Origin of the sequence: Vibrio natriegens NBRC 15636 = ATCC 14048 = DSM 759 (genome assembly GCF_035621455.1) — a bacterium.
Taxonomy (GTDB): domain Bacteria; phylum Pseudomonadota; class Gammaproteobacteria; order Enterobacterales; family Vibrionaceae; genus Vibrio; species Vibrio natriegens.
The window spans coordinates 1787026-1844696 of the sequence record NZ_CP141823.1; the positions used below are offsets into that span (position 1 = coordinate 1787026).

49 protein-coding genes (1 of these 49 running past the window's edge) are annotated in these 57671 nt (G+C 43.7%); 25 read left to right on the top strand and 24 right to left on the bottom strand.

What is annotated here, in order from left to right; translation table 11 throughout:
• Nucleotides 1-67 precede the first annotated feature (67 nt).
• From VER99_RS22355 to VER99_RS22375, 5 genes are all read right to left on the bottom strand, one after another.
• The gene (locus VER99_RS22355; protein WP_020334933.1) at nucleotides 68-886 is read right to left on the bottom strand and encodes a transporter substrate-binding domain-containing protein; all 819 of its coding nucleotides are present in this window, start codon (nucleotides 884-886) and stop codon (nucleotides 68-70) included.
• A 9-nt stretch (nucleotides 887-895) separates the two neighbouring features.
• Complete coding sequence (locus VER99_RS22360; RefSeq protein ID WP_020334932.1) at nucleotides 896-1693, bottom strand: amino acid ABC transporter permease; 798 nt, start codon at nucleotides 1691-1693, stop codon at nucleotides 896-898.
• Entirely contained in the window at nucleotides 1693-2427 is a 735-nt protein-coding gene (locus VER99_RS22365; protein WP_020334931.1) for an amino acid ABC transporter ATP-binding protein, read from the bottom strand. Before VER99_RS22365 ends, VER99_RS22360 begins: the two co-directional genes overlap by 1 nt.
• Before the next feature lie 131 nt (nucleotides 2428-2558).
• Nucleotides 2559-3218, bottom strand: a complete 660-nt coding sequence (locus tag VER99_RS22370) for a lysoplasmalogenase (RefSeq protein ID WP_020334930.1) — start codon at nucleotides 3216-3218, stop codon at nucleotides 2559-2561.
• Between the two features lie 293 nt (nucleotides 3219-3511).
• Entirely contained in the window at nucleotides 3512-4660 is a 1149-nt protein-coding gene (locus VER99_RS22375; RefSeq protein WP_020334929.1) for an iron-containing alcohol dehydrogenase, read from the bottom strand.
• 206 nt (nucleotides 4661-4866) lie between these two features.
• Here VER99_RS22375 and VER99_RS22380 point away from each other — a divergent pair, with 206 nt between their 5' ends.
• Nucleotides 4867-5748 carry an AraC family transcriptional regulator gene (locus VER99_RS22380; RefSeq protein WP_324707815.1) on the top strand — a complete coding sequence of 294 codons (882 nt, stop codon included), beginning with the start codon at nucleotides 4867-4869 and terminating at the stop codon, nucleotides 5746-5748.
• Between the two features lie 276 nt (nucleotides 5749-6024).
• Nucleotides 6025-9192 carry a chitinase C-terminal domain-containing protein gene (locus VER99_RS22385; protein ID WP_020334927.1) on the top strand — a complete coding sequence of 1056 codons (3168 nt, stop codon included), beginning with the start codon at nucleotides 6025-6027 and terminating at the stop codon, nucleotides 9190-9192.
• 78 nt (nucleotides 9193-9270) lie between these two features.
• On the opposite strand, the gene glgC is transcribed toward VER99_RS22385, so the two are convergent.
• From glgC to VER99_RS22405, 4 genes are all read right to left on the bottom strand, one after another.
• Complete coding sequence (gene glgC, locus VER99_RS22390) at nucleotides 9271-10485, bottom strand: glucose-1-phosphate adenylyltransferase (RefSeq protein ID WP_020334926.1); 1215 nt, start codon at nucleotides 10483-10485, stop codon at nucleotides 9271-9273.
• 359 nt (nucleotides 10486-10844) lie between these two features.
• On the bottom strand, nucleotides 10845-12593 hold the full coding sequence (locus VER99_RS22395; RefSeq protein WP_020334925.1) for a formate--tetrahydrofolate ligase: 1749 nt from the start codon (nucleotides 12591-12593) through the stop codon (nucleotides 10845-10847).
• 221 nt (nucleotides 12594-12814) lie between these two features.
• Entirely contained in the window at nucleotides 12815-14119 is a 1305-nt protein-coding gene (locus VER99_RS22400) for an inosine/guanosine kinase (protein WP_014234279.1), read from the bottom strand.
• 130 nt (nucleotides 14120-14249) lie between these two features.
• Nucleotides 14250-14723: a CreA family protein gene (locus VER99_RS22405; protein WP_020334924.1), complete on the bottom strand. Its 474-nt coding sequence runs from the start codon at nucleotides 14721-14723 to the stop codon at nucleotides 14250-14252.
• A 260-nt stretch (nucleotides 14724-14983) separates the two neighbouring features.
• Here VER99_RS22405 and VER99_RS22410 point away from each other — a divergent pair, with 260 nt between their 5' ends.
• On the top strand, nucleotides 14984-15493 hold the full coding sequence (locus tag VER99_RS22410; protein WP_014234277.1) for a hypothetical protein: 510 nt from the start codon (nucleotides 14984-14986) through the stop codon (nucleotides 15491-15493).
• Nucleotides 15494-15848: 355 nt separating this feature from the next.
• Nucleotides 15849-16517 (top strand): HAD-IA family hydrolase, encoded by a 669-nt coding sequence (locus tag VER99_RS22415; RefSeq protein WP_020334921.1) that lies wholly within the window; start codon nucleotides 15849-15851, stop codon nucleotides 16515-16517.
• Between the two features lie 470 nt (nucleotides 16518-16987).
• Here VER99_RS22415 and VER99_RS22425 read toward each other — a convergent pair whose 3' ends face one another.
• On the bottom strand, nucleotides 16988-18418 hold the full coding sequence (locus tag VER99_RS22425; RefSeq protein WP_020334920.1) for a methyl-accepting chemotaxis protein: 1431 nt from the start codon (nucleotides 18416-18418) through the stop codon (nucleotides 16988-16990).
• A 550-nt stretch (nucleotides 18419-18968) separates the two neighbouring features.
• On the opposite strand from VER99_RS22425, the gene VER99_RS22430 reads away from it, so the two are divergent.
• Nucleotides 18969-19565, top strand: a complete 597-nt coding sequence (locus VER99_RS22430) for an acyl carrier protein phosphodiesterase (protein WP_020334919.1) — start codon at nucleotides 18969-18971, stop codon at nucleotides 19563-19565.
• A gap of 67 nt (nucleotides 19566-19632) precedes the next feature.
• Entirely contained in the window at nucleotides 19633-20886 is a 1254-nt protein-coding gene (locus VER99_RS22435) for a DEAD/DEAH box helicase (RefSeq protein ID WP_020334918.1), read from the top strand.
• Between the two features lie 87 nt (nucleotides 20887-20973).
• On the opposite strand, the gene VER99_RS22440 is transcribed toward VER99_RS22435, so the two are convergent.
• Together VER99_RS22440 and VER99_RS22445 are read right to left on the bottom strand one after the other, a co-directional pair.
• Nucleotides 20974-21762 carry an EAL domain-containing protein gene (locus VER99_RS22440; RefSeq protein WP_020334917.1) on the bottom strand — a complete coding sequence of 263 codons (789 nt, stop codon included), beginning with the start codon at nucleotides 21760-21762 and terminating at the stop codon, nucleotides 20974-20976.
• Nucleotides 21763-21942: 180 nt separating this feature from the next.
• Nucleotides 21943-22575 carry a hypothetical protein gene (locus tag VER99_RS22445; RefSeq protein WP_014234270.1) on the bottom strand — a complete coding sequence of 211 codons (633 nt, stop codon included), beginning with the start codon at nucleotides 22573-22575 and terminating at the stop codon, nucleotides 21943-21945.
• Nucleotides 22576-22781: 206 nt separating this feature from the next.
• Between VER99_RS22445 and VER99_RS22450 the strand changes: the two genes are divergently transcribed.
• From VER99_RS22450 to VER99_RS22460, 3 genes are all read left to right on the top strand, one after another.
• Nucleotides 22782-23024, top strand: a complete 243-nt coding sequence (locus VER99_RS22450; RefSeq protein ID WP_014234269.1) for a DUF2164 domain-containing protein — start codon at nucleotides 22782-22784, stop codon at nucleotides 23022-23024.
• A 169-nt stretch (nucleotides 23025-23193) separates the two neighbouring features.
• On the top strand, nucleotides 23194-23733 hold the full coding sequence (locus tag VER99_RS22455) for a cytochrome b (RefSeq protein WP_020334915.1): 540 nt from the start codon (nucleotides 23194-23196) through the stop codon (nucleotides 23731-23733).
• Complete coding sequence (locus tag VER99_RS22460; protein WP_014234267.1) at nucleotides 23730-24299, top strand: YceI family protein; 570 nt, start codon at nucleotides 23730-23732, stop codon at nucleotides 24297-24299. The genes VER99_RS22455 and VER99_RS22460 overlap by 4 nt, the downstream gene beginning before the upstream one ends.
• Before the next feature lie 89 nt (nucleotides 24300-24388).
• Here the strand turns inward: VER99_RS22460 and focA are convergent, their stop codons facing one another.
• Nucleotides 24389-25840: a formate transporter FocA gene (gene focA, locus VER99_RS22465; protein ID WP_020334914.1), complete on the bottom strand. Its 1452-nt coding sequence runs from the start codon at nucleotides 25838-25840 to the stop codon at nucleotides 24389-24391.
• A gap of 257 nt (nucleotides 25841-26097) precedes the next feature.
• Here focA and VER99_RS22470 point away from each other — a divergent pair, with 257 nt between their 5' ends.
• Nucleotides 26098-27003, top strand: a complete 906-nt coding sequence (locus VER99_RS22470; protein ID WP_014234265.1) for a LysR substrate-binding domain-containing protein — start codon at nucleotides 26098-26100, stop codon at nucleotides 27001-27003.
• Nucleotides 27004-27229: 226 nt separating this feature from the next.
• Nucleotides 27230-27715, top strand: coding sequence for a DUF1097 domain-containing protein (locus tag VER99_RS22475; protein ID WP_020334913.1), 486 nt, complete (start codon nucleotides 27230-27232; stop codon nucleotides 27713-27715).
• A gap of 127 nt (nucleotides 27716-27842) precedes the next feature.
• Here VER99_RS22475 and VER99_RS22480 read toward each other — a convergent pair whose 3' ends face one another.
• Complete coding sequence (locus VER99_RS22480) at nucleotides 27843-29477, bottom strand: ATP-dependent endonuclease (RefSeq protein ID WP_014234263.1); 1635 nt, start codon at nucleotides 29475-29477, stop codon at nucleotides 27843-27845.
• Between the two features lie 258 nt (nucleotides 29478-29735).
• Here VER99_RS22480 and VER99_RS22485 point away from each other — a divergent pair, with 258 nt between their 5' ends.
• From VER99_RS22485 to VER99_RS22495, 3 genes are all read left to right on the top strand, one after another.
• Complete coding sequence (locus VER99_RS22485) at nucleotides 29736-31478, top strand: bifunctional metallophosphatase/5'-nucleotidase (RefSeq protein ID WP_020334911.1); 1743 nt, start codon at nucleotides 29736-29738, stop codon at nucleotides 31476-31478.
• A 523-nt stretch (nucleotides 31479-32001) separates the two neighbouring features.
• On the top strand, nucleotides 32002-33021 hold the full coding sequence (locus tag VER99_RS22490) for a TerC family protein (protein ID WP_020334908.1): 1020 nt from the start codon (nucleotides 32002-32004) through the stop codon (nucleotides 33019-33021).
• Between the two features lie 277 nt (nucleotides 33022-33298).
• Nucleotides 33299-33490, top strand: a complete 192-nt coding sequence (locus VER99_RS22495; protein WP_020334907.1) for a hypothetical protein — start codon at nucleotides 33299-33301, stop codon at nucleotides 33488-33490.
• 157 nt (nucleotides 33491-33647) lie between these two features.
• Here VER99_RS22495 and VER99_RS22500 read toward each other — a convergent pair whose 3' ends face one another.
• The 3 genes from VER99_RS22500 to VER99_RS22510 form a co-directional block, all read right to left on the bottom strand.
• Nucleotides 33648-34205 carry a PhnA domain-containing protein gene (locus VER99_RS22500; RefSeq protein WP_014234259.1) on the bottom strand — a complete coding sequence of 186 codons (558 nt, stop codon included), beginning with the start codon at nucleotides 34203-34205 and terminating at the stop codon, nucleotides 33648-33650.
• Between the two features lie 296 nt (nucleotides 34206-34501).
• The gene (locus tag VER99_RS22505) at nucleotides 34502-36910 is read right to left on the bottom strand and encodes a VolA/Pla-1 family phospholipase (protein WP_020334906.1); all 2409 of its coding nucleotides are present in this window, start codon (nucleotides 36908-36910) and stop codon (nucleotides 34502-34504) included.
• Between the two features lie 21 nt (nucleotides 36911-36931).
• Nucleotides 36932-38173, bottom strand: a complete 1242-nt coding sequence (locus VER99_RS22510) for an outer membrane protein transport protein (RefSeq protein WP_020334905.1) — start codon at nucleotides 38171-38173, stop codon at nucleotides 36932-36934.
• 414 nt (nucleotides 38174-38587) lie between these two features.
• On the opposite strand from VER99_RS22510, the gene VER99_RS22515 reads away from it, so the two are divergent.
• On the top strand, nucleotides 38588-39616 hold the full coding sequence (locus tag VER99_RS22515; protein WP_020334904.1) for a site-2 protease family protein: 1029 nt from the start codon (nucleotides 38588-38590) through the stop codon (nucleotides 39614-39616).
• Between the two features lie 78 nt (nucleotides 39617-39694).
• On the opposite strand, the gene VER99_RS22520 is transcribed toward VER99_RS22515, so the two are convergent.
• A complete protein-coding gene (locus tag VER99_RS22520; RefSeq protein ID WP_020334903.1) occupies nucleotides 39695-40483 on the bottom strand; it encodes a M48 family metallopeptidase in 789 nt (262 codons plus the stop codon).
• Between the two features lie 170 nt (nucleotides 40484-40653).
• On the opposite strand from VER99_RS22520, the gene VER99_RS22525 reads away from it, so the two are divergent.
• The 5 genes from VER99_RS22525 (at nucleotide 40654) to cutA (ending at nucleotide 43706) form a co-directional block, all read left to right on the top strand.
• Nucleotides 40654-41082 carry a hotdog fold thioesterase gene (locus VER99_RS22525; protein ID WP_020334902.1) on the top strand — a complete coding sequence of 143 codons (429 nt, stop codon included), beginning with the start codon at nucleotides 40654-40656 and terminating at the stop codon, nucleotides 41080-41082.
• Nucleotides 41083-41094: 12 nt separating this feature from the next.
• Entirely contained in the window at nucleotides 41095-41328 is a 234-nt protein-coding gene (locus VER99_RS22530) for a DUF3389 domain-containing protein (protein WP_020334901.1), read from the top strand.
• Between the two features lie 79 nt (nucleotides 41329-41407).
• Nucleotides 41408-43105: an SgrR family transcriptional regulator gene (locus VER99_RS22535; RefSeq protein ID WP_020334900.1), complete on the top strand. Its 1698-nt coding sequence runs from the start codon at nucleotides 41408-41410 to the stop codon at nucleotides 43103-43105.
• A gap of 6 nt (nucleotides 43106-43111) precedes the next feature.
• A complete protein-coding gene (locus VER99_RS22540; RefSeq protein ID WP_014234251.1) occupies nucleotides 43112-43363 on the top strand; it encodes a hypothetical protein in 252 nt (83 codons plus the stop codon).
• A 10-nt stretch (nucleotides 43364-43373) separates the two neighbouring features.
• Nucleotides 43374-43706: a divalent-cation tolerance protein CutA gene (gene cutA, locus VER99_RS22545; RefSeq protein WP_014234250.1), complete on the top strand. Its 333-nt coding sequence runs from the start codon at nucleotides 43374-43376 to the stop codon at nucleotides 43704-43706.
• On the opposite strand, the gene VER99_RS22550 is transcribed toward cutA, so the two are convergent.
• Nucleotides 43668-44264: a DUF2238 domain-containing protein gene (locus VER99_RS22550; RefSeq protein ID WP_014234249.1), complete on the bottom strand. Its 597-nt coding sequence runs from the start codon at nucleotides 44262-44264 to the stop codon at nucleotides 43668-43670. The genes cutA and VER99_RS22550 overlap by 39 nt on opposite strands.
• A 261-nt stretch (nucleotides 44265-44525) precedes the next feature.
• Here VER99_RS22550 and VER99_RS22555 point away from each other — a divergent pair, with 261 nt between their 5' ends.
• Both VER99_RS22555 and VER99_RS22560 read left to right on the top strand, forming a co-directional pair.
• Nucleotides 44526-45365, top strand: a complete 840-nt coding sequence (locus VER99_RS22555; protein ID WP_014234248.1) for an isopenicillin N synthase family dioxygenase — start codon at nucleotides 44526-44528, stop codon at nucleotides 45363-45365.
• 33 nt (nucleotides 45366-45398) lie between these two features.
• The gene (locus VER99_RS22560) at nucleotides 45399-46055 is read left to right on the top strand and encodes a DNA-J related domain-containing protein (protein ID WP_020334899.1); all 657 of its coding nucleotides are present in this window, start codon (nucleotides 45399-45401) and stop codon (nucleotides 46053-46055) included.
• Nucleotides 46056-46101: 46 nt separating this feature from the next.
• Here the strand turns inward: VER99_RS22560 and VER99_RS22565 are convergent, their stop codons facing one another.
• The 4 genes from VER99_RS22565 to VER99_RS22580 form a co-directional block, all read right to left on the bottom strand.
• Nucleotides 46102-47757: an ABC-ATPase domain-containing protein gene (locus tag VER99_RS22565; protein WP_020334898.1), complete on the bottom strand. Its 1656-nt coding sequence runs from the start codon at nucleotides 47755-47757 to the stop codon at nucleotides 46102-46104.
• Between the two features lie 123 nt (nucleotides 47758-47880).
• Nucleotides 47881-49803 carry a bifunctional diguanylate cyclase/phosphodiesterase gene (locus VER99_RS22570; RefSeq protein WP_020334897.1) on the bottom strand — a complete coding sequence of 641 codons (1923 nt, stop codon included), beginning with the start codon at nucleotides 49801-49803 and terminating at the stop codon, nucleotides 47881-47883.
• Between the two features lie 189 nt (nucleotides 49804-49992).
• Nucleotides 49993-51192 carry an enoyl-ACP reductase FabV gene (gene fabV / locus VER99_RS22575; protein ID WP_020334896.1) on the bottom strand — a complete coding sequence of 400 codons (1200 nt, stop codon included), beginning with the start codon at nucleotides 51190-51192 and terminating at the stop codon, nucleotides 49993-49995.
• A gap of 82 nt (nucleotides 51193-51274) precedes the next feature.
• A complete protein-coding gene (locus VER99_RS22580) occupies nucleotides 51275-51877 on the bottom strand; it encodes an arylesterase (protein ID WP_014234243.1) in 603 nt (200 codons plus the stop codon).
• Here VER99_RS22580 and VER99_RS22585 point away from each other — a divergent pair.
• The 3 genes from VER99_RS22585 to VER99_RS22595 all read left to right on the top strand — a co-directional run bounded on the left by VER99_RS22585 (nucleotide 51876) and on the right by VER99_RS22595 (nucleotide 56801).
• Nucleotides 51876-52568, top strand: coding sequence for an ABC transporter ATP-binding protein (locus VER99_RS22585; protein WP_020334894.1), 693 nt, complete (start codon nucleotides 51876-51878; stop codon nucleotides 52566-52568). The genes VER99_RS22580 and VER99_RS22585 overlap by 2 nt on opposite strands.
• The gene (locus tag VER99_RS22590; protein ID WP_020334893.1) at nucleotides 52568-55024 is read left to right on the top strand and encodes an ABC transporter permease; all 2457 of its coding nucleotides are present in this window, start codon (nucleotides 52568-52570) and stop codon (nucleotides 55022-55024) included. The genes VER99_RS22585 and VER99_RS22590 overlap by 1 nt, the downstream gene beginning before the upstream one ends.
• A 343-nt stretch (nucleotides 55025-55367) precedes the next feature.
• A complete protein-coding gene (locus VER99_RS22595; protein ID WP_020334892.1) occupies nucleotides 55368-56801 on the top strand; it encodes an FAD-dependent oxidoreductase in 1434 nt (477 codons plus the stop codon).
• Nucleotides 56802-56825: 24 nt separating this feature from the next.
• On the opposite strand, the gene VER99_RS22600 is transcribed toward VER99_RS22595, so the two are convergent.
• Nucleotides 56826-57671: the 3' portion of a 5-oxoprolinase subunit C family protein gene (locus tag VER99_RS22600; protein ID WP_020334891.1), read on the bottom strand. The gene runs 90 nt beyond the window's last position; only the last 846 of its 936 coding nucleotides appear in the window; its start codon lies beyond the right edge, outside the window; its stop codon occupies nucleotides 56826-56828.

Sequence of the window (57671 nt, forward strand, 5' to 3'; positions counted from 1 at the left end):
CTCCAATTCTTTTTTATTTTTAGACCGAGGCTCGTTTCATAGTGAGCCTCGTTTCAGCCACGCAAAATTATTGACCTTGTGCGACTTGATCCTGCCAATCTAGTGTTGAGAACCAGTACTCATAACGTTCTTTCAACCAACCATCTTGAGTACGTGCTTCAATCCATTTATTAAAGAAGGCTTTCTTATCGTCTTCACCTAAGCGGACAGCAAAGGCTTCGTTTCCTTTTGAAAGACGCTCAGAAAATGGCAGGAATAACTTGTCGCTGTGCTTAACGGTTTCGTGCTCTGGTTTAGGGCTTGAGGCGATTACCGCGTGAGCATTACCATTTAGCACTTCCTGAAACGCCTGTGCATCATCATCAAACTGCAAAAGCTTTGCTTTAGGGAAATTTTCTCGTGCAACTTGAACGGTAAATGCCCCGCGACGAACCGCGATATTGACTCGGCGCGAGTCAAAGTCAGACAACTGAGTAAAACCAGACGCGAGCTCTTTGTTTGCCGCTACCTGTACGCCAGAGTGGGAATACGGTTCAGTAAACAACACGCTTTTTGAACGCTCAGGTGTGATTGACATACCACCGATAATGACATCAAACTTTTTAGCAAGAAGTGCGGGGATGATGCCATCCCAGGCGGTAGGGACAAACTCGACGTTCAAATCAGAATCGGCAGCCAGTCGTTTTGCTACGTCAATTTCAAAGCCGATGAGCTCCCCTTGTTTATTGCGCATTGCCCAAGGTACGAAAGTCGACATGCCAACGCGTAGCGTTCCTCTTTCTTTGATTTGATCTAAATTTGCAGTTGTAGATTCTTCACTTGCTAACGAAGGTAAAGAGAGAGCAAGCCCCAATATCGCAGTGATGGTCGCTTTGAATAACGTCATGTTATCTCCTTATAATTTGCGCCAACTGGCTCCTAATTTGTGCTCCAGCAACGCGGATAGGCCGGATAATGAGAGTGTGAGAGCAAGGTAAATCGCTGCCACAGTAAACCAAATTTCAAACGGCATTGCCGTCTCTGAGACAATATTTCTCGCTTCGGTTGTGAGGTCGAAAATAGCCATCACGCTGACGATGGAAGAGTTTTTTATCAGCGACACCACTTCGTTGGTTAATGGCGGCAATGTACGTTGCAGTACCTGAGGCAAGATAACGTCTTTATAACTATAGAATGATGAAAGGCCGAGCGTCTTTGCTGCTTCAAACTGGCCTTTGGGAATGCTGTTTAACCCCGCACGGAAGATCTCTGCGGTGTAAGCGCCTTGAAAAAGTGATAGCGCTAAAACGGCGGTGCTAAATCTGTCTAGCCCGATAACCGGGCCAAACACAAAGTAGAGTAGATAGATTTGAACTAATAATGGTGTGTTACGGATCAGCTCAACGTATGCGCTGCCAACGACATTCCCGATTTTTGAATCACTTAGCCGGAGTAGCGCTGTGACTAAACCGAATACTAAAGTGAAAAACAGACTGATGGCTGAGATTTTTAGTGTGACAACTAGACCGCTGATCAGCTCTGCAGACCACCATTCACCGTCTTCATAAAACGCGATGTAATCCGGCACGCGATCCCATTGCCACTGATAACCCATGGCTTGTGCGCCGGAGTCGAGTACCCAGATAATTGCAACAAACAGAATCACCATTTGCATGAGCGCTTGTAATGCTGGTTTAAATACTCGTCTTATCATCAATAACTTAAAATCTGGTTTAAAAACGCACGCGTTCTCGGGTGCTGAGGGCTATTAAATAAGGCCGCAGGGGAGTTGATTTCTACGATTTCGCCTTCATCCATAAACACGACTCGGTTTGCTACTTTTTTAGCAAATCCCATTTCGTGAGTCACACAAATCATGGTCACGCCGGTTTGCGCAAGCTCTACCATTACATCAAGCACCTCGTTGATCATTTCGGGATCTAGTGCTGAGGTTGGCTCATCAAATAATAGCAGGTCTGGTTCCATACAAAGGGAGCGTGCAATCGCAACTCTTTGTTGTTGCCCACCTGACAATTGAATTGGGTACTTCTCTGCTTGCTCTTCAATATCGACACGTTTGAGATAGTGACGTGCGCGCTGTTCCGCTTGTTGTTTTGAAAGTTTTAGTGTTCGCATGGGCGCGAGCATAAGGTTTTCGAGTACGGTCAGATGTGGAAAAAGGTGAAAGTGCTGAAACACCATGCCTATTTTTCCTGGCTTGATCCCTTTGTTGCGTGCGAGTTGTCCAAACACGTAAAGCTGACCCTCTTGTATCGACTCTAAGTCGTTAATACAGCGAATAAGCGTTGATTTCCCTGACCCTGACGGTCCACACACAACAACGATTTCACCTGAGTGGACAGAAAAGTTGATATCTTTGAGAGCGTGGTAATCACCATACCACTTGTTTACGTTGTTAAACTCAACGACGGGAGTAGTCTCTTTCAAAAGTTCACGCTTTTAGGGTAACGATGACTTAAACATAGCAAGTCATGAGCTTGATTTCAGTTAGTGTGAACACATATTTGAATAAGAATGGAACGATAGAGCTTTCTTCACACTGCGTCTAACAATGCCGATTATGCATTGATAACAGTTAGATAAGGGGTACGAATCACAATGGCTATAACCGACATCGTAATAAGAGTTTGCGCTGAGTAATAGGTCACCATGACTACCTGACGGGAAAAAATGGATTGACCGTCAAAGCGTCCGAACGCCAATACCATTCCGGAAATAACGAAGAGTAAACATCCCAATATAGCAAAGGATGAGGATTGAGTCTGACCACTTAAATAGTATTCCAGTGCCATCCAACTCATCGCCATCAAAACCAGTATATAGATTGCTACGGGTAATTTCTGCTTTCCCAGACTTGGTCTAAAAAATATATAAATACAACCACCTAAACCAAAGATGGCGATGGGTAACCAGGGTGTGATATGCCAAGCGGAGATGAGTGCAAAACTAAAACAGTAGGATAAATGGGCTAAGCAGAATGCACTGAATCCTAGCAGTGACTTGTTTCTGTGTGACATAAGCAAAATGTCTCCAAACAGGGAGAGCGACAGACCTAATAAAATCCATTGGGTGTAGGGTAGATGGGTAGCTTCGGATGTGATCAAAATGCCAATCATTAAGAGAAGCGGGAGCGGTTTTGATGCGTAAAACAGCCACTTCGGACCGTTACGAATACTCATAATATGCAAGGACGCCAATACGACAACGACTAGCCACATAGATTGTTCTCTTGAATAGACAAACTAAGCAGCATGGTGCTATCGCTCGAGCAAGATATCCAAGTAGGACACTAACTCTTTCATATTTTTATTTACGCTAAGCTGCCGCTTTAAAATTAAATTATTTTTAGTATTTTCGAGCTCTTAAGGAGTATTGCTTTTATTAACGTTACATTTAGCCTTAAAAGCCTAGATATCAAAACTCATATTTTTAAAGCGTAGCATAAAAAACGGTATTGTGGCTTTGTATACACAATACCGTAACGCTATATCAGTCGGTGTGAAAAACGCTCTTACGCGATGGCTAAATCAAGAATTTCGCGGCTAGTAGCAAGGTCAATGGCCTGGTTTTCACCAAGGACAGTCATTCCGTGTTTTTCTAATTGCTCGATAACCGTATCAATTGCCTGCTGACGGTTATCACCGTAATTTTCAAGTTTGGTTGCAACACCTAATTGGTGATAAAAATCTTCAATCAACTGAACAGTGCGCTCAGCAAGATCATCACTCGCTTCTAACGCAAATACATTTCGGCCCATTTGTTCTAGCTTCGCTCGCTTGAACTTCATTTGGTTGCGAAGTAGAGATGGTTGAATGATCGCAAGTGATCGCGCGTGATCGACGCCCCAAACTGCAGTCAATTCGTGACCGATCATGTGTGTCGCCCAATCGTGAGGCACACCGCTACCAATGAGACCGTTCAGCGCCTGATTCGCTGACCACATAAGGTTTGCACGCCATTTGTCGTCATCGCGCTCGGAAAATTGTTCACCTAGTGTTTTTAGCGTTTTTAGCAAGGTCTCTGCGTACCCGTCTTGTACCATTGCACCTGTTGGTAACGTTAAGTACTGTTCACAAACGTGTACCCAAGCATCCACAATACCGTTGATTAACTGGCGTTCTGGCAGTGTTTTCATCACATCTGGGTCAAGAACGGCAAATTTTGGTTGTACCGCCGGTGACATGAACGGAAGTTTATCTTGAGTTTCTGCTTTAGTGATAACAGCACCCATGTTGGATTCAGAGCCCGTTGCAGGTAGTGTTAAAATCGCTGCTAACGGTAGCGCTTCTTCTACTTGATGTTGACCAATCAGGATATCCCAACCGTCACCATCATATTTAGACGCTGCTGCCACGTACTTCGAACCATCAATAACAGAACCACCACCCACAGCAAGAATAAAGTCGATGTTTTGTGCTTTCACAATCTCTACGGCTTTGTCTAACGTTTCTTTGGTCGGGTTTGGCTCTACGCCAGAGAACTCTAACCACTCATGGCCTTGTAGCGCATCCGCTACTTGATCATAAACACCATTCTTCTTGATAGAACCACCACCGTATATGACCAGTACTTTTTGGTCTGCAGGGATGGCTTCTTTAATTGAAGCGATTTGGTTCTGACCAAAGTAAATTTTGGTCGGGTTGACATAAGAAAAGTTCATTACAGGCCTCTTGTTTCTTTGTTGAGGAGATTGAATACGTGCATATTAGTACTGTGTGATGGGAAGTAGTAGGCTCATTTCTGGAAATAACTTGCCTATTTCTACAAAATTAATCGTCGCCTGATAGAATATATTGCTTAAGTGAGTGTATATTACTCAATATCACCGCAAAATGAGAAAAGTATGGTTACTTGTGGAGGGTCTGGATGAATTCATTAGCAGAAATTATGAAGCAGTATGTTGATCAGCATGATTTACATGAACTGGAAGGGATCAAACAAACCGCGATTGAAGGGGTATGGTTTTATCGCAGTAGTAAGGGAAACAACCGGCAGCCGTTTGTTTATCAATCTGGGATCATTGTTTTAGGCCAAGGGCACAAAAACATCCATATAGGTTCGACACCTGTTCAATATGGTCCAGATGACTATCTTGTCGTTGGTGTGCCGATGCCATTGGAGTGTGAAGCGTTTGCATCCAACGACGAGCCATTGTTGGGAATCTCAATTGACATCTCACCAGCGCTATTGAACAAACTCGTCAAAAAACTAGAAGCTCAAAATTACAGTAATACCTGCTCAGATAGCTCTCTATGTGGACTTAAATCCGTCAAAATGAACTCGAGTATGCTGGATGCGTGTAAAAGATTGATGAGTGCACTTTGCAATGAGCTGGACGTGGCAATTTTAGGTGATCTTCTACTCGAGGAAATCGTGTATCGCACCTTAGTCAGCAAGGAAGGGTATGTGTTATTTGAGCTCGCGCATCTGGAGGGCTCCTATGCAAGGGTAGCAAAAGCGCTAACCCGTGTTCATCAGGCATACCATGAACAACTCAACGTACAGACGCTCGCGGAAGAAGCGAACATGAGTATTTCTGCATTTCATCAGGCATTTCGTAGCGTGACGCTTGAATCTCCTTTGCAATACATCAAAAAAGTGCGACTTAATAAAGCTCGTGACTTAATTCAATTAGAAGGACGGAGAGTGAATGATGCGGCTCGACTGGTGGGTTACAGCAGTCCGTCCCAGTTCAGTCGTGAGTACAAGCGCCACTTTAATGAAACGCCAAGAGCAACAAAGTCTTAGTGATCTTGAGTCAAAAATTATAACTTTTTTCGCCTATTTTATTAATTTGCGACGGACTTATTTATTTGAGCTAAAAAATTAGCGATTGCTGCCAAGTGATTGATACATATTTGCAACATTGTAGTGGATTGTTGCGAAGTGACACCGAAAATTGATCACAGTGAGAGGTGATTTTTAAAAACTGTACTTAAGTTATTTTACTTCGAAATAAAAGTGTAAATGCGTGCTACAAGCACGTTTGTTTATTTTTTAACAATAACTTAAGGAAAAGGGAAAATGCACCTTAAAAACGGGAAAGCAGTGAAAAGTGTTTTTACGCTTAGTACGCTGACGGCTTCTTGTCTCATGGCTTTCAACAGTTATGCTGCCGTTGATTGCTCTCCATTGGAGGTTTGGGAGTCATCAACAATTTATACAGGTGGTGAGCAGGTTAAGTTCGAAGGTAATGGATACGAAGCGCGCCATTGGACACAGAATAATAACCCTTCACAGTCTGGTGAGTGGGGGGAATGGGAAAACTTGGGGGCTTGTGAAAATACAGACCAGGTTGAACCACCACAAAACACCGCCCCAACGATTGCCTTGACTTCACCTTCTGCGTCAGACACCGTTTTCGTAGGGGAAGTTGTAACTTTATCTGCTGATGCGGCAGACTCAGACGGCACAATAAGTAAAGTAGAATTCCTTGTCGATGGTGTCATTGTTGGACAGTCCAATTCAGCGCCTTTCTCAGCCTCTTGGACTGCCACAGAAGGGCAACATAATTTCTCCACATTGGCATATGATGATGCTGGTGCGGTGAGTTCAGCAAGCAGTGTCACCCTCACTGTTCAAAATTCTCAAGCGAGTAACGAAGCGCCAACCGTTGATCTCACGCTTTCAACATCCTCAATAGAGTTAGGTGGTAGTGTAACGTTGACTGCCAATGCAGCCGATGCCGATGGTACCGTGACTAAAGTTGATTTTTACATTGCAGGCGTATTGGCAGGAACCGCGACAAGTGCACCATACTCTTTAGACGTTACTCCTTCACAATCGGGTTCTCTGGCGGTCTATGCAAAAGCGACAGATGATGCTGGTGCCGCTACAGATTCTTCATTACTCACTCTGAATGTGGATGGTGGCTCAGTGGCATCTAACTGTCGTCCGGATGGGTTATATCAAACTTCTGGTGTCGACGTTCCTTATTGTACGATCTACGACGAAGAAGGGCGTGAGAAGATGGGCGCAGATCATCCTCGTCGTGTGATTGGTTACTTCACCAGTTGGCGTAGTGGTGATGACCCACAGTCTACGTATCTTGTAAAAGACATTCCATGGGAGCAACTAACTCATATCAACTACGCGTTCGTCAGTATTGGCTCTGATGGCAAGGTTAATGTGGGTGATGTCAATGATCCAGCCAACCCTGCAACCGGAAAAACGTGGCCTGGTGTAGAAGTCGATCCTACTTTGGGTTTCCAAGGTCACTTTGGTGCACTGGCAACCTATAAGCAAAAACATGATGTTAAGACGTTAATCTCAATCGGTGGTTGGGCAGAAACCGGTGGCCATTTTGATACCACTGGTGAGCGTGTTGCAGACGGTGGTTTCTACACTATGACAACCAATGCTGACGGCTCAGTTAATCACGCAGGCATTGAGAAGTTTGCGTCATCTGCTGTGGAAATGATGCGTAGGTATAAATTCGATGGATTGGATATTGATTACGAATACCCAACATCGATGGCTGGTGCTGGCAACCCTTACGATACAGATTTTATGGAGCCAAGACGTGCGTACCTTTGGGCCTCTTACCAAGAGTTGATGAAAGTACTGCGCGAGAAGTTAGATGCGGCTTCGGCACAGGATGGTATTCATTACATGTTGACCATTGCCGCACCGTCATCAGGCTACTTACTGCGCGGCATGGAAACGTTCGACGTAACTAAGTATCTGGACTACGTAAACATTATGTCGTACGACTTACATGGTGCCTGGAACGACCATGTCGGTCACAATGCTGCACTGTTTGATACCGGGAAAGACTCGGAGCTTGCTCAGTGGAATGTGTATGGTACGGCAGCTTATGGTGGCATCGGTTACCTGAACACGGATTGGGCTTACCATTACTTCCGTGGATCTATGCCAGCAGGCCGAATTAACATTGGTGTTCCTTACTACACTCGTGGCTGGCAAGGCGTCACTGGCGGTGAAAATGGCTTATGGGGCCGTGCTGCGCTACCTAACCAGTCTGAATGTGCGGCAGGTACAGGCGAAGGTGAAAGCAACAATTGTGGTCATGGTGCGATGGGTATTGACAACATGTGGCATGATCTAGACCCAGCCGGAAACGAAATGGGGGCCGGTTCTAACCCTATGTGGCATGCGAAGAACTTGGAGAAAGGTATCTGGGGTTCTTACGCTGAGGCATACGGTCTTGATCCTGTAAATGATCCTACTGACCAGCTCGTCGGCACGTACACTCGTCATTATGATGACGTAGCGGTAGCCCCGTGGTTGTGGAATGCAGATAAGAGTGTATTCCTGTCTACGGAAGATAAAGCATCCATCGAAGTTAAAGCGGACTACGTTATCGACAAAGAGATCGGTGGCATTATGTTCTGGGAACTAGCAGGTGACTACAACTGTTATCTAATTGATGAAAACGGTAACCGAACTTCTGTCGATGCAACCGAGCAAGCGTGTGCTGCGGGGAATGGTGAATATCACATGGGTAACACCATGACAAAAGCCATTTACGACAAGTTTAAATCCGCAACACCATACGGTAATAAAGTTGCTACGGGTGCGCTTCCGACAGAAGCCGTCGATATCACAGTGAGCGTTGGCGGCTTTAAAGTTGGTGACCAAAACTACCCAATTAACCCTAAAATTACCTTTACCAACAATACTGGCCAAGCTATTCCCGGAGGTACCGAGTTCCAGTTTGATATTCCTGTATCCGCGCCGGACAATGCGAAAGACCAGTCTGGTGGTGGTTTGAAAGTTATCGCTTCTGGCCATACTCGTGCAAACAACATTGGTGGTTTGGATGGCGTAATGCATCGTGTCTCTTTCTCACTACCTACGTGGAAAGAACTTCCTGCAGGCGGAACCTATGAGTTAGACATGGTTTATTACCTGCCAATTTCGGGGCCAGCGAACTATACGGTTATTTCCGGCGGTAAAGAGTTTGCGTTTAAATTCGAGCAGCCAGACTTGCCAATTGGTGATTTAACCTCGGGCACGGGTGGGGGTGGCGGTACGACAGAGCCAGGAACTTGTGACACTGCCGGTCTGGTAACATATCCAGACCTTCCTCAAACGGATTGGGCTGGTAATCCAAGCCATGCCAATCAAGGTGATAAGGTGATCTACGACGGTGTGGTATACCAAGCAAACTGGTGGACGTCTTCTGTGCCGGGTAGTGATGGTAGCTGGTCTACGGTATGTAATATCTAAGATTTTTATGATAACTAACACAAAAGCGCACGATATCAATCGTGCGCTTTTTTTGATTAAGCAGAAAGAGTCGATGAATTAAAACGTATAACTTTCAGGAACAACGACAATCCCTTTCTCTGAAATTCGGAACCTTTTAGCGTCTTCTACTTTATTTAGTCCAATTTGAGTGTTCGGTGGGATTCGAACGTGTTTGTCGATGATGCAGTTAACTAGCTGGCAACCTTCACCAACTTCAACATCATCAAAAAGAATGCTGTCTACGACGGTCGCGCTGTCTTTTATGCGAACGTTGGAGGAAATAATGGAGTGCTGTACTGAGCCTCCAGAATTCACCACACCATTGGCAATGATAGAGTTGATGAAAATGCCTTCATTACCTGTTGCGGATGATACGGTTCGTGCTGGTGGAAATTGTGGCTCATAAGTACGAATGGCCCAGTTCGACTGGTATAAATTCATTGGCGGAACGGGTTCTAATAAGTCCATATTGGCTTCAAAGAACGAGTCAATCGTACCAACATCTCGCCAGTAGCAGTCCTTATCAACACGTCCTTTGCTGCCGCAAAACTTGTAAGCGTATACCGATTCTGAATCAATTAATTTCGGAATGATGTCTTTACCAAAGTCATGGCTTGAGTTTTCATTATTTGCATCTTCGCGAAGCGCTTCTTTAAGTACGTCCATATCAAAAATGTAAATGCCCATGGACGCAAGACTCTTAGAAGGATCTTCAGGCAGAGTAGGCGGATTTGATGGTTTTTCTATAAAGGACTTAACCAGCCCATTTTCCGCAGTACCAATCACGCCAAACGCCGTCGCTTCTTCTACTGGTACATCCATACACGCGACGGTAAGTTTAGCGCCTTTTTCTTTGTGCTCTTCCAGCATGGCCGCGTAATCCATTCGGTAGATGTGGTCGCCAGATAATACAACGACGTATTTTGCATCATTTCGGGACAACAACCACAAGTTGTGATAGATGGCGTCTGCGGTACCTTCATACCATGCACCACCTTTGCGCATTTGAGGAGGGACGGCGGTGATGTATTCACCAAGCTCTGGGTTAAAGATCGACCAACCATCACGAAGGTGCTTCTGTAGTGAGTGAGACTTGTATTGTGTGAGGACTAAGATTTTTCTTAAACCTGAATTTAGACAGTTAGTTAGAGTGAAGTCGATGATGCGATATTTACCACCAAATGGTACAGCCGGCTTGGCGCGGTCATCAGTCAGTGGGCTAAGTCTGGAGCCCACACCTCCAGCTAAAATTACGGCGAGTGCGTCTTGCATAATGTTCCCTTTCCCTTGTAATACATGACCCAAAATAGTGCTGAACCGGGGAGAGGTGGTTCCAAGCAAACGGCATTTTGAATGACAGGTATTAGTGTGTTTATGTTCTAATGCAACTTTAGTACAAGAATCGAGCCATAGAATAAATTTTTATAAATCAATAAGATTAATTTAAACACAGACAAATAATGCCCTATTTTAGGGAAGGGTAAAAATAGTGTGCACCATATTGATGCACTGGAAAGAGTGTTTAAAAGTATGAAGAATTTACAATGTAAAGTAATGCCGAAACAATGAGATAGAGAGCGATATACGCTCTCTATAATGAAGTTTAATTTAAATGACAGGAGGATGTGATGTTATGACAAACCAATAATGTTGCCTTCCTCATCTAAATCCAAGTTCATAAAAGCAGGTTTGTCCGGAAGCCCTGGCATCGTCATCACACTGCCTGATAGTGCATAAATGAACCCTGCGCCAGCGCATAAACGTAATTCACGTATTGGAACCGTAAATCCACGCGGAGCCCCTTTGACGCTGGAGTCGGTAGTGATAGAAAGTGGCGTTTTCGCAATACACACTGCGAGGTCATTAAAACCTAAAGCTTCAAACCTCTTAAGCTGTGAAATGCTCAGATCACTCAATTCGACATTTGACGCGCCATACCCAGCTTCACAAACCGACATTAATTTCTCTTCCAGCTTTTGTTCTTTTGTATAAAGCGGGCGGAAATCCGTTTGAGTATTACATGCTTCTACCACAAATTGAGCGAGCTCTACGGTACCTTCACCACCGTTTGAGAAAGCGGTACTGATGGCCACATTGACACTTGGGTCATAGTCACGAATCATCTGACGCAGTACTGAGAGTTCCTGTTCGCAGTCTTGCGGAAACTGGTTGATCGCGACAACGGCAGGAAGGCCGTATTTCTTAACGTTATTGATATGCCACTTCAGGTTTTCAAATCCGGCTTCTAGCGCTGGCTTATCGGGGTTAAATATCGATTCAGGAATAGCAGTGCCCGGGCGAAGATCATAATGCCCCGAATTCGCTTTTAGGCCACGTAAGGTGGCAACAATCACCACACAATCAGGAGCGTGGTTTGAGGCTGCTGCTTTAATATTACATGCTTTCTCCAGCCCCATATCCGATCCAAAACCGGCTTCAGTTACAGTGTAACTAGAAAGTTTTAGTGCAATTTCATCAGCGATGATAGAAGAGTTGCCGTGAGCAATATTCGCAAAGGGACCAGCGTGAATAAGAGTAGGGACACCTTCTAAAGTCTGCATTAGTGTAGGCGCAATGGCTTCTTTCAACGTTACAGCCATAGCACCCGCGACTTGAAGGTCTTCAGTCGTCACCGGATGGCCATCTAAATCACAAGCAACAACAATTCGTCCGATTCGTTTACGCAGGTCTGCTAAATCTTTGGCGAGTGCAATGATTGCCATGAGTTCTGATGCGGCAGAAATGTCGAAACCTTCGCTTCTTTCGATGCCATTAATGGTTTTACCTGGTTCGTTTAGACCAATTTTTACCATGCGTAGTGCGCGATCATTATGATCCATTACGCGCTTCCATGTGATACTGTCGACATCTATTTTTAATGCTTTTAAACCAGTACGAGCTTCGAATGCGTCGTAGCCTTCACGTTGCTCGTGGTATAGACGGGCATCTAGCGCGGCTGATGCAAGGTTATGAGCAGCGGTAACGGCGTGAATATCGCCAGTTAAATGTAAGTTTAACTCTTCCATCGGTGCGACTTGAGAGTAACCACCGCCGGCCGCACCACCTTTGATTCCAAATACTGGTCCCATTGAAGGCTGTCTGATGCAGGCCATCACGGATTGGTTTAACTTTGCTAACCCTTGTGCAAGGCCGATAGTTGTGACTGTCTTACCTTCGCCGAGTGGCGTTGGTGTTATGGCCGTGACTAATACTAATTTACCGTCTTTGTTTTCTTTGAGACGGTTTAAACATCTTGGATGAACTTTGGCTTTGTGTTTGCCGTGCGTATCATATTCATCAGGCTGTAAACCTGCATTCGCGGCAATAGTATCGATTGAGGATAGAGGGGTGTTTCGGCAAATTTCAATGTCGGACTGCATGGATGCTCCCAAAGTGACTAAACCGTAGTGCATAAAGCGAAGGCATTGCTGTTACGCAATCGTTTGCGCGAGAATAATACTGGTAAAAAACCAACTGTAAAGAATTTAATGCGAATCTTTGCGGTGCATATTAGCAAAAACAACTAAACACTGCTCTAGATCAAAACAAAAAGGCCACCAAAAGGTGACCTAAGTGAATTTTTACACTGAAAATCAGGCTATTAGCGATCCCAGTATGCCTCTTCTAAACTGTCTTCGCGTTCAGGAAGTGCACGAGACAGGCGAGGAGAGTGCTGTGTTAATACTTCATAACTCACTCGGTTTGCGTATTTACAAATTTGGGAAAGCGAAGAGTATGTTAAGCAGCGTACTTCGTGCTTTTCTGAACCTGGCACTTCTTTCTGGTGGAATGAGTTTGCTGCCATATCATGCAGAAGTGCGGAAAGTGCTGCATCGCCAGCACCATTGGTATTCTTAATTTCCAGAGGTCCGCCTAAGTATGGGCCAATGTGAGAGTACACTTTCATCGCATTTTTACAGTCAGATTTGCGCATTGCTCGGCTAAATTCGTATTGATTGAATTCACCAATGCTGCTTTCCAAAATGTCATGCGTGGTTTCACGCTTCACTGTTTCGTCAGTGTAGCCCGCCATGTACAAGCCATTTGGACCTGCGGTGCACAGAACTAGATCGACCCAATCAAGCGTTTTATCGGCTGCTGCTAGTGGATCGGTTAATCCAGTTAGAGCCGCGCCTTCTTCTTCATTCATAGCAACTACAGATACATTTTCACGAATGTATTCCTGCCACCATTCAGCGTTGCCTTCGATCACGTATTTCGTCCCTAACGTCAGTACAACCGGGACATCATGCTTTTTAGCAAAATCGATCGCTTTCTGTACCGCTTGTGGCATTGGATCTTCTTTTTTGCCACGCATTAGATAAGAAGAGACGACCAACGCTGATGCTTTGCTGAATACTTCTTCTGGGATGCTTTCTGGTAGAAGTTGGTTCATGTGACCTTCGTTTATCGCAAAGGTACGCTCGCCATCTTGAGAAATAAGGGTATAGCAACGACCAATAGGGCCATCTACTGTTTGTAGATGATTAAGGTTCATGCGAGAAGACGTCTTACATAGGTATCGGTATGCAAATGAACCTACTTGAATGTTTCTAGACATTACACCCAATAGCACTGATTTACTGTCTGCAAGTACTGAGTAGTTGTGCAGCGTATTACCAATGGTATCTCCAGGATATTGGTGCGTAATCAGGCCTTGTTCAACCAGCTCTTCGTACAGAGCATCGGCTTTGTTCTCTTCAAGAACGAGAGAGTGTCCTTTACTTAAGTTGTACTTCTCTAAAAACGCATCGTCTACACGCGCTTCGATATCGACGATGGTTTGGCCTACACCGACAATCGTTGGACGATATAACTTTGGTGTTTGTCGAATTTGGTTAACGATTGGATCACGAGCGTGAGTTGGAAAGTAGTGTTTAGATTTACGCTGGCCAGGAAACTTCATGCTTGTTCTTGAGTGAGAAAAAAAGAGGCGGGATTGTATCACATAAAAATGAAATTAAACTGGTTTTGTTGCAAGAAAACTTGCCCACCAACACATTATGGTGGGCTTTCGAAGGATAATTGAGGAGGTATTAATTGGCTTTTGCTTGTGTCGGCTCGACGTAAGCTTTTGTTCCCCAGAGTGGCACAGTTGATAGACTGTGTTTGAAGCTCCCTGACGTCTCCTTTGTAGAGTATGAAAGGTACATCAGCGTTTGATTTTCTGGATCATAAATGCGTCGAATCTTCATCGACTTAAAGAAGATACTCTTTGACTTCTTAAAGACGACATCGCCAGATTTACTCTTATCAATCCTGGCTAGCATTTCAGGCGTGATTTCACCGGTTTGGCGACAAGAGATAGAGCTATCACTTGGGTCAGCAAGACTGAAATCCGCTTCAATACTGGCAACGTGACAAGTCACCCCCGGTACTTCGGGATCGACAAGCGTATTGAGTTTGATGTCTTTCATAGTAAACATGCCCAGTGATACATCACCAACTTCATCACTACCACAGCCGGCAAGCAGGGTTAGTAAGCTTAAAGCAAGTATGCGTTTTTTCATTATTTTGGCCTTCATGAGAAAAGTTTGTGGATTTAATCTATCAGACGTTAGCGAGTAAAACAAAATTTGGCGTTACCTCAGGACTTTAGCTAGGTTTGTTATAGGCTTCATGCTAAGGTACAGCCTCAAAACGAAGCTACGCGATACGACTTTTAAGTTCAGAGGTATCCCACACGGATTTTGTTGTCGATACAAGACGCAATTTGCTTTCGCTTTTGACTTGCTACTACTTTGTAGCCTGTGATTGTTAAGGTATGTAAATGAATGAAATACAGTTAGCCAGCATAGAACGCAAGAACGCGTGGCTGCATGATCTGGTCGAAGTCGAGTTTCCTACACCCGAAAGTTTGAAAGGGCGAGACATCTACTTTCAAACGCTAAAACAGCAACAATACCAAATCGTTGATAAAGACTCGTTGTTGGCCGGTGAGGCGGAGTGCAAAACTGACGATATCTTCCTCGTAGATTTCCATCGATTGACCATTATGTTTTCACTTCTTCAATCGCAGCGCTGGGATAAGCAATACGATAAAGACATGGTGGTTGAATACCTGACTCAAATCATTTTGACACCAGATTTTGAACTGTATGTCGGTTTTAAAGACGGAAGTCCTATTGGCGCTGCTATCACTAGCCATTTTGAAGGCAATACACTCATTTCAGATGTCGCTGTTTCTGATGTAATAGAGAAAAGCCAATTTGAGTCTGATCTAGCGAAGCGATTAGATAACGAAGCAAAACTTTGTGAGACAGTAATTATCGAGCGTTAACACATTCATCGCCATCTCTATAACGCAGCATCGCTAACCCTTTAATAACTGACGAAACTTTGCAATCAAGCGCCAAATTCTAATGTTATACGTGTTGCTGCGTTCGAACATTTTCCCCCTTCTCTACAGCTCTGGTCATTGGCTCTCGCAATATATCGAACATCCTATTAAAAAGTTCACACTTTTAACGGTAACTAGATAGAAATCGGTGATCTTGATTTAAAAAAAGATAATTCTTCGAATTCATTTTTGCGAAATGCAGAGTTCATCGTTTAAACAATCCTAAACTCAAATATTATTGTTCTACAAAACAAAATAAGCTCAGCAATATTTTTAACGTGTTTGGGGGAAGGTAATGGCAATTAATAATGTTAAGTGCGTGATTTTTGATTGTGATGGAACACTGGTCGATAGTGAGCGTTTGTGTTGTCAGGCTTTAGTTCATGTATTCAACCAGTACGGTGCTGAACTCACTATCGATGAATGCGTGTCTCACTTCAAAGGTGGCAAACTCGCCGACATTTTAAGAGATACCAAAGCGTTAATGAATATTAATGTGCCGATTGACGTACTCGAACCCGAATATCGCCAGGAACTACAAAAGCTTTTCGTTCGACACTTACAACCTATGGATGGTGCCAAACAACTGCTGAACTTTTTTGATTCGCATAACATTGAATATTGCGTCGCTTCTAATGGTCCGAAAGACAAAATAGAATATGCTTTGGAACTGACAGGGTTACTGGATTCTTTTAAAGGCAAAGTGTTTTCCGCGTTCGATGCAAATAGCTGGAAGCCTGAGCCAGATTTGCTGATGTACTCAGCAATGAATATGGGATTTTTACCCAGCGATTGTCTCTATATAGATGACACGCCTAAAGGTGTAGAAGCTGGAATAAATGCTGGTATCAAAACAGTGCATCTATTTAATGGTGAAGACATTAACCGTGTCGACGACGAACGCGTAATAAAAATTCAGCATTTTGATGAATTAAAAGAGCAGTTGTTAGGCTGCTCTATATAAGGCATACATCGTAATCAAACCAGTAGTTAGTGACATATGCGACTTAAACTGTGGATGTGTTTAACTTTGGATTGTAAGTAAGGCGTTCGATGTAAACATTGGATTGAAGAAAAGCTTTTCGTATGAAAACCGCAAGCCGCGCAAGTGAACTTTTCGCCATCCGAAGAAATTAAATATTCATCGCATTGGCATAGTGGACAGGTAAGGTTTTCGTTTTCGTTTTCGTTTTCGTTATTGTCTGTATCTTTGTAATTATTCATATTGTTTTTCCAGCAGCAAATGGAATCTACATGTTCAAGCATAGCGGAACACAATCTTGATGAACATTCTTTCATCAGGTACTAATTGAACTTTCGATTCACTTCAAATATTTCAATTAGGTCGACAGTTTGTAAATGTTGGGTTAACAAAATCGAAATGAAAATAAGCCAGATAAACACACTGGGCTCTTTTTAGGAGCCCAGTCATTATTACTTGGTACGATAACGAAGAAGTACCTCTCCCAAATCAACAGACGCTTTGGTTAAATTCGCAACCCCGATTGTTGACTGTTGCGCCACTTCTCTAATCGTGCTGGATTGTGAGCGAATGTCTGTGAGCTCCGATGCAATGTCGTTGGCGACAGCACTTTGCTCTTCTGCTGAAGTAGAAATTTGGATACTCATGTCCATTAATGAACGCGCTGAATCAGCAATTGAAGAAATGTCATGACCAATTTCATCAATTAGATGGCTACTGGTTTGCGCCTGTTTAACTGTACGTTCAGTGATAGATGCGATGTTTTGGCTTTCAGTATGCAGCTTCTCAATCATTGCCTGAATCTCTACAGTAGCTTGCTGCGTGCGGCTGGCTAGTGTGCGTACTTCATCCGCGACAACGGCAAAACCACGGCCTTGTTCACCCGCTCGAGCGGCTTCGATGGCTGCATTAAGCGCAAGTAGATTAGTTTGTTCAGAAATCGCATTAATGGTTGTGATTACCTCATTAATTTGCGTTGTGTTCTCATTTAAATGGGTAACAGATTTCGCTGCTTGCTCAATGAAAGAAGATAAGGTTTCTATCTCGCCAATAACATTTTGTACGCGGCCACGACTTTGCTCAATTTTGTGCGCATCCTGATCGGATTGTGAGGTCGCTTGTTGCGAGATACTTGAAACTTCTTTAGCAGAAGCCGTCATTTCTTCCATTGCCGTCGCGACAGAATCGAGCGTTTGATACTGATGAGATATCTGAGTTTCGCTCAATTGCATGTCTTTTTCGAAAGCTGAAGACGTTTCACTTAACGTGGACGCGTTATTTTTAACACTATTAACTAGCTCCGTCAGCGTATCCATTGATTTGTCGAGTGCGCAACCAATGGTACCGAATTCGTCTCGGCCCGGATGAAAGCCTAAGCGAGACGTCAGATCACCTTCACCAATTTTTTGAGTCGTAGTGTAAAGCACCCAAAGTGCACCTCCGATGAAAGTAGCAACCCAGTAACAAAACAAGGCAAATGGAAGAACCCAAATAAAGCTAAGCAGCAGCGAGGTTAGGGCATTAGACTTAACTTGTTGATATTCTGTACTTCTATCTTCGGTTAATTTAATCACTTCCCCGTTGTTAGTGTGTGAATAAACAGTGACAGACCCGTCTATGAATAGACTCTGCTGTTGGCTATTTGCTTCTGTGATTCCATCGACTTGATAGATATTGCTTGGTTTTGCGTCGAGGATCCCCGAAAGTTTCGCCTGTGCAGAAATGATTGCTTGATGTTCAAACTGGTTGATTTCGTTGTAGTAACGGCTCCCTGCAACCGAAGTTAGAGCCAGCAGAAACAGTAGGAAGATAACCCAGACTTTGTCATTTATAGACATCTTAATAAAGAGTCGATCTATAGTTCTAAACTCAACTTCTCTCATTTAACACTCCGTTTGAGATATAAGGTATTTCATCTCGTTATCGTCAGTGTTGAGGAAAACATGAGAGCCAAATCATTAAAAAATGTAATATCTATAACGTTAATTTAATTATATGTGACATAAGTCAACTTATATGGCGGCGCTAGACATTGGCTTTGGGTCATTTGTCCGTTAAAAACAAGCAGTGAGCTGAGAGCTTACCGATATGCAAACGATTACCTTTGATGTTGCTCATAGGAAATTAAATCTTTACTTTTCGCTGTCATGAATGTGTCATATAAAGATTATAAAAAGGATTCACTGACATAGATTGTCAGTAGGAAGAAGCAAGTACGCTTCAAATTAAAACAAAGGAGGTCACAATGAGCGACCAATACCAAAACGATGAGAACCTAGAGCTACTAGATGCAATGGAAATTGGCATCATCTTGTCGGATTACTTTGGCTCAGAAAACGAATCTGAGTAGAGTGTCACTTAATTATCAACGCTGTGCTCAAGACGTTATACTAAGTTCATGTTACATCAAGCCTAACGGCAATATGGCGTCTAATGAACTTTCTTGCCCATCTACACATCGCAGATCACTGTAACAGCCATTTATTGGGGAATTTGCTTGGAGACTTCGTGAAAGGGGATCCAAGCAAACAGTATCAAACTGATATTTCTAATGGCATCAAACTTCATCGGTTTGTCGACCGTATAACAGACCATCATCCTATCGTTGAAGCGTGCAAGCCTCACTTTACTGGTGTTTCGCGACGCTTCGCTCCCATTGCTCTTGATATGTTTTGGGATCACTGTTTAGCTAAACAGTGGTCTGCGTTTCACCACCATTCTCTGGATAAATTTGTAAATGCTGCCTACCAGCGCGTTGACAGAGACGTTTGCGAGCAATTGCCAGAGCGTTTTCTTGTTCTGCATAGCAGGATGTGGACGGGTGGATGGCTTCAGTCCTATCAGGATTTAGAAAATATCGAATTTGCTCTGCATCGTATGTCCCAAAGAAGTCCTAGAATGTCAGATCTGACGACTACTTTCGCGGTATTAGATGAACAATATGCGACCTTAGAGGCTAAATTTCCGCTTCTATACCACGATGTGCTTCGACAAGCCTTTGAGTTCCACCAGCAATTAATCAATGCATAGAGTGTAAAGGTAGTATGGTCTGGAGTGCTCTGGTAAACTCTGCGCTCCAAAAATTATGAGGTTTATCATGTCCGTTAATTTTGCTGACCTTGGCATTGAACAAAATCTGGTGGAAACTCTGAGCACATTAAACATCGTGACTCCGACACCGGTGCAAGAAAAGTCGATTCCCCATGTTCTGGAAGGAAAAAACCTGCTCGCTGCTGCACAAACGGGTACTGGTAAAACGGCTGCGTTTGGACTGCCTATTATTCAAAGCGTACAGCAAGAAAAACTGAACGGAACGCCAAAAGCTCTAATTTTGGTACCTACGCGTGAACTCGCTCAACAAGTCTTCGAAAGTTTGTCTCAGTACGCGTCACAGACGGCATTACGCATTGTTTGTGTATATGGTGGTATCAGTATTGGTGTTCAGAAGAAAAAACTTGAGGATGGCGCGGACATTCTGATTGCGACACCTGGACGCTTGCTGGATCATTTGTTTAACGGCAATGTAAACATCTCAAAGACGAATACGCTTGTACTCGATGAAGCTGATCGTATGTTAGATATGGGATTTTGGCCTGATTTGCAAAGAATTCTGCGCCGCTTGCCAGATGAAAAACAGATCATGCTATTTTCCGCAACGTTTGAAAAGCGCATTAAAACCATTGCTTATAAGCTGATGGATTCTCCGGTTGAAATTGAAGTTACTCCACCAAACACGACCGCTGAAACGGTTACACAGATCGTTTATCCCGTCGACAAGAAGCGTAAACGTGAATTACTCGCCTATTTAATTGGTTCAAAAAACTGGCAACAAGTGCTGGTGTTTACCAAAACAAAACAGGGTAGTGATGAACTGGCGAAAGAGTTAAAGCTAGATGGCATAAAAGCTGTGTCTATTAATGGTGATAAATCACAAGGCGCTCGTCAACGCGCATTGGATGAATTTAAACAGGGTAAAGTACGTGCATTGATTGCGACTGATGTCGCAGCCCGAGGGCTTGATATTCAGGAACTAGAGCAAGTAATTAACTTTGATATGCCATTTAAAGCTGAAGATTACGTACACCGTATTGGTCGTACAGGTCGAGCGGGTAATTCTGGACTTGCCGTATCCTTAATGAGCCGAGACGAAGAGTATCTGTTGCATGCGATTGAAAACTTACTGGATCAGCGATTGCCACAAGAATGGTTGGCGGGTTTTGAACCTAGTTTAATCGAAGAGGTCGAGCCTGAACGTCACGGTGGTGGTGGCCGTAAAAGTCGCTCGGCAGAAAAACGAAAACTTAAAGCCAAGTTAGCTATCCATAAAAATCGTGGTAAAAACCGTCGATAACTTAGTTTTTGGTGGGTTAAGTTTATTGATAACTTAGATTCGTTGATAAACTTAAGTAATTGGTTCATTTGGTAAATATCAAATCAACTAGGCTGTTTTCGCTTGATCATAAACGGCTAACGTTTCTGGAAGTGCAAGGTAATAGCCTTGATACATATCGAAGCCGAGTTTCTTCATTAAATTAAGTTGATGCTCGGTTTCAATTCCTTCGATAACGGTTTTCGCGCGTAAGTTTTTTGCCAATAAAAGCGCACTTGTCAGTGCAGACAGGTCGCCATGTTCGTATTTAACCAGTAACGAGCGATCCATCTTAATGATGTAAGGTTGAACAGATTCAACTCGCTCTATTGTCGATGCATTAACCCCATAATCGTCTATCGCAAGCTTAAAGCCGCACTTGCTGAGTTCTTGCGTTGATTGATAAAAACAGGATTCATCGTTCGCATCTAACTCGATTAATTCCAGCACAATCTGCTCTGTTTTCAAATGAGACTGACTGATGGTTTGCTTGAGCGCCTGACAGTATGACATGTCCTGTAACATCATTTCTGCTGCTTTAGGAAGCACATTAAGGAAGAGCTTCTTATGTTGGTAGCGCGATTGGCCAAAGTTCTTTATGTGTATCAAGCGACTTAAACGTTCGACATTAAATTGGTCTGAAACCGGAATGCTTTCTGACTGGAAAAAATAGTCCGGGCGGATCATCGAGCCGTCAATATCGGTGATTCTTACCAGAGCTTCCAGACCAACAATAGAATGATCCTTTTGATAAATGGGTTGAAATACGCTTTTCAGTGTTAAATTTTGATATTTTGCGATGTACTGTCCATCTGCCTGTTTAGAAATGCAGCAAGTAAGCTGCGAGATACTCATCATTATTACAACCTAAATTAATGCTTATCATCGATGCGAGTACATCAAGCTTCATTGATTATAAGAATCTAAGCGCGCGCGACCTGATGAGGCAAGCTAGTTAGTTAGTGTTAATAAGATTTATCGAGCGGTATCAAACAAATGTATAGATAGATTGATAAGGTACGTATTCCCATATTTAAGCTACCACTGCAATACGGCGTATAGCTGGAGATATTTTCGAACAAGTTGCTGTTTGTTTGATCGGCGTAATGGGTGGCCAAATTTGATATAGCATGGGTTGATATCAAAGCGAGAATTGAGCGATTGCGTAAGCTGTGACTCACTGGTGTATAAAGTAATACCTTGTTCAGTATACTCATTTATTGGGTCTGGTAACTCTCCCATCCACCAATGTAGTAGCTCCCTGCTGGTTTTGCTTCTACTTATCCAGTGATCACAAACCAGGAAAAGTAAATCGTTAGGCTGTAACGCGTAGCCATATTCACTTTGCCACTCGGTTATCGAAGCAAGCATTTTTTCGCGACAAGGTTTACCCGCACTGACCATGTGATAACTCAAAACCCACACGGTGCCAATCTCTGAAGTAATGCGGTAATGGTGGGGAAGGTCGGGAGCATTAAGTACTTCAAGTGATTTAATGACACTGCTGTGGCCAAAGTGACGAAGCGTATGCTCCATCCGCCTTGAAAACGCGAGACCTAAATGATGTTCACTCATCCCTTGGTTGTGAACCGCAGGGTAGTGCTTTTCGCAGATCTTGAGGCAGTCTTCCTGAAAATCATTAACACTTTGTATTACTAAGTCGAGTAGCAAAGAAAATCCCTTAACGGTTATAAAAACGATGAGCAAAAATTAGCATAGTCTTTTTAGCATAGACTAAGTTGAATCGGCAACTTCTTGATCTAAACATCAAAATTAGGAATTCTATCCATCAATATCTTAGATAGTCCTAGTGATTGTTGGATAGAGTAGATTGTCGTGAGGTCGATAATTGGACGATGAAATTTAGAGAGCAGTAAATGATTAAATTAGACAGAACACAAAAAGAAACATTATCAACGGCGATTCAAGATTATATGGAAGACGAACTAAGTATTGAAATCGGTCAGTTTGATTGCGAATTTCTCATTGATTTTATCACTGAAAAGCTTGGGGCAGTGTACTACAACAAAGGAGTTGAAGATGCCAAAGCCTTATTCGAGCGCCGTATGCTAGAAGTTTCCGACGAACTTTATGAGATAGAACAGGAAGTAAAACTCTAAAATTCATGAATTCTTACATTTAACTTATTCAAAAAATTCGAACAGGTTGGTAGATGTGCTGTAATTGGCTAGATGTAAATAATGGTAAATAATCTGTTTCATATAAAGTAAATCGGTTAATGTGTTGTTTCTTATTCAATATCAACACAGAAAATTCTTGGGAATTGAGATGGATACATCCGTAAAAAACTACAACCTTCTGACCCGCGCGATGCACTGGTTATCAGCCATCGTTATTGTTGGCTTATTTGCGGTCGGCTTATGGATGGTCGATTTGAGTTATTACAGCGAGTGGTATCGTACCGCACCTCATTACCATCGTTCTATTGGTATCTTGATTGCGATAGTTACGTTATTCCGATTCGTTTGGAAGCACATTACTGCATCTCCTAAGCCAGAAGGCAAAAACCATGAAATCATCGCAGCTAAGTTAGCGCATGGTGCGATGTATTTGTTACTTATTACCATTTTCGTAACGGGTTACCTGATTTCAACCTCGGATGGTCGAGGTATCGAAGTATTCGAGTGGTTTACCGTACCTGGCGCAGGCGAGTTGTTCCCAAATCAATCTGATTTGGCGGGTGAAATTCACTTTTACGCAGCTTGGGCTATCGTCCTAATTGCTGGTTTACATGCCGTTGCTGCACTTAAACATCACTTTATCGATAAAGACAACACATTAAGAAAAATGTTAGGAGCTTCAAAATGAAAAAGTCACTATTTGCTACAGGATTAGCGATCGCTATGGCACTTCCGTTTGGTGCGCAAGCAGCAGACTACGTTATTGATACGAAAGGGGCTCACGCTTCGATTAACTTCAAAGTAAGTCACTTGGGTTACAGCTTCATCAAAGGTCGTTTTAATACATTTTCTGGTGACTTTTCTTTTGATGAGAACAACGTTGCTGACGCTAAAGTGAATGTTGTTGTTGATACCACAAGTCTGGATTCAAACCATGCGGAGCGTGATAAGCACATCCGTAGCGGTGATTTCATCGATGCAGGTAAGTTTGGTCAAGCAACGTTTACTAGTACAAAAGTAACGGATAAAGGCGATGGCAAACTTGATGTAACTGGTGATTTGACACTTCACGGTGTAACCAAGCCTATCACTATTGAAGCGGAATTCGTTGGCGCAGGTAACGACCCATGGGGTGGTGAGCGTGCTGGTTTCGTTGGTACTACTCGTCTAGAGCTAGCAGATTTTGATATCCCTGTAATGGGTTCTTCTAGCTATGTGGATATGGAACTTCATATCGAAGGCGTTAAGAAGTAATTTATTGTCACTCGTATAATAATATTAAAGCGCTCTTCAAACGAAGAGCGCTTTTTTAGTGCCAACTAACTAAAGTTAGTGTTTTATTGTTATGCGGTTTCTAATTCGTCTTGTTCTACTAGATTCAAACGCTCACCGTAAACGGTACGTAATGCATTCAGTATTTCGACACGTGTTACTACGCCGACTAAGAGTCCATTCTCTAATACCGGAAGCACTTGCGGTTTACTGACGTTCATACTCTTGGCACGCTCTTCCAAAGAAAGAGAAGTTAAGCGTGTTGCAATGCCCATATTGCTTGTAGGGAACAGCTTTTCTTTGTCGATACACATAAACTCCACCACATCGACTAAACGGTCACCAGCATCAATAGCGACAATGTCACGGCTCATCAAATCAACCACTTTCTGACCGTTAACCGGAATGTAATCCTCGCACCAAAGATCGACCATAATATCGTGCGCCGACAGGAAGCCCACTAAACGATTATGAACATCAACGACAGGGGCGCTGGTTAAGTGATGATCAAGTAAGGTATCAAGTGCTGTGACTACTGGAGTTTCTGCGCTGATAGTCACTGGAGCAGGGTTCATAATGTCCTTAACAAAAGAGCTATTTTTCATGTTGGATTCCTTAACTGACATGAGTGGTGTTGTTTTAGTGATGGTTTGAATGTTGGCGGCTTTTAGCTCAGGTCGACGGAAAATACACCAGTTTGATAAGCCAACTAATACAGCACCGCCTACTATATTTCCTAGTGTTACCGGGATTAAGTTTGCAGTGACAAAGTGAAACACATTGAGGTCTGCGTATTGGGATGCCGGAACGCCGACAGACAGCCAGAACGACTCTGGCGCAAAATTAGCGATAACAATGCCAAGCGGGACCATGAACATGTTGGCGACACAGTGCTCGAAGCCACTGCTTACGAACATAGCGACAGGTAAAATCGTCATTGCCGCTTTTGTCATCGCATTTGCAGAACTAAAGGTTAGCCAGATTGCTAGACACACCAAAAGGTTACATAGAATACCGAGTGCAAACGCCTGAACTAACGTGTGATGCAGTTTGTGCTGTGCGATGTTAAGCGCATTCAATCCCCATTGACCGCCGTCCATTTGGTATAATCCTGCCGCTGTAACCAGTGCGAGCAACAGCATTGCTCCAATAAAGTTACCCACATAGACCTTGCCCCAAATTGATAGCATTTTTCCAAAAGATATCTGCTTGTTCGCCCAGGATATGCTTGAGAGCACTGAGCTAGTGAACAGTTCGCCTCCACAGATAACGATCAGGATCAAACCCATACTGAAAGCTATTCCGCCCGCAAGACGACTCAATCCCCAACCTGCACCTGCGCTACCCGTTGTCACGGTGATATAGAACAAGAATGCCAAACCGATAAATGCGCCAGCCATTGCGGCAAGACTGAGTGTCATCGAGCTCGTTTTTTGGGCTTTGCTCAGTGCAAACTTCTCTGCTTCAGCCATCATTTCTTTCGGAGAAAAATACTGGTGATTGTCAGAGTTGATCACCGCCATACTGACTCCTTAGTTTTTGATGCCATAAAAACTCCTTGATTTATAAACTCATAACTATTGTTGTTGTATTTAGAACAGCGGTATTCCTGAACCGCACAATCAGGCTAATAGGAAAATTCCGACAGGGAAAATTGATATTGTTTAAGGTTCACATCAATTCAATTGATAACTAATCTAAGATGAGTAAAATGAATGCCGTTGCTTATGTTTTTAATCAGGTGAGGGTATGGGAATACTCGCTCGTAAAGGAGGACACATTGCGCTATTCACTAAAGCAATTAGCGGTTTTTAATGCAGTTGCCGATTCTGGAAGTGTAAGCCAGGCTGCAGACAAACTGGCTCTGACACAATCGGCGACAAGTATGTCGCTCTCACAATTGGAAAAAATGCTTGGTCGGCCATTATTTGAAAGGCAGGGCAAGCAAATGGCGTTAACCCATTGGGGAGTGTGGCTGAGGCCAAAAGCAAAACGTTTGCTGCAAGATGCTTTACAGATTGAAATGGGCTTTTATGAGCAACATTTGTTGAGTGGGGAAGTTCGCATTTGTGCGAGTCAAACGCCTGCAGAACACTTAGTCCCTGATCTTATCAGTATTATTGATAATGACTTTCCTGAGATGCGTATCTCTTTGAATGTGAAAAGTACCAGAAGCGTCCTTGAAGGCGTATTGGATTACAAGTACGACTTGGGAATCATTGAAGGCCGTTGCGATGACAACCGTTTGCACCAGGAAGTCTGGTGTCGCGACCATCTGACGGTTGTCGCGGCTTCACATCATCCTTTTGCCAAGCGCCAAACCGTAAGTTTAGCCCAGTTAGAACAAGCAAAGTGGGTATTGCGCGAAGATGGTTCTGGTACACGCAAAACCTTCGATAGTTCGATCAGTAAACTTATCGAGGATCTTGATGTTTGGCGTGAATACGAACATGTGCCAGTACTTCGTAGCTTAGTGGCTAATGGCCAGTACTTGACCTGCTTACCTTATTTGGATGTCGAGCGGTATATCCAAGCTGGTTTGCTGGTTGCCTTAGATGTTCCAGAGCTAAAAATGGAACGCACGCTTTCATTCATCTGGCGAGCGGATATGGCAGAAAACCCATTAGTAGATTGCATTAAGCGCGAAGGCTTACGCATGATGAAAGGCAAGCCGACGATTCTATAGCGCCTGGTAATATCGCATGAACAACGGTGTTTGTTATTTACTAAATCTGTTGATTTATCGTTTACGTCAAATTTATAGTGTAATAAATGAAACAAAAGTGAGTTATTTGTGATCAATGTCACCGATAAGCGAAGGGAATACTTCTAGTATCGGTTCTTGATTTCAATGTTTAAAGCCAGTTATCAAACCAGAAGGGTCTGATACTAGCTAAGCAGGTACGAATACCATGACGACACTATTAGCGATTTCTATTACTACTGGGATTTTGTCCGGCGTTTGGGGATGGATAGCTATCTCTTTAGGCCTACTATCCTGGGCGGGGTTTTTAGGTTGTACTAGTTACTTTGCCTCCCCGACAAGTGGCCTGAAAGGATTGGCAACCAGCCTTATTACAAATTTAACCGGCGTGTTCTGGGCTATGGTCATTATCTATGGTTCAACCTACGTAGGGTTAGAAATTCTGGGCTACGTAATAACGGCAATTGTGGCTTTCTTTATGTGTATTCAAGCTAAGCAAGCTTGGTTATCTTACATTCCTGGTACATTTATCGGCTCATGTGCAACCTTTGCAGCGGATGGTAACTGGCAACTTGTTGTACCGTCGCTGGTATTAGGTGGTGTATTTGGTTATCTAATGAAAGCGACTGGTCTTTGGTTACACTCGAAATCAAATACTACTTCAACTTCTTCGCTCGCAGAGCAAGTGCAGTAGTGACCCCCGATCTAATTGGTATCTACTGAGCACTGAGAGTACTTTTCTTCTCAATGCTATTCATCAAAGTTATTGATATTTGATACAAGCACACTTTAATAGTGTGCTTTTTTTTACTTTTTTCGCCCTAAGTATTTCCACTTGCCATAGTAACGATACGTTTTAGGGTCCAGCGCAATAGAACAGGGATACATTCCACGCCGTTCTCTTCACAATGCGAAACAATCGCTAGGGCTAAATCAGGCTTGGCATGTTTTTTTAGCACTCGGTTGACCACTTTTTTCGCGGGAATTTGATGATCGTGAGGAACCTTTATCATGTCTTTAAAGAAAACTTCAAAACCATGGTTGTAAAGGAAATGCTCGATATCTCGATCAGGCAACTCTGTTAAACGGTGGCGCTCCTGGTCATGCTCTAATTGTGAACGAACCGTATGAGCGTACTTTTTACCAGCGGCATCGCCGTCGGTTACTACGTGCCAGTCAATACCAAATTCTTTTGCGACTTTAATTATTGATCGCAAGCCAGACTGGGCAAACTCGACTATCTGAACACCTTCAGCCGCTAAATCATAACCACATTGACGCGCTAACTCATTAAAAAGCCAGACTTCGGTTTCACCTTCCACTAACAACCAGCAACGAGCAAAAAGCGCACCTGCTCGGTGAAAGCGTATGTGGAAACCAATACGCCTTAGTTCATCTCGCCCGAATTTAGATGGATTAAGGCTCTTCGCGATGGTGCGATCAGACAGGCGGTACAGACGCCGTATCGAATAAAGCGGAACGGAACCGAGCAAACTCCCACTGTTAGTGGTCAGAATTTTTTGCATCGGCAGTAGTTGCAGCAAGGACCAGGCTCTCGCTAAATGAGTAGGGTGTAAGCGACCTTCAGGATCTTCAATGATTAAGATTGGCCGTGCACAACGCCTTAGCTCGGTTGGTCCTTTCGCTTGCAGGTAAGTGTTAAGTAAGCCCATTAAAAGTAAGCGACTCTGCTTATCGTTAGTTTCTTTTAAATATTGGCTCAGGCCCTTATCGGAAGGATGGCTATTATAAAACAGTCCGTCTCTAGGCTTCCGTGGGTTCCCTCTGCTGGTACTTCGGAACGCGAAATAGTGATCGATCAACGTTTGCATAGAAGAAAGGCTACTGCGAATTTCCCCCTTGTTGACTTGACCTGGCATGGCTAATAGTCGTCTACAAGTGTTGTCGATGCGCTTTTCAATCCTGGAATTTCTATTGTCACCGTTGATATGAGATGGGTGAGGGAAACGACGAGAGTCTCTTAAGCGAATGACAGGATGTAGCGTCATTAATTCAATAGCAAGTTTTTCAGAATGATGGATCTTTATTGTTTTCCCTTCATTATCGAGAAACGTATACTGAGTCGTGATGTCATGATCGACACGAGAGCCACTGATTCTGTAGTAGATTACATGCTCTCCATTGTCTTTTGTACACCAAGCAGGCTTAATCCTACGGTAACGGCCCGCTTTTACCTCTTGCCTATCTTGTGCTTTAAAGCAAAGAATAATCTCGATATGCTGAGATTGAGGGTGGGAGATAGAGTAATCAACGTGAAAATCTTTCAGGTCAAACTCATATAGATTCCCGTCTGTTGGTAGTGCAATGGATAGGGCATCAAGTAATGAAGACTTACCCCATGTATTCTCACCAATGAGCGTGGTGAGTTCATCAAAAGAGAGTGAAAGGCGTTTGATGCCTCTAAACCCGGAGATTTCGATGCGTTCTAGTCTCATCTCAATCCTCCTCGCAATTATTTGAATTATAGAGAATTATCTTGCTGTCTCTAAGCATATAGTAATTCTTAAATGTTGCTATAAGCTCAGTTCACAAATTTACGAGAGCCTGCATAGGAAGTGGATCGATACGTTTATGAAATGTGAGTTCACCTATGCAGGGTCACGGAAAAATGAAATGGAAATTCGCTGTTTCATAAAATTCATGATTCTGTCATGATCCACTCCTTATTATTATAAGGAATGAAAAGAGAGAAGATGAAAATGAATAAAAATCATAAGCCAGTAAGAATAAAACTGGCACACATCAATGACACTCATTCCTACTTTGAGCCAACGTCATTACAGCTAAAATTACAAATCAACAAAGAAGTTACGCTAGAGCCTTACGTGAGTGCTGGTGGTTTTTCACGCATTGCTACACGCGTTGAACAACTCCGCGATGATGCGAAACGCCAAGGGCACGGAATGTTATTTTTACATGCCGGTGATTGCTTTCAGGGCACTCTGTACTTTTCTTTATTTAAAGGCAAAGCCAATGCTGACCTGCTAAACGCGCTACAAATCGACGCGATGGCATTAGGCAACCATGAATTGGATATGGGTAATGAACCCGTAGCGCAGTTCTGTCAGCGTACCAATTTTCCATTACTTGCTGGTAACTGGGATCTGTCCAACGAATCAGTTTCTAAAACTCATCGAGTGAGTGATTGTGGCAATGTGCTGAGTTATCAGCATCAAACTCAAAGCGCGCAATATATGGTTAAAGAGTTTGATGGCGTACCAGTGGCCATTTTTGGTCTGTCGATCGATAAAATGAGTGATATTGCGAATCCCGATGTAGATACTCCTTTCGTGGCAGCGATTGATACAGCTAAAGCGACGGTCGAGCAAATTCACGCGGCTGGAATCAAAAACATCATATTGCTTAGCCATCTGGGTTACGAAGGTGACTTAGAACTCGCAGAACAGGTTGACGGCATTGGGATCATTGTTGGTGGCCATAGTCATCGTCTGCAAGGCGATTTCTCATCGATAGGCTTAGGTAAAGACGACCAATACGGGGTGAACGTTAACGGGACGTATGTGGTTCAAGCTGGTTTCCATGCACTGACGATTGGACACTGTGTACTCGAGTTTGATGAAGATGGCAGAGCGACGATGCTAAATGGTCAAAATGAGCTTTTACTTGGCCGTCGTATATTTTGGGATTCTTCACTCAACCAACAACTGGACCAGGGCGTATTTGAAACAGCGTGTGACTTTATTCATGGTCAGCCAAATGTTGTCGTGTGTAAAAAACACCCTGAGACGCAGGCGATTTTAACGGACAAGTACATACCACGCGTACGCGCACTTCAATCGCAGGTTATCGCGAATGTCGAAAATAAAAAACGCCACGTTCGTATCCCTGATGAATTTGGCGGTAGCGAACTCGCTTCCGCGGTGGCGCATTCATTCTTGCACAGTTTAAATCAACGTGGACATGAAATTCAGTTCGCCATTCACAACGCTGGTGGCGTAAGAACGTCACTCAACCCGGGTAAACTTACGATTGCCGATGTTGCCGGACGTTTATTGCCATTTGCCGTTCCTATTGGTTTTTATAACGTGCAGGGAAGTGTGATTCGCCGAGCTTTAGAAGGCGCAATTAATAACGCGTTGAACAATGGTGTTGAAGGCACCGGATCTGGTAGTTATCCGTACACATACAACCTGAACTTTGAGTACAAAGCCCATCTTCCTAAAGGGAAACGCATTACCGTATTAGAGATCTTCAACGAGAATCGCTGGATCAAGGTACAAGATGAGGTTTGGTATCGTGGTACCTCATCGGCATATACAATGAAAGGCAAAGAAGGTTACGAAGCCCTATTGGATATGGAAGGTGAGGGAAGTGTCAGCAATCTGTCTATGGCGGATTGTTTCATTGAACTGCTCACTGATGACCCTAACTGCTTGAACCAAAATCACAAATTCTATACTCAGCAGCGTAGTTAGCCATTTTGGGTACCCATCTTGCTTATCTTTCCATGATAAATGGGGTGAAGGTAAAACGGATGTGGAATAAAGACTGGAGTGATGTTGCGGTAGTTGTTGCTTGGGTTGCCGCTTGGTCATTACTAGCACATGTTATGCCTGTGATGGGATATTGAGCTGAGCAAAATATTAAGAAAAGGGAGCACAGTCGTGCTTCCTTTTTTATGGGCATCACATTCATTAATGTAATGCTTTGAATGTCATAAAGTATCTCTGCCTTATCGATAGCTATTCTTTGTTGGAAAATTAAAATGACAGGCGTATGATGGCCCCGTTTGGGGAGTAGTTAGCGCAAGTTTACTTATCGTCATCTCGTTAAGCGTATGCTTATCCGGTAAGTAAAGGTGTCATTGATTCATTTAATTTGGCACTTCAACGAGACCAACGCATTCAACAATTGGCAGACACATGATTAATGTGGCTGTTGGTTTATATTGTATGCGGAAGGTCACCAAACCAGTGGTTCTTCCGCGTAGGAGGAATCATGTCTCTTATTGAAAATACCACCCAAGTTAGTCAATCGGTTCTGCTTCAAGAATCTCTCAATATGTATGCCGTTTTCGGGCTATTTACACTCGTTTTAGTCGCGCTTGATATTTACCAAACGCGCGGTGGCGTTGTGTCGATGAAAAAAGCCATTACTTGGAGCATCTTTTGGTTTTTGTTGGCCTTTGTGTTTGCGGGGTCTATCTATCTGTTCTGGGATTTTTATGCGCCTCATAGCCACTATACCAATACAAAAGCGGCAGTTTCGTTCCTTACCGGGTATCTGCTGGAGAAATCACTCAGTGTTGATAACCTGTTTGTTTTCGCAATCATTTTTGCTCAGTACAACGTGCCTGAATATTTACGACCGAGAGCATTGCTTTGGGGTGTGATTGGTGCGCTGTTACTTCGTGCCGTCATGATTGCTGTCGGGGCGCAGCTATTGGCTCAATATCACTGGGTATTGTACTTATTCGCGGCATTTCTGATTTGGACCGGTATTAAACTCGCGCAAGGGAGTGATGAAAACGAAGAGGTTAACCCGTATCCGGAGAAGTTTATCCGTAAACTCATTCCAGTAACCGACGGTTACCACAATAACCACATGATAGTGAAGCAGGCGGGTAAGTGGTTGGCGACACCGATGTTCATCGTCGTAGCGGTGATCGCGGTAATGGATGTGATGTTCGCATTGGACTCAATTCCCGCGATTTTTGCAGTCACACGTGAGCCCTTCTTGGTGCTTGCAGCGAACGTATTTGCGTTACTTGGGCTTCGCTCATTGTATTTTGTATTACAAGCAATGTTAGATAAGTTCGTTTACTTGAAGCCAGCTTTGTCTGTGATCATGATGTTTATTGGTGTGAAAATGCTTTTGGTTGGTACGGACTATGAAATACCGACGATTTGGTCTCTCACATTCCTAATCCTGGTGATGACCTCGGCCGTTGTCGCTTCGGTTTATAAGAACAAAGAAGATGCAGCATCCAGAGTTAATATTACTAATCAAAAATATTGACGTGTTTGGTGTGTTAATTTGATATTGAATATTATTTGGTTAATAAAATGTTGCTAAAACGCGTTGAAATATAAGGTAACTTAAAGTTATTCAAGCATTATTGGGCTAATTTGAATAAATATTCGTCTGGCGAGTATTAGTATATCCAGTGTTTGTTATGGGTTTGTTTTATTAGAAAAAGTAATTCGAAAGGGTAGTTTTTGTCACTTTTTAAACTGAAACGATGTGACTATTATACACCCAACAAAACCTATTACTGCTTTAAAGAGAGGCAATCATGGCACAAGCAATGCAAATGACAAATGTAGCTTTACCAACCTCTATGGATAAGAAAACCTATACGGTAAATTTCAAAGGATTGCTAACTCACTTACTAGACATTCTTTTTGTAGATAACTCAACACCACGTGGTTACTACGCAGACGATTTGTCAGCTCATATTCAGAAAGACATCGGTATGTATCGTTAATCTGAAGACAGTAATGAACAAAGCCAGCTTAATCGCTGGCTTTTTTGTATCTATTTCAGGGTCACCACAAGGCGGTATGACTAGCTACTCCTATAGCGAGCTGAAAAAAAAACAGGGCTCCGACTAGAACCCTGTTTTTAGATAAAAGTAACGTCTATTACTTCTTACGACAGAACTCTGCGATCACATACATAGACTGACCACCGTTTGCCTTACCAGAAACCAATTTTGGATCGTCGCCAAGACTGATACCACGGATAACCGTACCTTGTTTGATTACTTGGTTTGTGCCTTTAACTGGTAGATCTTTAATTACTGTTACATCGTCACCTTTTTTAAGTTCAGTGCCGTTACAGTCAACCGTTTTATCATCAGCAGACATACCCTTCATGGCCCAGTTCATTTGCTCTTCTTCCATGTACATCATGTCAAGAGCATCTTGAGCCCAGCTTTCAGTGTTTAGGCGAGTCAGTTGGCGCCATGCAGTGACTTGTACTGCTGGCACTTGGCTCCACATGCTGTCATTTAGACAACGCCAGTGGTTAATGTCTTTAGGTTCTTCGATCTCGCTTAGACATTTGTCACAAACCATAATAGCGGTATCAACTGTTACGTTACCGTGTGGTGGAACAGCGTAAGCAGTTAATGGAGATTCAGAAGAACATAGTTCACATTTTGACTCGCAGCGTGCAAGCAAAGTAGATTCGATAGACATAAGGACTCACCTTAGTAATGTTATTTTGTGGCGGTATTATCCACTTTATCCTGATAAATAAAAGGGTGTTAGGGAATTTAGGTTTGGTTTTTACAATATTGCAACTTGATTAATGTAAATATGTAAAACATTTGGTAATAAAATTGATGTCGGAATATAAAAGCTCATTGTAACTATAAACAGGCATGAATCTTTTAGCGCTCCTGCCATGCAAATGCCCCCAATAATTGAAGATCAACTATTGAGGGCATAACAATAAGACTTAGGGTTTCAGTCTTAGATTTTATATCTGATGTTTATTTCAGAACTGACGTGTTAGAGACACCAGTTAACACATTATCCATTAGGAAATCGGTGTTCTCGGTTTGCATTTCGATGTGGTGATCGAGGTCAGCCAAAGTACCACTTGGTGATGCAAACGTACTGTGTGTCGCTGTCGAGTTGAACTGAACGAAGCTCGCCGTTGCTGAGACTGCTGGGTCTGAACTATTAACCTTCTTTAAGCCTAGTTTCTTGGCCAGTGGTTCTGTACCTGCGAATAGTGCGTTGTTAACGCTATTCGGAACTACTGAATCACCCTCAGTTTGTGTCATAAAGAATGGTATTGATAGCGTACCTGAAGACATCAAATCACTAGCGTTAGTGAATGGGTCAACAGTATCGAGCGTTGTCTGAGCAGCGTAGATGAACTGAGAGAAGCCAGAGCCTAATTCGGTTAGCTGCGCTGCAGTGGCCAGACCTTCAAAGGTCTCATAACAGGCTTTTGCATCTAATTCGGTACATTGTGCATCAGCAAATGACATGTAGCCCGTTGAAGCAGCGTAAGCCAGATTATGCTTTATCTGAGGCCCGAAGTTTGCCGAGCCCAGTAGCAAGTTACCAATTTGACCACCTGAGTTCTGGATAGAAGCAGCGCTAAACGAATAGAGCGCATCTGCCGTTGGGCTACCTAGAGAATTATTGGCTGCTGCAACCGCAGATGTACCAACGATACCGCCTAGCGAATGACCCAACATCTTAACTTGCGAGCCAGCCATTGGGTTGAAACCCTGAAGAGGCCCAGTTGCTAAAAGACCACCTTGTGCCGATACGACCAAGCTTGCACGAAGGCCCAGAACGTCCAGTACACTTTGACGTAAATTGTCACGAGCTACCGCTAAGTTCGACAGGTTCAGATAAGCTAGAACGTTCGCATTCGCCGAGCGTTGTTCATCAAGGCTACGTGTGCCATGCATAGGCAAGTCGATAGCAATAACGGCAACGCCTGCTTTAACCATGTTGTAGGCAAACGCATAGGCAGTTTCTTTTGATGACGTGATGCCGTGTTGATAAACCACAACGTCTGTTGCAACACCTGACTGCGGTGTGAATAGAAGAAACTCTACATCTTCAACAGACTTAACTGCAGGAACAGGAGAATAACGCGTAATAATACGTTCACTGTCTAATTGGCTACCGTCGCTCAGATACAGGGTAGAACCAACCAGCTTAAGCTGTTCCGTCGGATCACTTGCCAGCTTCGTTACATCCACAGGGTTCTCTGCGAAAACACCGGTAGAAAGCTGCTGAACCATATTCGCTTGCTCGTTTGGATCGGCGAGAGCAGCGCTAAGTTTTGCAAGGCTTGGCATTGCAGAAACCATTGGCTGCATGTTCCAATCTGCACCTTTCTCAAGGTAGTAAGGGAGTTTTACCGAGCCTTGTGTCACATTCACGCTAGCGCCAGAAGCATTGTAGAGGCCTTTTATCGCTGTCTTAGCTGCGTCTAGGTCACTAACGTATTGATTGAAATCCTGGTCATTATCAAGAGCGGTTACAAAATCCTCGGTCGTATCAAACGTCATGGTATAAGCAGCCGCGAGATCGACGGAATTATCATTTGACTCTGCTTTATACACATCATTTAGCGTGTTTGCGCCAGTTGCAAAGCCTGTTGCCGTTACGCCTTTCACTGCGGCCAGAGTATCACCCACAGATTGCGTGCTAAACCAAGATGAGTAGACAATATCATCAGGGCTAACACTTGCTAAGCCGAAAATACCTTCAACTGCCGTTGTCACTGCTTGAACAGAAGCTAAGTCACCGGTTTCGTACACGACTTCCTTGCTTTTGGCGATAGCGTAGTTCGAAGACGTACCTATCGGGTCGCCATTAACATCAGTTATGTCTTGCGTTACAGCAAAAATGTACTCGCTCGATTCGTCCAGAGCATCCATAAACTGGATATAGAGTGAATTACCATTGGTTTGGACAACATAATCTGTGCCGAGTGTCAGAACTTCTTCGATCGGATTGCTCGTGCCATCCCAATCAGTCAGGCGCGTATTGATTTTGATGACTTTTACACCCGACGTCACCATGCCTGTAGCAAATCCATCACCGTCGAAGTTTAATACGATAGGCATTGATGTAGACCAACCATCCATAGTGTTCATCGAGGCTCTTGGATTGGTTAATGCATCATCGCCTTCGGTCGGCAGCCCTAAAGTGCCATCGGTCGAATCCATCAGTAGGTAGGATGGGGCAGGAACCACTGCATTCGCACCTTGAAGGGTAAATTGAATTGATGTTTGGCGATCAAGTAATGCCTGAACAGCAGGTTCAAATCCTATTTGTTCCGAGGTGCCTCGACTGGCAGACTCGTCACCACAACCAGCAAGTAGGATGGCAGAACAAAGCAGAGATAATTTAAAAGTGTGTTTCATTGGTTTACTCCGTTAAACCTACTAGTTGAAGGTGTAATTCATTTGTACTGAACTGATGTAAGCCATACCGTCAGAATCGAATGTCAGCTCTTGGCCAGATGCGTTAGTTTCTTTGAAAGAACTGTCTTCACTCTGCACTAAAGTGAAACCAGCATCAAAAGACAGGTTGTCGTTCCACGCGTAAGTTAAACCAGTGCTATACCAGTAGCGATCCGTATCTGGGATGCTCAATGTTGGCTTACCAGCCTGCTCGTCGTATGCAACACCCGCACGGAATGTCCAGCTAGGGTTCAGCGTGTAAGTAGCACCAACTGAATAACGGTTATTATCATCGTATTTTTCTTGTTTGGAGAAACACACGCCGTTGTTACATTGGTCACTGGTCGCTCGTAGTTCAGTAAATTGACTCCAGTTGGTTAGCATCCAGCTGTAGTGAAACGCCCATTGGTCATTGACTTGGTGAAAGCCCGATAGCTCAAAGATAGAAGGAAGCGTGATCTTTATACGTCCGTCGACTTTAGCTGCGGTTGCGATACCAGAGTCGTAACTACGGAATTCACCTTCTTCGAAATCAAGGTCAACTTGTGAACGGTAGCCGATACCAAAACGGTTGTTCTTATCCACTTCATACAGGGCTCCAAGGTTCCAACCCCAGGCAAACGTCTCATCTTCCATGCTGATCAATTTGTCAGACTTTTGGCTTCCTGGTCCAAACAATGGTGCTAGTGAACCTTTATGTCGTGTTAACTCAGCTTCGGCATAAACCAGACTCACGCCGCCAGCAACACTAAATGCATCATTGATACGATATGCAAGGTTTGGATTTATGCTGACCGACATTAGCGATGTTTTACCTGCCAGATCGCCCGCAGAAATATCCGTTGGATACTCCGTTGCAACACCGTACGTTGTAAACATGCCGATGCCCCAAGCAAACTTATCGTTGATAGGACTGACATAGTAAGCAGCAGGAACTGCGGCCAAAGGTGCTATGTCATCAGAGTGTTCATCATAAAAAGTGTCATAAATGTTTATTTCAGGATCAATCACGCTTATAGCGCCTGAAAACTGAGCTTGTTCGAAAAGTGTCATGGCTGCCGGGTTTCGTGCCAGAACACTGGCATTGTCTGCGACAGCAGCTTCGCCTGAAAATGCTCGACCAAGACCAGATGCTGAATGTTCAACAACCTGAAAACCCGCTGATTGGGCATTACACGCAAACAATATCGAAATTGTAAGCAGAGAGCAGCGCTTCTTGTTCATCCTTGACCCTCCTGGGGTGTCTTTAAGCTAGACCGTAGTCCTTTTAATTGTTGTGTAGTGATGAGGCCATTGTTTGTTATGAATTATGTTCACAATGTAAATGCAATGTTAAACGTATGTTTAATTAATTGTCAAAGATTGAGATGAATTTGTTTTTTAAATTTGATGCATAGGTCAAACGTTGGGACGTAAGCTTATGTATTGTCTTTGTATTTTTTATACGAATGGTTAGACCAGAATTATTTCGTAACACTAATGGATAAAAAGCGTTCAAAAGCCTGGCAATTAGGCTTTATGAAAGCCATATAACCTCTGATAAACTTGGTATTTTGAATTTTCAGGTCATTAGGCTAGAGCACGTTGGAATTACTACATATTGAATTTTTAGGCCGATCTCTCAGATTGGAAGGATCAATGGCGGGCTGGCAGCAGTTGTATTGGGACAACACACTAGTCTCTCAGATTGATGCCAGTGAGAACGAGTCTGAGCGAAGCTCACATCAGTTTAAACTTATGGCTGGTGAAGAGGTATTGCAGTGTGAGTTAGATTGTGCAGTTCAGTGGCAACCTTTCAGTTTGTCATATCACGTCAAAATGAATGACACTCTAGTGACTAGTGGTTCTCGAAATGAGAAAGATATTGAACGTCAGACACCACAAGTCGCACCTCCAAGTGAAAAGCGCTTAAGCCTAATTGGTATCGTATCGTTAGGTATGAAAGCCTTAAAAAGTGCCAAAGTCATTAAAGTGGCATTAGCTTCCGCTAGTTTGGCCGCATACTCTTGGTTGTTCTCAATCGAGTTTGCCCTCGCACTGATTGCCTGCCTTGTGTTTCACGAATGGGGGCACATTAAAGCGATGAAGTACTTTGGTATGAAAACCAAAGGTATTTACCTGATTCCATTTCTGGGTGGGCTTGCGTTAAGTGATGAAAAAATCAACACTCGCTGGCAAGATGTGGTTATCTCCATCATGGGACCGTTTTTTGGTTTGGTATTGAGTATTGTTTTTACTCTTCTGTATTGGGTAACTGGTGAGATAACGTTTGCTGGTCTCGCCGTATTTAACGCATTGCTAAACCTATTCAATTTATTACCAATTTTGCCTTTAGACGGCGGGCATGTGCTGAAGAGCATAACCTTCTCCATGAATACCTGGGTTGGGTTAGCGGGCAGCGTAATCACTGCGATACTTGGTATCGTACTGAGTTACTCACTTGGTTTAACGCTACTTGGCTTTTTATTGATCATGGGGATGCTGGAAGTGGTCATGGAATGGCGAACCCGTCACCACAGTCATTTATTGCCACTAACACGTTATGGGCAATTGTTTTCTTTTGCCTGGTATGTCGTATCCGTTGGTGGTTTCGTGGCTATTATTTGGTATTTCGCGAGCCTGGGAGATAGCTTACTCAGTTTACCGATGCAGATTTTAGGCACTTAAACCCCTAACTCCGAATGTTAAAAAAGCTCCAAAATGGAGCTTTTTAAGTTTCTTCACGCGTCGTTTTCTAAATGGGACTTAACCACACTTCGGCGCTTTAACGTTGTAATTAGGTAGCTTTCTTATTGTCGCTTGTAGCTCTTTAATACGCGTGCTGTGCGAAGGGTGAGTGGAGAAAAATTCAGGCGGCTGAGCACCACCAGATGCTGCACTCATATTTTTCCATAGATCGATGCTCTGGTTTGGATCGAAACCCGCTTTTGCCATGTAATCGAGGCCAACAATGTCTGCTTCGGATTCCTGAGTTCTTCCGTATGGTAAAATCACACCGTATTGGACACCAGCACCTAATGCCGCCATCGTCATTTCTTGATATTGCTTATATTCTGAAGCGCCAATAACAACGTTAGCAAGTGATAACCCCGTGTTTGCTAACTGGCTTTGAGACAGGCGTTCATTACTGTGGTCTGCAAGAACGTGCGCGACTTCGTGACCAATGACCGTTGCCAGCTGATCCTGGTTTTTGGCAACTCCAAGCAAACCCGTATACACACCAATTTTTCCGCCAGGCAGAGCAAAGGCGTTGACCTGTTTACTGTCAAATACAACAACTTCCCAGCTTTGGAACCCTGGTTGCGAGGGAATGACATCCGTTACGTGTTTAGCAACACATTGAACGTAAGCGTTAATCTTTTTATCTTTGCTGATTGGGATGTCTTTCTTCATTTGGTCGAAAGATTTCGCCCCGAGAGAGGACATCTCTTGATCAGAAAACATCAGAAGCTGATTACGACCAGTAGGAGATGCACTACAAGCTGTTAAACCTGCGACGGCCAAAAGAGCAGAAGCTTTAATCCATACCTTCATATTTGGTTCCACATATTTATTTCTATTTCGATCAACAGTATATACGTAATTATCGAGTATAAAAGAGCATCTTGCCGTTGTAGTTATGCCTTGAAGTAGAGACGTAATAGAGACTATGCTAGGCAATTCCTAATCCATAGTTACCAACACTTTAAAAATAAGAGCATAAAATGAGCATTTGGAAAAAGCCAATCAGTGTAGAGATACTTAATGCAACGTCAAAAAACACTATGATGGAGCATTTACAAATTGAATATACCGAATTCACCGACGACTCCATTAGTGCAACCATGCCAGTGTGTAGTATTACTCATCAACCGTTAGGGCTGCTGCATGGAGGTGCTTCTGTTGTACTAGCAGAAACGCTGGGTTCGGTTGCAGCCAACTTCTGTGTGGGTGAAGGAAGCTATTGTGTTGGCTTAGACATCAATGCCAACCATGTCAGAGCGATGCGCAGTGGTTATGTTATCGGTACAGCAAAGCCATTGCATTTGGGCGTCTCAACTCAGGTTTGGCAGATCAATATTACCGATGAGCGTGATCGCTTAGTCTGCACCAGTCGTTTGACTATCGCTGTGAAACAGCAAAAATCGAAGTGAGTGTAGACTAAGATGGTCATTGAATTCTCATTGGGTAAAATCATCGCGACACAACGTGAAATCGTTATTAAGTTATCCGGTGCTTCCATGGTGACACTGCAGGCTCAGACGGATGCCATTCAACTTCTCGGAAGAGGTGCAAACGTGGTGTTGTGTCATGGTGCGGAGTGTAAGTGGTCGATAAAACTCGATAACGAGGAGCAACTCATTCTGATTTCAAAAGAAATTGGTATAGATATTCAATAAATCACTCATCAAAATTTGCACTTTTTCATAAAAATGAGGAAACTTGGTTTATTGACATCTAAACAAGATTTTCCTCTTTATGAGTAGTCCGCGCCTACGTGTTCAGTTTGAAACACTATTTGAAAAATTCTCTGGAAACGATACAGAAGTTCAGCTTGAAGACATTACTGAAGCGCTGTTTTGTACGCGTCGTAATGCTCGCATTGTTCTCAATAAACTTGAAGAAGAGGGTTGGATTGAGTGGCACCCAGCCGCGGGTCGAGGAAAGCTCTCTAAGCTGGTATTCAAACGCAGTCGTAGCGATGTAAGTGAAAATCTGGCAAGACGCTATCTGGATGAAGGAAAAATCGGACAGGCCTTGGAGGCGTTAGACAACGACGCGACCAGACTGACTCAGGTCATTCAAGGTTATTTAGGGCTTCAGCACCGCCAAGGTGAGCAGGTTATCCGTTTACCTTACTACCGTCCACTGGCGATGCTGAATCCACAAAAGCCAATGCGTCGCTCAGAGCAACATATCGCAAGACAAGTTTTTAGTGGCCTGACTCGGCTGGATGAAAATGAACAGCTTAAACCCGACTTAGCTCATACTTGGGAGTCGCTAAGTGATACACACTGGCGTTTCTATTTACGCCGAGGAGTGCGATTCCACAACGGTGAACTTCTCACAACGGATTGTGTTTTGGAAAGCGTTCGTGCGCTAAGTGGATTAAACCTGTTTGCGCATATCTCGAAAGTCTCATCACCTTTGCCTTGGACGGTTGATATAGAGCTTGTACGTCCAGACCGTTACCTGCCTCTTGCATTAAGTGAATCTCACGCAAAAATTCTGTTACCTCAGGCACAACGTTCAGAAGGGTTTGATAGAAAACCGATAGGAACAGGTCCTTTTCAGGTCAAAGTGAACGATGATAAACGCCTTATTTTAACGGCGTTCGATGGATATTTCGGCTTAAGACCTTTATTGGATCAGGTCGAGGTGTGGGTAATTGACGAAGCTTATTCATCAATGGTTTACCCAAGCTTATCCAAGCCTCAGATGGACAAGCATGCTTCAACCGATGAGGTCGAGCTGGATCCTGGCTGTACATTTCTCTTACTCAACAAGAATACTGGCATAGCCAAAGACCCAAGATGGGCCGAGTTCTTTAGTCAGGTGTTAAACAGCCATCAAATATACTCTCATGTACCACAAGATAAAGTCATAGAGCTTGGTGTGTTACAAGCTTTTGGGATTAAGCCGGGCTGGATTGATTTAAGGCCAACACAAGCTGGTGCTATACCTCAGCAAGGTAAAGTTATTTCAGTTGCATACCAAAAGAAACACCCGATGTTTCCTGTCATTGCTAAAGCGATTAAGAGCCTCTTGAAACCGCATGGTGTCGAGGTTGAGTTCATTCGATATGATAGCCAGCCGCCAGAGCCAAACGCAGTAGACATTTGGATTAAAGCGATGGGTATCGCTACGAATCGAGATGATGCGCTCGCTGGTTGGCTGCTGGACTACAGTGACATTGAGACGTTTAGCTCCAGTTACGACTTTGCCGATTGGGCGGCGCTCGTTGATCAATGGCGTGCAGGCGTCTATCCAGAGTTTCCTGCTCGTGAACTCGGTAGACAGTTAGTCAAAAGTCATCAGGTGGTTCCGATGTTCCATTGCTGGCTGGGTGTGAATAAGGACCACAGCGGCGCATTACAAAATGCGAAATGTAACGCTCTGGGCTGGTTTGATTTTAGTAACGTATGGGTAAAACCGCACATACCCAATAATTTATAATTAACGATGGCAAAACCGAATAAAAAACAACCGACGAAAACCGTCGATATTTATTGCGCAAAATGCAAAGCTCAGCTGTTTAAATACCGTAAAGGTGGAAAAGGCGCTTTAGTAAAATGTTTTAAAGAACGTATCGTAGAGGACTTTACACAAACACCATGTATTTGCCCGGGCTGCCAACAAGAGTTTGCCAGAGATACATTGGTAAGAGGCACGCCGGCATATAAAATGATTGGTGGCAAAGTGACAATGAAGTAGGGAGTTCAGAATGACCACAGAGCATGATTACTGCATAGTGCTAAGTACCACAGCGAATGAACAGAACCGGGATCAAATAATAAAAGGTCTGTTAGAAGCGAAGCTCGCTGCCTGCATTCAAACGATGCCTATTGAGAGTCATTATGTCTGGAAAGGCGAAATTTGTAACGATACGGAATGGCTGTTAGTGATTAAAACTCGGCGTGAGTTGTACGAGCTGGTCGAAGAAAAAATTGAGAACTTGCACGAGTATGAAGTGGCTCAAATCGTACAAGTTCCCATTGTTGATGGTTTTAATCCGTACTTAGAGTGGCTTCGTGAGTCGACGCTGAGCCGACATTAGAATTAACGCGACGATAGCACCGACCGTGTCACATAGAATGTCTTTCTGGGCATCCCATATATCACCTTGTGAACCCAGAAAGGCAATGCCTTCATCGCCACCAGCAATAGCGGCGTACCACCACTCAATGATTTCATAGCCTGCTGCTAAAGACATAATGGCAAATAAGGCAAACCAACAAGAAAACTTAACATTGAGCTTCTTTTTATATATCAAATATTCTGCGATCGGATAGGCGTACAAACCGATCGAGAAGTGCGCGACCCGATCAAAATTGTTTCTTTCTGATCCAATCAAATTGTTAAACCAGTCAAACGGAACTTCAGCGAACGTATATTTTGCTCCGACAGTATGCAGGCACAGCCAGATAAACATCAATACATAGGCCGTGTTACTAAATTGATATCGATTTGAAATAATCCAAATCGCAATCAGGATACCAATTGCCGGAAAAATTTCGGCAAACCAAACCGCCCGTGAGTTGGGCTCCAATGCTGAAAACAGAAACACGACGGCATAAATAATCGTTAGTCCCAACAGTGTAGAAGTGCTTTTCATAAGTTATTCGATCCTTCACTTGGTTTTTTACGACAAGTTAAACGAAATGAGTACTGCTCAACTTATCGATGTCATAATTACATTTAATTGAACGCTGTGCAATTGTTTGTTTCCAGTGATATTGATAACGATAACTGTTGGATAATATACAGACCGCGCAACATTGAAGCGTTTGCGCGTGCACATTTCATTAAAGTTTGATTTACAACATGTCCGTACATAGAATCCGTGACTCAACCAAATAAAAAAAGAAGTAAAGTCATGAAACTGGAAACTGTCGATTACCTTGCTGATGATGCTGCTCAACAGTTCGTTGCATCTCTACGCGAAACTGGGTTTGGCGTGTTAAAGAACCATCCTATTCCTCAAGAGTTGGTGGAATCAATTTACAATAACTGGCAGGCTTTTTTTAGCTCTGAACAAAAAAATGATTTTCACTTTAACGTTGATACACAAGATGGTTACTTCCCGCCTTCTGTTTCTGAAGTAGCGAAAGGGCATTCAGTAAAAGATATAAAAGAATATTTTCATGTTTACCCTTGGGGTCAGATCCCTGAGCAGCTAAAAGCCGAGATTCTGGAGTATTACCAGCGGGCGGATGCTTTTGCTCAAGAACTTTTAGGTTGGGTTGAGCAGTATGCACCTGAAGAAGTTCAGGAAAGGTTTTCAATCGCGCTGTCAGAAATGATCAACAACAGCCAAAAAACATTGCTTCGAGTTCTACATTACCCACCGATGACTGGTGAAGAAGAGCCGGGCGCAATCCGTGCTGCTGCGCATGAAGACATCAACCTACTTACGGTATTGCCAGCTGCAAACGAGCCGGGTCTACAGGTTAAGAGCAAAGAAGGTGAGTGGATCGATGTACCATGTGACTTCGGTAACTTGATCATCAATATCGGTGACATGCTTCAAGAAGCATCAGGTGGATACTTCCCATCAACAACGCATCGCGTTATCAACCCAACGGGTGGACGTCAGGATAAATCGCGTATTTCATTACCGCTGTTCTTACACCCGAAACCAGATGTGGTACTTTCAGAGCGTTACACTGCGCATAGCTACCTGATGGAACGCTTACGCGAACTTGGTGTAATTTAAACCTAATCGTTGACTACTAAGGCTGGTGGCTTGATGCTATCGGCCTTTTTTGTTTCTACTTTTAAGGAAGGAAAATTGGCATTACAAAGCGAGATAAATCAATACGGTGAGATAGATAATCCGTTGCTGTGGCCCATATTGGAGATCCTTGGAAAACACCCTTCAGGTTGGAAAGTACACACTTTAGCCAGTCAGCTACGTGAACTAGGGTACATTCACCAGTTTGACCCATCTCCAGATAAGGACTTGTTTAAAAGAAACTTCCTTATCATGAACGCGTTATATCTGCTTCAAGAGCATTTATATCCGGAACAATGGCTTTGTGTCGAGGCAATGAATATTTCCCTTATAGGGGATGCAGACTCGTCACTTAACGCGATTGATCATCTCGATCCTTTGCGCGAGTATTACCTTAATTGGACTCATTTTGAAGCAAGTGAGAGCGAAGTTCGCGGCCTACTCAAAGAATTTTGGCAAACTTATCAACGCTACATCGGTGGGCATTCTATCAGTGATATGGATAAGTCTAAGGCGCTAGCACTGTTTGAATTAGAAAGCTCGGCAACGCAGGAAGAGGTCCGAAAACGTTGGCGTAAACTGGCTTTTCGTTGGCATCCTGACTGTGAAGGTGGTGACGCTGACCGTTTTAGAATGTTATGTAAGGCGTGGAACGTCCTTCGAGACAAGTAATAAAGGCAGCACAAATCGGCTGCCTTTATATTTGCGATGTCGTCGGTTAGTGTGACGGCTTGAATTGAGATTTACGCATACGGTTTAATGCTGCCATCACATCCAGTGTGCGAGGCTTAGCTAAGTCACCTTGTTTTGGTAACGATGCATGCCATTCTGCAGATAACATCTCTTCGATTTCTTTCGCTGGATTTTCACACCAGCCTGGAAGTTGTGCCAACTGGAACCAAAGCCAACCAATCGTGTTCACTTCGTCAGCGGATTCCAACTGTTCCAGAGCACTTAAATCGGTAAATTCCTTACCGAAGCGAAGTGAATCTTTGCCCTTGGCATTCACGCGGAACTTACCATCGGTCAGGATATTCATTAACGCCACACGGTTTAACGCTCGTGGACGGAACGTTTTCAATGCTTCTTCCGATTCGTTATGACGCTGAGTTGGATGCTGATCGATGACCTGTTTCGCTTTCTCAGTCACATCGACCGCTTGGTAGTCGTGCATCTGAATAACGGTATCCGCCACATCCAGATAATCACCAGAGCCACCCATTACGATGATCGTGGAAATATCGAGCTCATCTCTGAGTTGTCCGATGCGATCAACCAGTGGTGTAATTGGCTCATCGCCTTTCGCCACTAATGCCTGCATGCGCTCATCACGAATCATAAAGTTTGTTGCCGAGGTATCTTCATCGATAAGCAGAGAGGTTGCTCCTGCTTCGATGGACTCTTGCAGCCATGCGGCTTGAGACGTTGAGCCTGAAGCATCTTGGGTCGCAAAATCAGCGGTATCTTTACCCATTGGCAGATGATTAATGTAGTTCGACAGATTTAAGTGATGAACACAGCGTCCATCTTCAGCGCGAATCTTCATTGATTTATTGTCAGTGACAACATACTCACGACCATCTTCTGGAATGTGATCGTAAATCGAACGTTCAATAGCATTCAGTAAGGTGGATTTACCATGAAAACCGCCACCAACAATGAGCGAGATGCCTTTTGGGATACCTAAACCGGTGATATAACCTTTGTTTGGAGCATGCAGAGTCACTTGTAGCGATTCCGGTGCCTTAAATTCGACGGCATCTTTCATCGGTAAGTCACAGTTACCAGCCACGCGAGGAAGAACACTGCCATTTGCAACGAATGCAACTAAATTATTTGCTTCCAATTGTTCTCTAAGCGCATCTTGATCTTCCACAACCTGACAATGCTTTATCAGCGCATCTTTATCTAGCTCACGTTCGAGCGTTGCGCGTCTAATAAATTTAGGTAAGTGGAAAGTCAGAATGTTATTGGCCTTCTTACCAAGTACTGAGCGGCCTTCAGCTGGAAGATTCACTCGAAAACGCAGTTCAATACCTTCTTCAGTAAACAGAACGGCAGTATTGTCGAGTACCGTTTGGCCGTTCAAAGCGATGGAAACGGAGTTTTCTTGCTTGGCAAAAAGGTCAAAACTGCGAGCGATAAAATCTCGTGCAGCTCGCTGGAACGCCGCGGATTCATTTCTTAACCACTCAAGACCAGTTAGAGACCATTCGCGAGTTGCACGCAAGCGAGAAGCAGAAGCATAAGGGTCACCTTGAATGTGGTCGATAAACAAAGTGAAATCAGTAAAGTCATATTGACCTTTGATTTGCTGGTAAGCACGGTAGTTCTGCTTTTCAATTTTCTTAAGCGTGGCAGTTAACTGATCCATGAAAATATTGGCCTTTTTATTAGAAGCGGGCGGCGATTATAGGAATCACCGACTATAGAGTAAAGAAGTATACGGCAATATACCGGTAAGACTGACCGCTAAACTGGAAAATCCATAACGAATTTATTTAGGCGCAAACTCGGACGAATAGGTGGGCCGCTCATCTAATGGACGCTGACTGAGTAGGCCTTGCTCAAATTCATTACAGGGCATGGGTTTGCCATAGAGAAATCCTTGTACTATGTCGCAGCCTTCTTCAATTAAAAACTGCTCCTGGCTTGTAGACTCAACACCTTCCACGACGACGTGAAGCTCAAGTTTTTTGACGATGTGGATAATGGAGCGAATAATTGCTCGATCGTTTTCTGATTTATCCATTTGCTGTACAAAGCTCTTATCAACTTTTATGGCATCAAATGGGTACTTCTTCAGATAACTAAATGAGGCAAATCCGGTGCCAAAGTCATCAAGTGACAATGTCACGCCAAGCTGATGTAGTTTATTGAGTGTTGTCACCGCAAGCGTTTCATCGGCGATTAAGGCACTTTCAGTAACTTCCAATTCGATAAACTGGGGTGGGAGATGAAACGCTTCGAGAAGGTGCTCAACCTGATCGGCAAAGTTAACGTTTTGTAATTGGATAGGAGAGACATTAACCGCAATTTTAAAGTTATCCGTCATCTCTGACCATTGCTTAGCTTTTGCTATCGCGGTACGAAGAACAAATAATCCGACTTCAAATATTAAGCCATTCTGCTCGGCCATTCGGATCAATGCTTCGTTGGAGACGTCGCCTAATACCGGATGCCGCCAACGCAATAAGGCTTCAGCGCCAACCCATTCGTGCGTGGTGGGGTTAACCTTTGGCTGAAAGTAGAGCATGAGATCATCATTACGTACGGCTTGTAATAAATAGCCTTCTAGCTGGCTATGGCTGTTAAGGTCGTTTGAATGACTTTCACTAAAGTATCGGTATGCTTCCCCAGATTCTTTACACAACAGCATGGCATAACAGGCGTTTTGCAGCAGTTGCTTGGCGTTGCTATTTCTTTGGGCCCTGACCACACCGATGTAGGAGTGTAAGTGAACCTCAGTCCTATTATTGTAAAAGTTGCCCACGCTTACGCTGGAAATCTCTTCAAGTAATTGAGTGAGCTTGCTCTCTATATCATCCCCGGAGACTAACAGCACCAAGTCATTAGAACTCGGTCTTCCTGTAACAAAACTGGAAACACGTTCGGAAAGGCGCGAATGAAATTCTTTGAGTATTTCGTCAAAGGCTTCGAATCCATATCGTGTTTGTATACTTCTCGCGTTACTAAAGCCGATATTGATGATGACGAGAGATTGCGTATCGTCTTTAAGCGCTTGAAGAGATTTTTCAACTACCTGCTCTAAAGCGGACCGATTTAAGAATCCCGTGCCTTGATCGTGAGTTTTCTGATAGCTTACTTGTTTCTCTGCAGCTTTGCGCCGATCGATTTCTTTGGTTAATGAATAACTTAGTTGCGCAAGGTCTGTGGTTCTGTTTTCTACACGGTTCTGTAGTTCATGGTTCAGGCGCAATAGCTTGTGCTGCTGAAACACGACCGCAAGCTGAGCTTCGATGGAGTCTTTGAACGTGCTCATTAACTGAAGATACGTTTCACTGAACTTGTTAGCTTTAGAATCTAGCATACAAATAGTCCCGAACACCTCGCCATTAGGCCAAAGTAACGGAAGGCCAGAATAGGATACCATTCCAAGTTTTATATCGGGGTTGCTGCACCACGCTTCGTCTTCTGGGGCGTAAGGAACTATCAGCTCCTGCTGGTTATTAATTACATACTCGCAATATAAACCGCTGCCGTGTGATTCCTTGTCTCCGGGCTTGTAAGGGTTTCCTGGCGTGTTGCTTGAGGTATTTACTTCAAGGTAGTCCTGGTGGGCACGCATGATAAGTGTGGTCGGCACTTCACCTATTTGAGCAAGCAGGTTGACTATCTCTTGCCAACTTTTTTGCATGGAGTCAGGGATTTTATAATCTAATGTCTGAATTCTCCCCATATTGTCGTCCTTTACTGTAGTTTCACATCCTGTGAATTGAAGCCTATTGTGGCATTCGTTATTTATATCACTGCTTATACTCATTAAGTATAGAGGTGGGTCAGCGCGAGATATAAAAAAGTCCTGAAAATGATTCAGGACTCTTAATAGTTGCAAGTTGTCTCAGATCTGAAACATGCGAAATGACACTTAAGGTTTAAGTAACGCTAGGTCTTCGATTGAAACGTCTTGAGAGTAGTCGACATCAGCAAAGTTGAAGCCATTGAGCTTCATGAATTCATCTTTGAAACCCTGATAGTCGCCAACCTGCTTGAAGTTATCGCCGTTCATTTGCTCAACAAGCTGTTTTACCTCTTGCTGTACTTGTGGGTCTAATTCAAGGTCATCGATTCTGATCAGCCTTTCGCCATCCACGGGAACAGTTGTGTGACTGTACAGCTTGGTGGTGAACAAGCGTTGCATCTGCTCAATGCATCGCTCATGCGTGCCTTTTTCTTTCATAACACGGTAAAGTGCCAGTAAATAAGGCGATAAGGCGGGGATGAACACACTCGCTTTGGTAACGAGCGCTTTACAAACGGTCGCGTAAGCGCCACCACCAAAGTTAGCCAGCTTGAGGTTTAATGCATGGCTGGTCTGGTGAAGATCGATTTTTGCACGGCCTAAAGTACCGTCCAAGTAAATAGGGTGAGTGAGTTCTGGCCCCATGTATGAGAATGCGATGGTTTGGCAACCTTCAGCAAGTGACTCTGCATTGATTAACGCATCAATCCAGCTTTCCCAGTCTTCGCCGCCCATCACTTTGATGGTAGCTTCTGCTTCCTCTTCGGTTGCAGGCTGCAGAGTGCTCTCTATCCACTGATCATTTTCCAGCATGATAGACGCGCCAGTGACCGGTTCACCAATCGGCTTGATGACACTGCGCCAGAACTCATCACTGTTTGGTTTTGGACGAATACCTGTCGCCAGACTGTAAATCACTAAGTCTACTTCACCTTCGAAATAGGTCTCAATAGCCTCAATGACTTCAGTACGTACAGTGTCTGAGAACGCGTCGCCGACAATATTGATTGCAGTACGACCAGCATTATTCGCTTCTTGTTTGAAAAAGATATTGTTGTACCAGCCAGCACTACCAACGCCTTTCTCCGATGGACCATGTTCAAACGAGACGCCAATGGTATCGGCTTCTGCACCACCGAAAGTAAGCGCAATGCGAGCGGCAAGCCCAAAACCAGAAGAGGCACCAATAATCAAAACCCGTTTCGGTCCGTTTTTGATTTGCGGTGCTTGTTTTACGTAATCTATTTGCTCTTTTACTGATGCATGACATCCGTATGGATGTGCAGAACGAGCAACAACACCTTGAATTAAAGGTTCTATTCGCATGTTGTTATCTAACCTCGATGAATGAAATCGTGTTCAGAATAACCTAAAGTTAGATAACACTTATTGAGCTAGACCATTAAAACTACAAATGTTTAATCAATTCTTGAGCAACGAAATCAGCGATCCATGGCTGCGCTTCCGGCTTAGGGTGAAGGCCGTCATTCATCATCCAATCTGGCTTCGTAACCAGATGCTCCAGAAAGAAAGGCATTAATTGCACTTGCTGATGTTCTGCTAATTTTGGATAGATATCGTAAAACATGTCACTGTAACGTTTACCGTAATTTGGCGGAACACGAATTTGCATCATGATGACTTCCGCACCAAAATCTTTGATCATAGTAATCATTTTGGAGAGATTTGACGTAATAAGCTTAGGCGGGAAACCTCGAAGGCCATCATTTGCACCCAGTTCAATGAGAACGATGGATGGTGAATGTTGTTCAAGAAGTTGAGGAAGGCGGGCCAGACCATTGCCAGTGGTATCACCTGAGATACTGCCATTAATAACTGTTACAGTTTGGCCATGTTCTAAAAGAACGTCAGGGAGTAAGCTAGGCCAACTCTTCTCAATCGGCATATTGTAGCCAGCACTTAGGCTGTCACCTAAAACAAGCAGTTTTTCGTTAGCGAACGCCGTAACAGAAAAACAAAAAAAGAGAACTAAGGAAAGTAATCGAATCATGCAAACACCTGTACTCAAAGCACCTATTGTTCAAGCGAATTTAGTTTCTAAACAAGTCTCTACTAATAACGAACGTTTAACAATCCTTAAAGATGTAAATATTGACATCAGAAAAGGAGAAAAAATTGCAATAGTTGGCACTTCGGGGGCGGGTAAGTCGACGTTAATGACGCTTCTTGCTGGCCTTGACACGCCGACATCTGGAGAAATTACTTTACTCGGTAACGAACTATCCAAGCTCGACGATGAAGAGCGTGCGAAGATTCGGGCAGATTCATTGGGCTTTGTTTTTCAGAGTTTCTTATTAATACCGAGTCTTACGGCATTGCGTAACGTGACTCTGCCATGCCTACTGCGTGGGGACGTCGAAGATGAATTAAGAGCCTCAGAATTACTTAAAGCCGTTGGGCTAGAGAAACGGCTTGACCACCTTCCTAGCCAGCTTTCTGGTGGAGAACAGCAGCGAGTCGCCCTTGCACGTGCATTTATGACGCAACCGGAACTACTATTTGCGGATGAGCCAACAGGCAATTTAGATCACCAAACCGCTGATAAAGTGATTGAGTTGTTATTTGATCTCAATGAACAGCATGGCACCACGCTCATTTTGGTCACTCACGATAGTCATTTAGCTGATCGATGTGACCGTATTTATCGCATGGAGGCGGGTGAGCTTAAGGAGGCGATATAATGTCTGCATTATCTTCAAGTAATCAGAGCTCAGCAGAGCAGAGTGCCGCCCAGAAACACTCTTCAACCAAAAGCTTAATTCGTTGGAGCCTAGGGGAAATCAAACAAGGCAGCCTTTGGCCGATAAGTGTGGCGCTTGTACTCGTTATCGCCAGTATTTTTGCACTCTCTGCGTTGGCATCACGGATGGAGCAGGTGATCGTAAAACAAGGCAAAGATGCCTTGACCGCTGATGCGGTATTTGTCTCTGCCAACCCATTAACTGAATCCATTCTGAGTGCGACTGAATCGCTCGAAACCTCCCAAATGACGCGCTTTCCAACCATGGCTTTTAGTGATAACGGCATGCAGTTGATATCCGTGCGAGCGGTCGATGAACAATATCCACTCATGGGCGACTTAGTTCTGACTAACAATCCTTCTGGGCGTGTTAAAGCAGGAGAGTTATGGCTAGACGAACGAATTTTGGCACAGTTGGATGTTAAAAAGGGTGACACTGTCACCATCGGTGATGCGGATTTTATCGTTTCAGGCGCTGTTCTGATGGAGCCAGGCTTAAGCTTTAATCCTTTTCAACAAATGCCTTCGGCGTATATACATCAAAGTGATGTTGCGAAAACAGGCGCGATACAAGTCGGCAGCCGAGTGCAATATCGTTTGTTTATCAAAGCAGACAACAACACACTTAAAAAACTACAAGATACCACTGAATTATCACCGAGTGATCGATGGCGAACTCAGGACAGTTCTAGCCGCAGTAACGAAATCTTCGAACGGACAACACAGTATTTATCACTCACGGTTGCGATTGTGATCATCATGGCTTCGACGACGTTGGTTCTGACCTGCCAGAATTATGTAAACAGCCGAACTCAGACTATCGCCATGTTAAAGAGTCTGGGAGCAAGCCGACGTTGGATTGAAAAATGGCTATTTATCCAAGTGGCGATTTTGCTCATCAGTGCGAGTTTGGTTGGGTTGATATTGGGAAGTGGCCTCGAGTACCTGTTACGAATTCCATTGAAAGATTTATTACCTGATCCGCTACCTAGTTACGGTGTCACTCCATTTCTCGTTTCTTTCATCTCCGCGGTGTTGATCACCATTCCTGCACTGGGTATACCATTGTTAGGGCTGATAAAAACACCTGCATTAGAAGTGCTTCAGCAAGGCAAAGCGCAACGCTCATGGAAGCGAATGTTGCTTGTTTTAGTGCCAGTCATCCCTTTGTTAATCTTATATGCAAACAATACATTAGTATGGATTGTGCTGATTGGTATCGCAGCACTGTTTGTTGTTCTGGCTTTAGTGAGCGTCTCGCTAACTAAGTTATTTGCAAGCGTCTCGACACAACCAGCTATGAAACTGGCGCTTAGCCGGATCAACCGAACACCAGTCACCAGTGGATTGCAATTCGGTGCTTTGGCTCTGTCACTAATGTTGTTATCCATTATCTGGTTAGTACGCAGCGATATACTCGCCGATTGGGAAAGGACGCTACCAGCGGATGCACCCAATGTTTTTGCTTTAAATATCGCTGAGTATGAACTCGCGGACTATCTGGAAACGCTGGATAAGAATGGCGTTACCCGGTCACAAGCTTTTCCTATCATTCGAGGACGTTTGACCGAAATTAACGGTCAAAATGTGAAAGACATCGAGTACGAAGGCGAAGAGTCTGATGCAATCCGTCGCGAACTTAATCTAACCTGGGGAGATAGCTTACCAGAATACAATGAAGTGCTAGCAGGAGTCTGGACGAATCAAGCGAGCGTTTCTGTCGAATCTGAAGTAGCAAACGAACTCGGCCTAAAGTTAGGTGACAAATTACGTTTTGTTATCAACAGCCAAAACTTTGATGTGACAGTCGATACGATTCGACACGTTGAATGGAGAGATATGAAGCCAAACTTCTACTTTATCTTCTCTGAAGACGTTATGGAGAGTTTGCCAGGTTCATATCTCATAAGTTACCGAATCACAGAGGATAACCAATCGTTGTTGACATCGATGTCGCGAGCGCATCCGACGGTATCTGTTTTAGATATCCGCACTATGGGTGAAAAAATTCAAGCATTGATTCAACAAATCGTATCTGCAATTACGATTCTTGCCTTGTTGGGAGTGGTTGCAGGGTTGCTACTTATCTTCACGTTATTACGTTTGAGCCTATCACAGCGTCAGCAGGAAATTCGCTTGTATCGGACGTTGGGATCCAGCAAAAAACGTATCAGCACCACATTGTGGGCAGAGTATGGAATCATGGCGTTAATTGCTAGCTGTGTGGCTGTATTTTCAGCGGAACTTTGTGTTGCTGCCGTGATGACGTATGGACTTGAACTTAATGCCCAGATACACCCAGAACTGTGGATAGCTTTACCACTTGCAACCTTTGCAACGTTAGCATTGGTTGTCATGAGTTTACTAAAAAGATTGTTAACACCAATAAACACTTAATTAGTAAAGCTCTAAAACAGTGATAACTCATCCATGACACTTTTATTGTAGTTATCCACAAAAACAGTGGATAACTTTTGGGATAACTGAAGAGTGCAAAAAGTAGGGTATTTCGACAGGCTTTATGCCGTGGGTGTTGTGGTAAATATCTTATTCACACCTGCCTAAAAATTGCTTTTACATAGAACGCAGTCAAGCACTTTTTCGCACTTTTTTTTGTTTTTAAAAACACGTTTTGAGGTCTATGCAAACCCATGAACTTTTTGTGATTTTAATCATGCTCAAAGACGAGTAGAATTAACCACAAGTAAAGAATTTCCCTTATAAAATATTCAGTGAAGCAATGAAGTCTGAGTTTCCAAGTTATAAAGAAAAACACATCGTTGTTGTTGGTGGCGGAGTAGCCGGATCTACAGCAGCCATTCATTTTGCAGAGCTAGGGTTTAAAGTATCCGTTATTGAAAAGGGTGTGTCCTTAGTGAATGGGCCCCCAATCTGTCATCTGCACGCTGGCGGTAACTTATATCGAGAGATCTCTGAGCAACAATGTTTAGACTTGCTCTCTCAATCGATTGATACCATCAGGCTGTATCCACTGTCACTGAATATCCGCCCAACTATTATTGCCGTTCCGCATTCTGATGGTGGTGATCCTTCCACTCTTATCCCGCGTCTTGAGGTAATTAAAAGCGCGTACCAAACGTTGGTGGATAAGGATGAACGTAACCGAGTACTTGGCGAACCTAGTGAATATTACAAACTGTACTCGAAAGAAGACTTAATCGAACTTTCGAAGCGCACTCAACCCGCCGAGCCGGTCAGTTTTGATGACTGGACCATACCGTTTGCTCAACACGCTGATTTAGACTCGTTGAAATACCCTGTGGTATCCGTCCAAGAGTACGGTTGGAGCGTGTTCAGACTGGCTGCAATCGCATCTCTTACCTTAGAGCAGTTACCTAATGCAGATGTACTCACGCAAGCTGAACTTAAACGAGCGGAATGGGCGGGCGATCACTGGCAGTTGAACTATCAGCACAATGGGTCGGACTGTGAGTTAAATTGTGACTATCTGGTGAACGCCTGTGGTTTCGAAACTGGCTCCGTTGATAATGCTGTTGGCGCCAAACGTGACAGATTGGTGGAATTTAAAGCCGCTTACATCACTCAATGGCAAGCGTGTGATCAGCAATGGCCAGAGGTCATTTTTCATGGCCCTCGCGGTACTGATAAAGGAATGGCACAGCTAACGCCATATGGAGATGGTATTTTCCAACTGCACGGTATGACAAAAGGCATCACGCTGTTTGATGATGGGTTGGTTGCAAGCACAAGCACCTCAGCTCAACCAGAACTACCTAATCTTCTGTTGTCGAAAATTCGTCTGGGTTGGAAAGAAGAAGCGCTAGAGGCGAGAACAAACAATGCCATCCAGCACATGGCTCAGTTTATCCCTGCATATCACACCGCAGTGAAAGGTGGTAAAGCACTATTCGGTGCCCAGCAGATCCCGGGAAGTGATCCTGTATTAAGAGCTGCGGATGTTACTTTTGAACAAAACAACTATGCGCGAGTGGAAATCGTAAAAGCGTCTTCTACCTTGTTGGCCGCACAAAAGATACTGCATCATTGGTTTGATATCGAACCGCAACAAGATGTCGAGTTACAACACCCAGTTGCCATTCATTGGAGTGAGCAAGATGTCGAGAAATATGCAATACAACTGACTCAAGAACGCGATTATCCAAAGTCGCTCGCTGAACGTTACGGCATGTAATCCTGTTCTTTGCAGTAATTGGGCTCAGTAGCCAAAAAACTGAGCCCATTGACACCACAAGTCTTGCAACCTCAATCTATCACCTTTTACAAACGTTACCTTTTGACCGGGCTTTGCTTGCGCCAGTCTTGGTAAATCTATTCTTGCTACACATCCAAGCTTCGGGTAACCACCTATGGTTTGATGGTCGTTGAACAGTACAATCGGATTGCCATCATTGGGCACCTGTATTGCGCCAAGAGCGATACCTTCAGACAGTATTCCATCGTACGGCGGTGTAATTGTGTCGCCCTGTAGCCGGTATCCCATGCGATTGGAATCCGGTGAGATGGTAAACTCACTTGAGTAAAGGGCATCTAATGCTTCGACATCAAAGTCGTCATACTGGTAGCTTTCTATCACTCTCAACTTAACGGGTAGGTTGTAATCGGGCTTAAAGCGAAAGGTCATTTGTCTTGGTTTATGTTGTGGTAATCGGTGAGGGGTAAACGGCAATACATCACCAACTTGCAGCGCACTACCTTTAGCGTCCAGACCACCAAGTAACTCTCTACAAACCGTTGATGAGCTTCCAAGATGTTCTGCAATATCGAATCCGCCTTTCACCGCCAAATAAGCGCGCAATCCATTTTTAGGCATGCCAAAGTGAAGTTTCTGGCCTGTTTTTAGTATGAAGTCAGACCAATTCGCAATTGGTACTCCGTCAACTTTTGCGTTTAAATCACCACCACAGATAGCGAGATGGCAATTATGTAACGCAACAAACGTCGCGTTTCCTAATGTAATTTCGACGGTAGAACAATTTACTGGGTTGCCGAGCAGGTAGTTTGCCCAACTATACGCGTAATCATCGACAGGGCCACCTTGGGT

Coding starts and splice junctions, on each gene's coding strand:
- VER99_RS22375 (WP_020334929.1), bottom strand. CDS start 4,660: ATGAACTTTTCTTATGTCAACCCGACCAAAATTTACTTTGGTCAGAAC.
- VER99_RS22520 (WP_020334903.1), bottom strand. CDS start 40,483: ATGAAGGTATGGATTAAAGCTTCTGCTCTTTTGGCCGTCGCAGGTTTA.
- VER99_RS22555 (WP_014234248.1), top strand. CDS start 44,526: ATGAAACTGGAAACTGTCGATTACCTTGCTGATGATGCTGCTCAACAG.
- VER99_RS22485 (WP_020334911.1), top strand. CDS start 29,736: ATGAAAATGAATAAAAATCATAAGCCAGTAAGAATAAAACTGGCACAC.
- VER99_RS22590 (WP_020334893.1), top strand. CDS start 52,568: ATGTCTGCATTATCTTCAAGTAATCAGAGCTCAGCAGAGCAGAGTGCC.
- VER99_RS22495 (WP_020334907.1), top strand. CDS start 33,299: ATGGCACAAGCAATGCAAATGACAAATGTAGCTTTACCAACCTCTATG.
- VER99_RS22395 (WP_020334925.1), bottom strand. CDS start 12,593: ATGCAGTCCGACATTGAAATTTGCCGAAACACCCCTCTATCCTCAATC.
- VER99_RS22480 (WP_014234263.1), bottom strand. CDS start 29,477: ATGAGACTAGAACGCATCGAAATCTCCGGGTTTAGAGGCATCAAACGC.
- VER99_RS22415 (WP_020334921.1), top strand. CDS start 15,849: ATGGCAATTAATAATGTTAAGTGCGTGATTTTTGATTGTGATGGAACA.
- VER99_RS22580 (WP_014234243.1), bottom strand. CDS start 51,877: ATGATTCGATTACTTTCCTTAGTTCTCTTTTTTTGTTTTTCTGTTACG.
- VER99_RS22505 (WP_020334906.1), bottom strand. CDS start 36,910: ATGAAACACACTTTTAAATTATCTCTGCTTTGTTCTGCCATCCTACTT.
- VER99_RS22500 (WP_014234259.1), bottom strand. CDS start 34,205: ATGTCTATCGAATCTACTTTGCTTGCACGCTGCGAGTCAAAATGTGAA.
- VER99_RS22400 (WP_014234279.1), bottom strand. CDS start 14,119: ATGAAGTTTCCTGGCCAGCGTAAATCTAAACACTACTTTCCAACTCAC.
- VER99_RS22550 (WP_014234249.1), bottom strand. CDS start 44,264: ATGAAAAGCACTTCTACACTGTTGGGACTAACGATTATTTATGCCGTC.
- fabV (WP_020334896.1), bottom strand. CDS start 51,192: ATGCGAATAGAACCTTTAATTCAAGGTGTTGTTGCTCGTTCTGCACAT.
- focA (WP_020334914.1), bottom strand. CDS start 25,840: ATGGCGGTGATCAACTCTGACAATCACCAGTATTTTTCTCCGAAAGAA.
- VER99_RS22385 (WP_020334927.1), top strand. CDS start 6,025: ATGCACCTTAAAAACGGGAAAGCAGTGAAAAGTGTTTTTACGCTTAGT.
- VER99_RS22585 (WP_020334894.1), top strand. CDS start 51,876: ATGCAAACACCTGTACTCAAAGCACCTATTGTTCAAGCGAATTTAGTT.
- VER99_RS22360 (WP_020334932.1), bottom strand. CDS start 1,693: ATGATAAGACGAGTATTTAAACCAGCATTACAAGCGCTCATGCAAATG.
- VER99_RS22460 (WP_014234267.1), top strand. CDS start 23,730: ATGAAAAAGTCACTATTTGCTACAGGATTAGCGATCGCTATGGCACTT.
- VER99_RS22405 (WP_020334924.1), bottom strand. CDS start 14,723: ATGAAAAAACGCATACTTGCTTTAAGCTTACTAACCCTGCTTGCCGGC.
- VER99_RS22450 (WP_014234269.1), top strand. CDS start 22,782: ATGATTAAATTAGACAGAACACAAAAAGAAACATTATCAACGGCGATT.
- VER99_RS22370 (WP_020334930.1), bottom strand. CDS start 3,218: ATGTGGCTAGTCGTTGTCGTATTGGCGTCCTTGCATATTATGAGTATT.
- VER99_RS22535 (WP_020334900.1), top strand. CDS start 41,408: ATGAGTAGTCCGCGCCTACGTGTTCAGTTTGAAACACTATTTGAAAAA.
- VER99_RS22425 (WP_020334920.1), bottom strand. CDS start 18,418: ATGAGAGAAGTTGAGTTTAGAACTATAGATCGACTCTTTATTAAGATG.
- VER99_RS22410 (WP_014234277.1), top strand. CDS start 14,984: ATGAATGAAATACAGTTAGCCAGCATAGAACGCAAGAACGCGTGGCTG.
- VER99_RS22435 (WP_020334918.1), top strand. CDS start 19,633: ATGTCCGTTAATTTTGCTGACCTTGGCATTGAACAAAATCTGGTGGAA.
- VER99_RS22440 (WP_020334917.1), bottom strand. CDS start 21,762: ATGATGAGTATCTCGCAGCTTACTTGCTGCATTTCTAAACAGGCAGAT.
- VER99_RS22380 (WP_324707815.1), top strand. CDS start 4,867: ATGAATTCATTAGCAGAAATTATGAAGCAGTATGTTGATCAGCATGAT.
- VER99_RS22540 (WP_014234251.1), top strand. CDS start 43,112: ATGGCAAAACCGAATAAAAAACAACCGACGAAAACCGTCGATATTTAT.
- VER99_RS22510 (WP_020334905.1), bottom strand. CDS start 38,173: ATGAACAAGAAGCGCTGCTCTCTGCTTACAATTTCGATATTGTTTGCG.
- glgC (WP_020334926.1), bottom strand. CDS start 10,485: ATGCAAGACGCACTCGCCGTAATTTTAGCTGGAGGTGTGGGCTCCAGA.
- VER99_RS22515 (WP_020334904.1), top strand. CDS start 38,588: ATGGCGGGCTGGCAGCAGTTGTATTGGGACAACACACTAGTCTCTCAG.
- VER99_RS22595 (WP_020334892.1), top strand. CDS start 55,368: ATGAAGTCTGAGTTTCCAAGTTATAAAGAAAAACACATCGTTGTTGTT.
- VER99_RS22525 (WP_020334902.1), top strand. CDS start 40,654: ATGAGCATTTGGAAAAAGCCAATCAGTGTAGAGATACTTAATGCAACG.
- VER99_RS22355 (WP_020334933.1), bottom strand. CDS start 886: ATGACGTTATTCAAAGCGACCATCACTGCGATATTGGGGCTTGCTCTC.
- cutA (WP_014234250.1), top strand. CDS start 43,374: ATGACCACAGAGCATGATTACTGCATAGTGCTAAGTACCACAGCGAAT.
- VER99_RS22565 (WP_020334898.1), bottom strand. CDS start 47,757: ATGGATCAGTTAACTGCCACGCTTAAGAAAATTGAAAAGCAGAACTAC.
- VER99_RS22570 (WP_020334897.1), bottom strand. CDS start 49,803: ATGGGGAGAATTCAGACATTAGATTATAAAATCCCTGACTCCATGCAA.
- VER99_RS22430 (WP_020334919.1), top strand. CDS start 18,969: ATGAACTTTCTTGCCCATCTACACATCGCAGATCACTGTAACAGCCAT.
- VER99_RS22530 (WP_020334901.1), top strand. CDS start 41,095: ATGGTCATTGAATTCTCATTGGGTAAAATCATCGCGACACAACGTGAA.
- VER99_RS22490 (WP_020334908.1), top strand. CDS start 32,002: ATGTCTCTTATTGAAAATACCACCCAAGTTAGTCAATCGGTTCTGCTT.
- VER99_RS22455 (WP_020334915.1), top strand. CDS start 23,194: ATGGATACATCCGTAAAAAACTACAACCTTCTGACCCGCGCGATGCAC.
- VER99_RS22475 (WP_020334913.1), top strand. CDS start 27,230: ATGACGACACTATTAGCGATTTCTATTACTACTGGGATTTTGTCCGGC.
- VER99_RS22560 (WP_020334899.1), top strand. CDS start 45,399: ATGCTATCGGCCTTTTTTGTTTCTACTTTTAAGGAAGGAAAATTGGCA.